Here is a 55,943-nt window from a genome sequence, read left to right as displayed (position 1 = left end):
ATCGCGCTGTTCATCGCATCGGCGCTGTACATCCATTATCGCGGTCGCGTGCGGCACCGGCTCAGCCGGCAGCTGCTGGACCATTCCACCTTCATGGCGCCGATCAACACGCTGATGTACCTGTGCTCGCGGGTGCCGACCACGCCATTCATCGACCCGGGCCGGGAATTTCCGGAACTGGCGCCGCTGCGCGCGAACTGGCCGGTGATCCGCGACGAGGCGGTGGCGCTGCAGCAGATGCAGAAGATCCGCGCTGCCGACGGCTACACCGATATCGGCTTCAACTCGTTCTTCCGTCGCGGCTGGAAGCGCTTCTATCTGAAGTGGTACGGCACCGCGCACCCGTCGGCGGCCGAACTGTGCCCACAGACCACCGCGCTGTTGAAATCCATTCCCACGGTGAAGGCGGCCATGTTTGCCGAGCTGCCGCCGGGCAGCGAACTGCGCCCGCACCGCGACCCGTTTGCCGGTTCCATGCGCCTGCACCTGGGCCTGGCCACGCCCAACGACGACCGCTGCTTCATCGACGTGGACGGCCAGCGGCATAGCTGGCGCGACGGCGAATGGACCATGTTCGACGAGACCTATATTCACTACGCGCGCAACGATACCGGCCAGGACCGCATCATCCTGTTCTGCGATATCGAGCGCCCGATGCGCTGGCGCTGGGCCGGGGCGGTGAACCGCTTCGTCGGACGCAGCCTGCTGTCGGCTGGCGCCTCGCCCAACCAGGAAGGCGACAAGACCGGCGGCATCAACCGCGTGTTTCGCTACTTCTACGCCGCGCGCCTGAAGGCCAAGGCGCTAAAGGAACGCAACAACCCGCTGTACCAGATGCTCAAGTGGAGCATCTTCATCCTGGTGGTGGTCGGGATCGTGTTGCTGTAATGCCGGACCAACCGTGTAGGAGCGCACCCGGGCGCGATGAGGCTTTACCGATAACGCCTCATCGCGCCCAGGCGCGCTCCCACGCAGCGCGAGTGGGTGCTCAGCGCGAGACCTGCGCGATCCATTCCTGCAGGTTGTAGTAGTTGGTGACGCGGGTGATCTTGCCGGCGTGTATGTCGAAGAATGCGCCACCGGGCAACACGTAGGTCTGTCCGTTCGCGTCCGGCAGGCCTTCGTCGGTGGTGTGATAGACCCCGTGCACCACGTATTCGGCGCCGACACGCGTGCCGTCTTGGTTGGCGGTCACCACGATGTCGTGCAACTGCTCGCGGTAGCTGTCGTTCATGCGCTGCAAAAAGGCCGCGAACTCCGCGCGGCCGATCTCGCGCGGCCCCTGATTGAGGTCGTGGGCCACATCGTCGGCCAGGAACGCCAGCATGCCGTCCCAATCGCCGCGATTGAAGGCCTCGTAATAGGCCTGAACCAGGCCGATGGCGCGTTGCCGGGTGCTCTCGCTCATGCTCGAACCTGCCGCTGGGAAAGCCGCATCATAGAGCGGCTTTTGCATGCGTGCGAAGACGCCGCCAGCGACTGCATCGCGGTTCGGTGCGCCGTCGGAGGCACCGGACCGGGAACAACCACCGCCAGCGCTGTCTTGCACCGAGATCTGCTGCGACGCTAAACCACATCATCAAAGACAACGCTGGTGCGGCGGTCGAACGCCATCGCCGATAGGGTTACCGTGAGCGCAGCGCGCCGCGCCGCTCAGGGGCCTTGCACCACCAGATCGCGGTGGAAGTAATAGACCTCCTGCAGCAGAAAGCGCCAGCTGGTGTGGAAGCTGCGAAAGCGCGTACTGGGCGTGGACGAGGACAATGCATCCACACCCAGCTCCTGGCTCAGCCGCAGCGCGCGCGCCATGTGCAGCGGGTCGCTGACGATGATGGCCCGGTACAGGCCGTGGCGCTCCATCAGCGCGCGCGCCTGTTCCAGATTCTGGCGGGTGGTCCGCGACCGGGTCTCGATCATGATCGCCTCAGGCGGCACGCCATGGCGCAGTGCATAGCGCCGCGCCACCTGCGATTCGGAAAAGCGGGCGCCATTGCCGAAGCCGCCGGTGAACAGCAGGTGCGGCGCGTAGCCTTGCGCATACAGATCCAGCGCGTGCCGGATGCGTTCTTCGAACACCGGCGAAGGACGTGCATCGTAGGCGGCCGCGCCCAGCACGATGATCACGTCGGCCGGCGCGGCCTGATCACGGTCGCCGACCCAGACGATCCAGCCGGCCACCGCCACCAGCCAGATCAGCGCCAGCATGCCCAGTCGCCAACCCCAGCCCCACAGGCCGAGCCCACGCGACCGCCTGCTCACGCGGCGACCCATGGCAAGGCATCCAGATCGACATTGCCGCCGGACAGGATCAGCCCAACCCTGCGTCCGGCAAAGCGCGCAGGGTCGGCCATCACCGCCGCCAGCGCGATCGCCGAAGACGGCTCCACCAGCTGCTTGAGCACCTGCCAGAGCAGCCGCATCGCCTGCAGCACCGCCGCATCGTCCAGCGTGATCACCTGTGCGCCCGCGGCCTGCAGCAGCGCGAAATTCGCTGCACCCAAGGTGCCGCGCAAGCCGTCGCAGATCGTGTCGGGAACGAAATCGACCAGGTGCTGCCCGGCCGCCAGCGAACGCGCGGTGTCGGCCGCCCCGGCCGGCTCGGCCAGCACCAGTGCGCAGCCCGGAGTGGACTGCAGCGCCAGCGCCGCCCCGGCCGCAAGCCCACCGCCACCGACCGGCGCCACCAGCACGTCCAGCCCACCGCTTTGATGCAGCAGCTCCAGCGTGGCGGTGCCCTGCCCGGCGATCACCGCCGGATCGGTGTAGGGGTGGACCAGCGTTGCGCCGCTGGTCTGCTGCACCTGCGCGCACATCTGCTCGCGCGCGGCGATGGTCGGCGCACACCGCCACAAGGTGGCGCCGTGACGGGAGATATTGGCCAGCTTGGCGGCCACCGCGCCCTCGGGCACCACCACATGGCAGCCGATGCCCCGGGTGCGCGCCGCCAACGCCAGCGCGGCGCCATGGTTGCCGGAAGAATGGGTGACCACGCCACGCGCAGCCAGGTGCTCCGGCAGCGACCACACGGCATTGCAGGCGCCACGGAACTTGAAGGCGCCACTGCGCTGCAGGTGTTCGGCCTTGAAGAACAGCTGCGCACCGCAGAGCGCATCCAGGGTGTGGGAGATCAGCAACGGTGTCGGCGCGCAATGCGGCGCGATGCGCGCGGCGGCTTGCAGGACATCAGCATGGGCAACAGGGGCCGTTTCGATCATGTCCCAAGATTAACGTATCGTCCCGCTCTTCACGGCCAGCAGGCAGTCCACCTGCGCATGCTGGATCGATGGAGAAGCAGTCCATTGCCGCGCAGTTAAGGACCGATTCAATGCAGCGGTTCGAAAGTGAGATCATGGTTGCAGGAGGGCACCATCCATGACATTCCGTCTGATCTTTGCCGCCGGGCTACTTGCCCTGGGTGGCTGCGCAACGTACGACTACACCGGCGCCGGGTCAGGCGGCTATTACCGGGGCGCCCCCGCCGTGCAGTATCGCTATCCGCCCGGCTACTCGCCGTTCTATTACGGCGCACCTTATGGCGCCGGTGCGATCGGGCTGTATAACTACCCGGTCTATCCGGTCTACCGTGGCGGCGGTGGCTATTACTACCGGCAGTACGACCGTCGCCCGCAGTATCGGCCGCCTCGTCCCAACGGGTCGTTCAATAACGGTCCCCGACCAGGTGGACCACGTCCGCAGCAGCCGAGCCGGCCGCCCGCCAACGGCGCTGCACCGGCCAGGCCGCCGGCCAGGATCGGCGCCCCGCCGCGGGTGATTCGCGAAATCCAGCGGCAGACCGCGCCGCGCAACCCTCGTCAGCAAATTCCGTGACAAGCTGACTGCGACACGCCCCACACTTGGCGACATTGGGGGCTTGCGTTCAGCCGGCACTTGGTCGCAAGCTAGGTGCTCTGTGTGACCCGCTGCGTCATCTCCTGACCCAGCCAGCCCCACTGACCGACTTATGTCGATGTCCGACAGGGAAATCTGGATCCCCCCTGTTCCGGCCCTGTCGGATATCGGCGCCTGCAATGCATAAAGCCCCGGCATGCCGGGGCTTTATGTTTTCTGGCGTGGCCCGCCTGGGCGACGCAGCGCCGACAGACAGTGAAAGGCTTGCGACCCGGACGTCAGTGAGCCAAAAAAATTAAGGGTCGGCAGTCCCCCGACTACCGACCCTTACGCTACCCCGACGCACGCGCGGCTGGCCCCTGTTCCAATTCCAGCCTTTGCGCCCATGTCGCACTGCCACGTCGGGTGCAGTAGGGATATCCGCACGAAACATGCCAACTTGAGCCCCAATGTTCTTTAATGTGATGAAAATCACGTTTCCAGCGTTTTAGTGACCGCATCGGCCCTTCAGCCGATACTTCCCCGGCCGTTTTCCTCTTTCCGTTCCCAGTCCACGTCCATGTCCGACTCCTTCTATCGCTTCGATGTCATCGTCATCGGTGGCGGCCACGCCGGCACCGAGGCGGCGCTGGCGTCCGCGCGCGCCGGTGCGCGTGCCCTGCTGTTGACCCACAACATCGAGACCGTGGGCGCGATGAGCTGCAATCCGGCCATCGGCGGGATCGGCAAGGGCCATCTGGTCAAGGAGATCGATGCGCTGGGCGGCGCGATGGCGCACGCGGCGGATCTGGCCGGAATCCAGTGGCGCACGCTCAATGCGTCCAAAGGCCCGGCAGTGCGCGCCACCCGCTGCCAGGCCGACCGCAACCTCTATCGCAGCGCAATCCGTCGCATCGTCGAGGCGCAGCCCAACCTGACCGTGTTCCAGGCGGCGGTGGATGATCTGGTCATCCACAACGGCGCAAGCGAGGCCGACAGCGTGCGCGGGGTCATCACCCAGACCGGGCTGCGCTTCGGGGCTGCGGCGGTGGTGCTCACTGCAGGCACCTTCCTGGCCGGCAAGATCCATGTCGGCGAAACCCAGTACGCGGCCGGGCGCATGGGCGACCCGCCGGCCACCACCCTGGCCGCGCGCCTGCGCGAACGCCCATTCGTGATCGACCGGCTCAAGACCGGCACCCCGCCGCGCATCGATGGGCGCTCGCTGGACTATGGCGTGATGGTCGAACAGCCGGGCGACGACCCGCTGCCGGTGATGTCGTTCATGGGCCAGGTCGGCGACCATCCGCGCCAGGTCAGCTGCTGGATCACCCAGACCACCGAGCAGACCCACGACATCATCCGCAGTGCGCTGCATCGCTCGCCGCTGTATTCCGGGCAGATCGAAGGCATCGGCCCGCGCTACTGCCCGTCGATCGAAGACAAGGTGGTGCGCTTTGCCGAGAAGAGCAGCCACCAGATCTTCGTCGAGCCCGAAGGCCTGGAAGTGGCCGAGATCTATCCCAACGGCATTTCCACCTCGCTGCCATTCGATGTGCAGCTGGCGCTGGTGCACTCGATCCATGGTTTTGCACAGGCGCACATCACCCGCCCCGGCTATGCCATCGAGTACGACTTCTTCGACCCGCGCGGGCTCAAGGCCTCGCTGGAAACCAAGGCGGTGGGCGGGCTGTTCTTCGCCGGCCAGATCAACGGCACCACCGGTTACGAGGAAGCCGCCGCACAAGGCCTGCTGGCAGGCCTCAATGCCGCACGCCATGTGCAGGGGCTGCCGGCGTGGTCGCCGCGCCGCGACGAGGCCTACCTGGGCGTGCTGGTCGACGATCTGATCACCCATGGCACCACCGAGCCGTATCGCATGTTCACCAGCCGCGCCGAGTACCGGCTGCAGCTGCGCGAAGACAATGCCGATGCGCGCCTGACCGGCGTTGGCCGCCGCATGGGCCTGGTCGATGACGCGCGCTGGGCGCGCTTTTCGGCCAAGCAGGAGGCCGTGCAGCGCGAAAGCGCGCGCCTGTCCGCGCTATGGGCCACGCCGGGCAATGCGCTGGGACGCGAGGTGACCCAGACCCTGGGCGTGACGCTCAGCCGCGAAACCAATGTGCTGGACCTGATCAAGCGCCCCGAGCTCAGCTACGCCACCTTGATGCGCGTGCCGACCCTGGGCCCGGGCGTGGACGATACGCAGGTGGCCGAACAGGTGGAAATCAGCGTCAAGTACGCGGGCTACCTGGATCGCCAGCGCGACGATATCGCCCGCCAGCAGCGCCAGGAGAACACACCGATACCGGACGGTTTCGACTATGCCGGCGTGCGTGGGCTGTCGATCGAAGTGCAGCAGAAGCTCGAACGCGTGCGCCCGCAACACATCGGCCAGGCCCAGCGCATTCCTGGCATGACCCCGGCGGCGATCTCGCTGCTGCTGGTGCATCTGGAGCGCGCGCGCCGCAGCCAGGTGGCGTAGCCGCCGCTGCGCACCAGGACGCCTTTGCGCGGGCTGGTTGTGATTGGGCATGTGATACGCAAGGACAGCCACAGCATGGACATCCATCCCATCGCAGCGGACAAGCGCCAGGCCGTGCGGTCGGCCCTGCGCGACATCGAGCAGCGCATGACGTGCGCATCCTGCTGGCCTGCGAATCGGGAAGCCGCGGCTGGGGATTTTCCTCGCCGGACAGCGACTACGACGCATGGTTTGTCTACGTCCACCGTCGCGATTGGTATCTGACGGTCGACGAGAGCACCGGCCCCGGCGAAAGGCACACGCAAACCCGCATCTGTCGGACCTGACATACTGCGCACTGTGCCACCTAGCGCACTGAAGCGATGGCCTGTCGCGATTAACGAAGAGATCGGCAACAACCAGCACGATGCGTCGACCAATCGGTCCAAGCAAGCGCAAATCCTGTTGCTATGATTTGCCAACGACGACACAAAAAAAATAAATGAACGCACTGAGCACGTTATTGGGCACAACGCGTCGCATCGCCTGCCCCGTTTTATTCTTGGCACTGGGGTCCATCTCCACCGCACGCGCCGCGACCGAAGAGGATGGCCGCTATTGGTTGAGTGTCTACGCGCAGGGCAAATTGCCGGTTGAAAACCTGTACTGGAGCATGGATGTGCATCCACGCTGGCGCGAAGAAGGTGAGCAGTTCGATCAATTGATCCTGCGCCCGGCGGTGTTCTACCGGCTCAACCCCAAGGCCAGCGTCTGGATGGGGTACGACACCATCATCAGCCATCCGGCCGGCCAGCCGTCCAACCGCGAAAATCGCTGGTGGGGACAGTTCCAATACCAGTTCGATCCCATCGCCGACATCACCATCACCAGCCGCACCCGCCTGGAGCAGCGTCACCGCGAAGACTTCAGCGATGAAGGTTACCGCCTACGGCAGATGATCCGCGCGGTGCGCCCGAGCGGCTTGAGTCCGCAGCTGTCGTGGGTGGCGTTCAACGAAGTGTTCGTCAATCTGGACCAGACCCAATGGGGCGCGCGACGCGGTCTCGATCAGAATCGCGTGTTCGTCGGCATCAACTGGAAATTCAATGCCATCGCCAATATGGACGTTGGATACTTGAATCAGTTCGTCAACACGCGTGCGGTGGACCGTGAGAACCACGTGCTGATGACAACCTTCCGTTTCAATTTCTGACGCGTGAGCGCTGATGCAACTGCGTGCAGCGACCTGCGAGATGGCTGCCTCGGCTGCGCCGCACTCTGGCCGCGAGGCGCACCCGGCCCTGGCCACACGCATGCGCGGCACGTACGCGCATGCGTCCGATACGGCAGGCAGTGTGCCGAATTACAGCGGCAGCAACCGTTGCCGCAGCACCTGCACGCACAGCTCGCGGTGGTTTCCGCCGCCTGGATGGCACGGCCCATCTGGGTGAAGCCGTGGATCATGCCGGGGGAGGTCTGCACGCTGACATCCACGCCGGCCGCGCGCAGACGTTCGGCGTAGCGCAGCCCTTCGTCGTGCAGGATAGCCAACTCGATCAGCACGATCAGCGCTTGCCAGATTGTTAGTAGAAATAACCATTATTTTCAGTAAACAGCTGCACGGGCCCGCAGGAGCAGCCGCCGACATCACCGGCTGGGTGACCGCGTACCCCGACCTGGCCTGTCCGGATGACCGTGGATTGCTGCATCGCATCGCAAGCCTGCACGCGAACGCGCCCTGCGCCCTAGGCAAGGTGTGAGGTGTGAGACAAATTTTGAGCGATCCCGACGTGCACGCACTGAACGCGCAGACATACCGTCGGTGACAGAATCGGCAGTACGCTCTCAGCCACGAAATCAGCCTGCCGCGCTCCAATGCACGCGTAACGCCGGCAGATCGCCACGTCCATGTGCCACAAGCCGGCGCGGCAACCGCGGTTCGCCGCGTGAATCAGGCTGACCGGCGAAGCGGTTCGACGTGAATGAATCTCAGGCGGCCGCCCCATGACCGGGCGTGACCAGGCTGACCGACAAGGGGTTGGATGCCTTCACCCCGAATGGTGCGCAGCGCCTCATCGAAGGCGGCTTGATCGGTTGCGAACAGGTCCTCCCACACCGTGGAGTTGTTGAATTCATCAACAACCTCCAGCGTCCAATCGGTATCGGGACCACGATAGATCTCCAGGCGAACGGGGTGCTCGTTCTGCGTGATCGAGCGGCTGAGCGAGGAGATGACAAGCGGATAGTCGTGCATGGGATTCTCGGGGTGGCGGTGATACAAGCCCGGCCACCTGGCCACCCGGCTCAGTCGTCTTCGGCAGCGGCTTCGCGGCCCTGCTGGCGGATGAGGTTTTCCTGTCGCGCGTCCTCGATCGAGGCACGGATGGCGCGCACATCCGCACGCCGCGTGTCGAACTTGAAGCGGCCGGTAAGCGCGCTGTCCGGACGCAGCTCGCCCTTCTCGAACAATGCCCACATCTCTTCGCCGTAATGGGTCTGAAGCAGCTCCGGGGCGAAGCGGCCCAGGCAGTCGCGCAGGTTGTGCACGTCGCGCAACAACATCTCGCGCGCGGCATTGTTGCCTGTGGCGCTGACCACCTGCGGGAAGTCGATCACCACCGGGCCGTCCGGCGACACCAGCACGTTGTATTCGGACAGATCGCCATGCACCAGGCCCAGCGACAGCATCTTGACCACGTCGCCGATCAGACTGGTATGGAAGGCGCGCGCCTGATCCGGTTCCAGTTCCACTTCGCCCAGGCGCGGTGCGCTGTGCCCGGCTTCGTCGGTGACCAGATCCATCAACAACACGCCGTGGAAATAGCCGCGCGGCCTGGGTACGTGCACGCCGGCATCCACCAGCTGGTAGAGCGCGTCGGCTTCGGTGTTCTTCCAGGCAGTTTCGGCCTCGCGGCGGCCGAACTTGGTGGCCTTGCCCATCGCCCGCGCCTGGCGACTGCCGCGGACCTTGCGCCCCTCCTGGTACTGCACGCGTGCCTGGAAGCTGCGCTGCGCCATGTCCTTGTAGACCTTGGCGCACAGGATGTCCTCGCCGGCGCTGACCACGTAGACGGACGCTTCCTTGCCGCTCTTCAGTGGCCGCAACACTTCGTCGATGACACCGTCGTCGATCAGCGGCTGCAGGCCCGTGGGGGTTTTCATGGACGAAGGGGACCGATCCGAAACAAGTCAGCAGCGATTATGCGGCAACCTACGGTGAAGCGTTTACATGCCGGCGCACACAGGGCGACCGGCGGCGTGCACTGGCGCAAGCGCTTACCATGGCCGGACCCGTCCAGCACGCAATCCGATGCCCGAGCCCACCACCCGCCGTCGCAAACGTCCTGCTGCCGTCGCCGCGGCCGGTGGCGAGCGCGGCCTGCCGCACGAATTGATGCAGCAGATTGCCGCCGCGCAAGGAGATCCGGACTTCATGACCTCGCTGGGGCGCGGGCTGGTGGTGTTGAGTGTGTTCGCCCAGCACGCCCGCGAGGTGACGATGTCGCAGATCAGCCTGGAAACCGGCATTTCGCGCGCGGCGGTGCGGCGCGTGCTGCACACGTTGGCCAAGCTGGGCTACGTGGGCGAGCAGGGACGCGGCTACGTGCTGTTGCCGCGGGTGCTGGGCATCGGCGGCGCCTATGCGGCCTCGTCGTCGATGACCGCGGCGGCGCAGCCGGTGCTGGACGGCTTGCGTGATCAGCTGCACGAATCCTGCTCGCTGGGCGTGCTGGACGGTGACGACCTGCTGTACGTGGCGCGCGCCGAGACGGTGCGGATCATGTCGATCGGGCTCCGGCCGGGCACCCGGCTGCCGGCCTATTGCACCTCGATGGGGCGGGTATTGCTGGCGGCCCTGCCCGCCGACACCTTGCAGGCGTACCTGGAGCGCACCACGCTGCGCCCGCGCACCGACCGCACGGTGACCCAGGCATCGGCGCTGCTGGAGGTGCTGGCGCGCACCCGGCGCGAAGGCATGTGCCTGACCGACCAGGAACTGGAGATCGGCCTGCGCTCGATCGCGGTACCGGTGCGCAACCTGCGCGGCGAGGTCATCGCCGCGCTCAACATCGGCGCCCAGGCCGGCCGCGTGAGCCTGCAGGCCATGCAGACGCAGCTGCTGGACCCGCTGAAGCAAGCCGCGCAACGCCTGGGCGCCTTGTTGAGTTAGCCCCCGCGCACCATGGACGTACCCAGAGCGACCGTGCGTCACCGATGCAACGCGCCTCTGGCTTGCGGCCGCCATCCGAAGGCCGGGCGCCTAGCGCGGCCGGCGCAGAAAGCTCACCACTGCATCCACCCAGGCGGCATGGGCGTCTTCCACCTGCGCCACATGACAGGTGCGGCCGTGCACCAGCACGGCCACACCGCGCGACTGCGCCGGGATGCGCGACCACACCGCCAGGTGCTGGCCATCGTCGGCGCGCACCTGCGCCAGCGCAGTGCCTGGCCCGGGCTGCGGCTGTGCACTGGCTGGCGGCCAGTGGGAGCAGGAGCAGCAGCAGACAGGCAAGTCGTCGCATCATGCGGTGCCTCGTGGTGGGCGCGATGGAATGCAGAGCATGGCAGGCGCGTGGCGACTGCCGCGCATCAGCCCGCGGCGGCCTGTTCTTCCAGGATCGGCCTGGCCAGCGCAAAGGCATGGTTGGCCGCGGGCACGCCGCAGTAGATCGCGGCCTGCAGCAGCAGTTCCTTGATCTGCTCGGCGGTCACGCCATTGTTGCGCGCTGCACGCACGTGCAGCTTGAACTCTTCGTCGTGGCCGAGCGCGATCATCATCGACAGGGTGATCAACGAGCGGGTGTGCGCAGGCAAGCCATCGCGGGTCCAGATCGTGCCCCAGGCATAGCGGGTGATCAGGTCCTGAAACTCGGCAGTCAGCTCGGTCCGGGCGGCCAGCGCGCGATCGACATGCGCATCGCCCAGGACGCGCCGGCGTTCGCGCATGCCTGCCTGGTAACGCTCGTCTTCGTGCATGGGGTGTCCTTCGGTAGGGTTGAATCAATCGGCCTGCAGAAAGCCCAGCACCGCGTCATTGAACGCGGCCGGCGACTCCAGGTTGCACAGATGCCGGCCGGGCACCTGCGCGTAATGGCCATCGGGTGCGGCGTAGGCGATCTCGCGCAGATTCGGCGGCGGGCACACCGGGTCGTCGTCGCCGGCCAGCGCCAATAGCGGCAGGGCCAGCCCATCCAGCGCACCACGGAAATCCGCCTCGGCCACTGCCTGACAACAGGCGATGTAGCCGGCGGGCGAGGTGGAGACGAACGCGGCGGCAATCATGTCCAGCCGCTGCGCGTGGCTGATGGCGAATGCCGGCGTGAACCAGCGCTGCAAGGTGGCGTCGATCAGCACCGGCAGGCCCTCGCTGCGTACCTTGTCAATGCGCGTTTCCCAAGTATCGGTGCTGCCGATCTTCTGCGCGGTGGCGCACACCACCAGCCGCCGCAGCCGCTGTGGCGCGTGCAGGCCCAGCCACTGCCCGGTCAGCCCACCGATCGACAGCCCGCAGAAGTCGCTGCGCTCGATCTGCAGGCCATCCCACAGTGCCAGCACATCCTGGCCCAGGTCGGCGACGCTGTAGGGACCCGGCGGCGTTTCCGAATAGCCGTGGCCACGGCGGTCGTAACGCAGGATGCGGAAGTGCGGGGCGAACGCGGCGATCTGCACGTCCCACATGTGCAGGTCGGTGCCGAGCGAATTGCAGAAGGTCAGCCAGGGCCGGCCTTCGGTGCCGTCCAGGCGATAGTGCAGGCGATGGGTGGGCAGTTGGAGATAGGCCATCGAAGCACCGTCAACGGGAAGGGGAGCCGGCCAGCACGCGGTCGATCCAGACCGAGGACAGGCCACGCCAGCTGTCGCTATCGAACACCGCCTGCAGTTGCGCGTGCGTGAGCACCGCACTCACCTGCGGATCATCGCCCAGTACCTCGCGCAGATGCCGCTGCTGGGCCTGGGCCAGCACCACCGCCTGTTCGACCAGTGCGTGCGCCTGCGGCTTGCCGAGCTGCGCGGCCAGCGCGAATACCGCCGCTTCGGCGTAGAGCACGCCGCCGTGGCTGTCCAGGTGCGTGCGCATGCGCGTGCGGTCCAGGTCCAACCCGGCCAGGCAGGCCTGCATCTGCGCCAGGCTGCCGGCGGTGAGCCGCACGATCTGCGGCAGCGTGTCCCATTCGGCATGCCACTGGCCGGCGGCGCGCTCGTGCGGCTGCAGCATCGCGCTGAACAACGTGGCGACCAGACCCGGTACGCGCGTGGCCGCCGCGACCGCCGCCACGCTGGAGACCGGGTTGCGCTTGTGCGGCATCGCCGACGAGCCCCCCTTGCCGGCGGCCGAGGGTTCGAACGCCTCGCCGACCTCCGATTGCATCAGCAGCACCACGTCGCCACCGATCTTGCCCAGCGTGCCGGCCAGCAGACCGAACGCGCAGCCAACCTCGACGATACGATCGCGCGCGGTGTGCCAGGGCACCGCCGGCAACGGCAGCGCCAGCGTGGTGGCCAGCGCCTGGGCCACATCGAGCCCGCGTGCCTGCAGCGAGGCCAGCGTGCCGGCCGCGCCGCCGAACTGCAGCACCAGCGCGTCGGCGCGCAGCGCATGCAGGCGTCGATGAGCACGCTGCAGCGCATCCAGCCAGCCGGCCGCCTTGAGCCCGAAGGTCACCGGCACGGCCTGTTGCAGCAAGGTGCGCCCAGGCAGCCCGGTAGCGCGCTCGCGGGCGGCCAGTTCGGCCAGCTCGCCGCACAGCTGCTGCAGGCGCGGCAACAACAGCTCCAGCGCCGCGCGCAGCTGCAGCACCGTACCGGTATCGATCACGTCCTGGCTGGTGGCGCCCCAATGCACCCAGCGCGCGGCGGCGGCATCGTGTGCGCCCACCCGCGCGGTCAGCGCCTTGACCAGCGGAATGGCGGGGTTGCCGGCCAATGCGGTGGCCTGCGCCAACACGGCCAGATCGTAGCGCTGCACATCGCAGGCAGCAGCGATGGCATGCGCCGCGTCGGCGGGAATCACGCCGCACTGCGCCTGCGCACCGGCAAGCGCCGCTTCGAAGTGCAGCATGGCCTGTACGCGCGCCGCATCATCGAACAGTGCGTCGCACGCGGCGTCGCCAAACAAGGATCCCAACAGCGAGGACGTCGCACTCATGCATTGCATCTCTTGGCGTGCCGGCAGCATGGCACCGAAGTACGGGGGTGCCAACTAGACGATCGGGCAATGCGTCCAACGCGCCTGCCTGGCGACGCAATGCCGATGGCCGGGTGTCCATTGGGTGCGCCCGGCACGCCGCACCCGCGCCTGCATGCGCCTACCCAGCCTGTCGGCGTTGTGCTGCGGCGGCGTGCCATCGCCGCATGTTTCCGCAAGCGCGCGGCACACCGCCTCATCTGCACGGTGCGTGCAGACATGCCACCGGTGGATCAATACTGGAAGAACACCGTTTCCGCATCGCCCTGCATGTGCACGTCCCAGGCGTAGGCGCCGTCGCCGCGGGGCTGGGCCAGCAGAGTCCCGCGGCGTTCGGCCGGTACCAGCGCCAGGATGGTGTCGCTGCCCAGGTGCGGGTCGTCGGCAAAGTACAGCCGCGCCGATGCGGCGCGCAGCAGCCCGCGCATCAGCACCAGCACGGTCAGATGCGCGGCCTGGGGCCGGCCATCCGGGCCGGCCACGGCGCCCGGCTTGACCGTGGCGAAGGAGAACCGCCCCTGCGCATCGGTGGGCACCCGGCCCCAGCCATCGAAGGTAGCGTCGTGCGCCTGGTGGCGCGCGTCGGCGACATGCGCGTAGATGCCGGCCGCATCGGCCTGCCACAGCTCCAGCACGGCGTCGGACACCGGCGCACCGGCGCCGTCATAGACACAGCCGCTGATCTGCACCGGCGTGCCGGCAGCCTGCGGCGGCGCCAGGCGATCGCGATACAGCGGTTCCAGGCCGAGCCGGTAATACGGCCCAACGGTTTGCGACGGGGTGGCATTCAGGCTCATCGACTCACTCCCAGACCGTTTGCTTGCGACCGCGCAGCACGATGTCGAAGCGGTAGGCCAGCGCGTATTCGCTGACCGCGTTTTCCCAATCGAGGCTGGACACCATGCGCTCGCGTGCCAGCGCGTCGTCGACGCAGTTGTAGATGGGGTCGTGCGCCAGCAGCGGGTCGCCGGGGAAATACATCTGCGTGATCAGGCGCTGGCCGATACCATCGCCATGCAATGAGAAATGGATGTGCGCCGGCCGCCAGGCGTTGTAGTGGTTGCGCCACGGGTACGCGCCAGGCTTGACAGTCTTGAACGCGTAGCGCCCGTGATCGTCGGTGAGGACCTGACCGGTGCCGCGGAAGTTGGGGTCCAGCGGCGCTTCATGGCGATCGCCTTCGTGCTGGTAACGGCCGGCGGCATTGCATTGCCAGACTTCCACCAGGCTGTTGCGCACCGGCTTGCCGTTTTCGTCCAGCACGCGGCCGGACACGATGATGCGCTCGCCCAGCGGCTCGCCGCTGAAGCCTGCGGTGAGATCGGCTGCATGTGCGCCGAGGGTCAGCCGGTCCAGGCGTGGGCCAGTCACTTCCGACAAGGTCACCGGGATCTGGATCGGCGCGCGTCGCGGTCCGCGCAGGGCCGTGGACGCGTAAGGCAGATGCAGATACGGCGGCTGCGTACCGGGTTGGCTGCGGCGGTAGCCGAGCAACGGATCAACAGCTGGCGTATCGACGGAGGTATCGCGCATGGTGAGATCTCCCTGGCCGCACTGCGGCACGTTCAAGCCAATGGGTGTGCAGGTGGTGCCCGATCGGTTGCAATGACCAGGCTCACAGGCGTTCGATCGCCAGCGCCACGCCCTGCCCGACGCCAATACACATGCTAGCCAGCCCGAACCTGCCGTTGCCGGCTTCGAGCTGGCGCAACAAGGTCAGCGCCAGCCGCGCGCCGCTCATGCCCAGCGGATGACCCAGCGCGATCGCACCACCATTGGCGTTGACGTGCGCAGCGTCATCGGCCAGCCCGAGCTGGCGCATGCAGGCCAGTGCCTGGGCGGCGAACGCTTCGTTGAGTTCGATCGCGTCGAACTGCTCGATGCGCAGGTTCAACCGGGCCAGCAGGCGCTGCGTGGCAGGCACCGGGCCGATGCCCATGTAGGCCGGTTCGACACCTGCTGCAGCAAAACCGAGCACCCGCGCACGCGGCGTCAGGCCATGCGCCTGGACCGCCTGCGCCGAGGCCAGCAGCAACGCGGCAGCGCCGTCGTTGACGCCGGACGCATTGCCGGCAGTGACGGTGCCGGGCTGGCGGAAGACCGGCTTGAGCTTGTCCAGCATCTCGGCGGTGGTAGTCGGCCGCGGCGCCTCGTCGTATTCCACGGTACCGGCGTCGCTACCCTTGCACGCGGCCACCGGCACCGAGGTGAGTTCGCCATCGAAGAAGCCGGCCGCCTGCGCCGCTGCCACGCGTTGCTGGCTGCGCAGGGCGAACGCATCCTGATCTTCGCGCGAGACAGCTTGGCGCTGCGCGACGTTTTCGGCGGTTTCGCCCATCAACTCGGTGCCGTAGGCGGCCTGCAGGCGCGGATTGATGAAGCGCCAGCCCATGGTGGTGTCTTCCAGTTGCTGGGTGCGGGCGAAGGCGCTCTCGGCCTTGCCCACGACCCACGGCGCACGCGACATCGATTCCACACCACCGGCGATTGCCAGCCCCAGTTCTCCGGCGCGGATGCCGCGCGCCACGGTGCCGACCGCATCCAGCCCGGACCCGCACAGCCGATTGAGCGTGCTGCCCGGCACCGAGCTGGGCAAGCCGGCCAGCAGCAGGCTCATGCGCGCGACATTGCGGTTGTCTTCGCCGGCCTGGTTGGCGCAGCCCAGGTAGACATCGTCGATGGCGCCCGGGTCCAGCGAGGGATGCCGTGCCAGCAATGCGGCCAGCGGCACCGCGCCCAGGTCGTCGGCGCGCACGCTGGACAGCGCGCCACCGTACCGGCCGATCGGCGTGCGGATGCCATCGATCAGATAGACCTCGCTCATGCCTCTGCCCCGGCGGACTGGGTGCCGTGCGCGGCATCGGTGCGTGCCTGCAGCGCGCGCAGTGCCTGCAGCTCGGTCGCGGTGGGCACAGGGGTCTGGGCAAGCGTGTCGGCAAAGCGGATCGGCCAACCGGTGGCCGCACTCACCTGCTCGCGGGTGATGCCCGGGTGCAGCGCGGTCACCGTGAGTTCGCGGGTCACCGGATCGGGCTCCATCACGCACAGGTCGGTGACCACCACCGTGGGACCGGCGCCGGGCAGGCCGGCGCGCGCGCGCGCATCGCCGCCCTCCAGATGCCCGACGGTGGTGATGAAATCCAGCACCGGCACGAAGCTGCGTTTGGACTGGCGCATGATGATGAAGACCTGCTTGGCGCTGGCCGCGATTTCCGGCGCGCCGCCGGCCCCGGGCAGGCGCGTCTTCGGCGCCGCGTAGTCGCCGATCACGGTGGTGTTGAGATTGGCATGGCGATCGATCTGCGCCGCGCCCAGAAACCCCACATCCACGCGGCCGCCCTGCAGCCAGTAGCGAAAGATTTCCGGCGTGGAGACCACGGTGTCGGCGGTCTCGGCCAGTTCGCCGTCGCCGATCGACAGCGGCAGTACGTCCGGTCGGGCGCCGATCGGGCCGGATTCGTAAATCAGGGTGACATCGGGCGCATGCGTCAGCCGGGCCAGATTGGCGGCGGTGGACGGCAGGCCGATACCGACGAAACATACCGCCCCGTCAGGCAGGCGCCGCGCCGCGGCCACGGTCATCATCTCGTTGGTGCTGACCTCGCTCATGCGGCCACCTGCTGCTGCGCGTGCGCGTACACGCGCCGGAAGTCGGCGAAATCCTGCGTATCGAGGACATGCGTCTGGATCCACTGCTGGAACCGCGCACGCTCGCGTGCAATCGCATCCCAGCGCAGATAGAAGCGGTTGTCGCGCGCGTAGTAGCCGTGCGCGTACGACGGTGCGGCGCCGCCAGGCACGTGGCAGACCGCATCGACCACCCAGCGCGGCAGGATGCAGGCATTGGGCGGTGCGTCGAGCGTGTCAACGATCTCTTCCACCGTCACGATCACCTTGCGCGCGGCCAGCGCGGCTTCCTTCTGCACGCCCAGGATGCCCCACAGCAGCACATTGCCGCGACGGTCGGCCTGTTGCGCGTGGATCACGGTGACATCGGGGTTGACGGCCGGCGTGGCGGCCAGCGTCTCCCCGGTGTACGGGCATTGCAGGAACTTGATGCTGTCGTTGACGCGCGGCAGGTCCGAGCCGACATAGCCGCGCAACACCGCAAACGGCAGCCCCGAGGCGCCGGCGACATAGGCGTTGGCCATGTCGGCGTGGCTGTGCTCGCGCAGCTGCAACGGCTGCGGCCAGGCATGTTCGACCGCATCGCGCAGGCGGTGCAGCGACCCCACCCCCGGATTGCCACCCCACGAGAACCGCAGTGCCGTCGCGCAGCCGGCGCCGATCAGCTGGTCGTAGATCAGGTCCGGGGTCATGCGCACCAGGCGCAGGTTGCGCTTGTGCTGGCGAATCACCTCGTGTCCGGCCGCATGCGGAATCAGGTGGGTGAAGCCCTCCATCGCCACGCTGTCGCCGTCGACGACCAGGTGGGACACCGCCTCTCTCAGGGAAACGACTTCGGCCATGGCAGCATGCCTGGGTTGCGAAACTAGCCACCACGGTAGAGCCGGCCAGATGGCGCGGTCAATCCGATTATCGGCGTTTACATCCGATAAACGCACAAATTCGCGCATGTGGTGGTGCCACGACATTGTCTCCGGTGTATACATAACTTCGCTTGCAAGCAGACGCCAGCGCTGGCATGCGCGTCAACTGGTTGCCAGCCGGCGCATCGGCGCCGATGCGTACCCCAGGTTGTATACAAAACCCCATGAGTCACGGTCATGTCCCAGTCCAAGCCGCTGTTTCCCCTCAACGCGTGGTATGCCGTCGCCTGGGACCACGAAATCAAGCACGCCCTGAGCCCGCGCAAGGTCTGCAACCTGGACGTGGTGCTCTACCGCAGCACTGCCGGCGCGGTGGTGGCGCTGGAAGACGCCTGCTGGCACCGCCTGGTGCCGCTGTCGATGGGTAAGCTGCGCGGCGACGACGTGGTGTGCGGATATCACGGCCTGGTCTACAACACCCAGGGCCGTTGCGTGCATATGCCCTCGCAGGAAACCATCAATCCCTCGGCCTGCGTGCGCAGTTTTCCGGTGGCCGAGAAGCACCGCTACGTGTGGATCTGGCCGGGCGACCCGGCCAAGGCCGACACCGCACTGATCCCGGATCTGCACTGGGCGCACGACCCGGCCTGGGCCGGCGATGGCCGCACCATCTACGCCAAGTGCGACTACCGGCTGGTGCTGGACAACCTGATGGACCTGACCCACGAAACCTTCGTGCACGGCTCCAGTATCGGCCAGGACGAAATCGCCGAAGCGCCCTTCGACGTGGTGCACGGCGACCGCTCGGTGGTGGTGTCGCGCTGGATGCGCGATATCGACGCGCCGCCGTTCTGGGCCAGCCAGATCGCGCGCCATCTCGATTACCGCGGTAAGGTCGATCGCTGGCAGATCATCCGCTTCGAAGCGCCCGGCACCATCGCCATCGATGTCGGCGTGGCCATCGCCGGCACCGGCGCGCCGGAGGGCGACCGCAGCCAGGGCGTCAACGGCTACGTACTCAACACCATCACCCCGGAGACCGATACCACCTGCCATTACTTCTGGGCGTTCATGCGCAACTACGCGCTGCACGACCAGTCCCTGACCACGCTCACGCGTGCCGGCGTCACCGGCGTGTTCGGCGAGGACGAGGCGGTGCTGGAGGCGCAGCAGCGCGCCATCGATGCGCATCCGGACCACACCTTCTACAACCTCAACGTCGATGCCGGCGGCATGTGGGCGCGGCGGGTGATCGACCGCATGATCGCGCACGAGCTGCGCGCACAGGACCTGTCGCTGCGCATGGTGGGATGAGCGCATTGCGCAGGAGATCAGCATGCCCCCGACCACTCCGTTCCACAGCAGCGCCGGGCAGACCACCCGCGCGCTGCTCACACTGCGCGAACTGATCCTCGACGGCACCCTGCCCGCCGGAACGGGGCTGTCCGAGCTGGCCGTGGTGCAGCGCCTGGGCATGTCGCGCACGCCGGTGCGCGCGGCGTTGCAGCGGCTGTGCGAAGAAGGCCTGGCCAGCGCCTTGCCGGGCGGTGGGTATGCGGTGCAGGCCTTCAGCGAGCGCGATGTGCACGATGCGATCGAACTGCGCGGCACGCTCGAAGGCCTGGCCGCACGCATCGCTCTGCGCGGCACGCTCGAAGACCTGGCCGCACGCATCGCTGCCGAGCGCGGCGTATCCGCCGCGCAGCTGACCCAGGCACGCGCGCTGCTGACCGAGATCGACACCATCATCAGCGCGCCACGCCAGGGCATCGACTTTTCCGCCTATGTGCAGGCCAACGCGCGCTTCCATTCCCTGCTGATGGCGATGGCCGGCAGCGATGTGCTTGAGCGTGCACTGACGCGCGTGGTGCAGCTGCCGTTCGCCTCGCCTAATGGCCTGGTCATGGCGCAGACCAGCGCTGCCGATGCGCGGGTCATCCTGACCCTGGCGCAGGAACAGCATCGCGAAGTGATCGCCGCCGTCGAACAGCGCCAGGGCAACCGCGCCGAAGCGCTGATGCGCGAACACGCACGCCTGGCCCATCGCAATCTTCGCCACCTGTTGCACACCCCTGCAGCGGTCAGCCAGGTGCGCGGCGGCGCCCTGACCGGCCGCGCCCATGCGTCCAACGCCGGCACCGACCGGCATGCCCTTCTGCCTGGAGCCCCCTCATGCGTAAAGACACCCACTGGCATCGCGCCCATGTCGTCAGCATCGCCGACGCCTGCCAAGGCGTGCGCGAAATCGTGCTCGATCCGGGCCCGGCCACGCGCAGCTTCGAGGTGGGCAGCCATCTGGATTTCCGCGTACGGCTGCATGGCCGCGACGATGTGCGCTCGTACTCGCTGGTGGGCGAGCCACGCAAGGACGGGCATTACCGCATCGCGGTGCGGCAGATGCCCGACAGCCGTGGCGGCTCGCTGCATATGTGGTCGCTGCAGCCCGGCGACGTGGTGGAGATGTCGCCGCCCAGCAACAACTTCGCGCTGGACGAAAGCGGCGAGGAGATCCTGCTGATCGCCGGTGGGATCGGCATCACGCCCATCCTGGGCATGGCGCAACGGCTGGCGCAGCGTCACCCCGCCTTCCGCCTGCTCTACGTGGGCCGCACGCGCAGCGCGATGGCCTACGTGGATGAGCTGGAAGACATGCTCGGCGAGCGCCTGCACCTGCATTGCGACGACAGCGCCGGCCCGGTCGACCTGGCCGCCGCGCTGGACCGGCTCTCGCCCAACGCCGAGGTGTATGTCTGTGGGCCGCTGGGCATGCTGGAAGCGGTCCGCCAGTCCTGGCATGCGGCCGGGCGGCCGCGCGCGCGGCTGCATTTCGAAACCTTCGGCAACAGCGGCCGGGTGCCGGCGCAGGCGTTCGTGGTCAAGCTGCCCGGGCTTGGCCTGGAGGTGCCGGTGGCGGAAAACGAATCCATGCTCGATGCACTGGCCGATGCCGGCGTCGAGCTGATTGCCGAATGTCGCCGCGGCGAATGCGGCCTATGTGCGGTGGAGGTGCTGGATACCGTAGCCGACATCGATCACCGCGACGTGTTCTTCAGCGACGAACAGCGCCGCGAGAACCGCAAGCTGTGCGCCTGCGTGTCACGCGCGGTGGGCGGCAGCATCAGCATCGATACCGGCTATCGCGGCGAACTGGGCTGACACAGCGGTGGACGGCGCATACACCGGGCAATGGACTGGCGCGCACGCTGGTCGGGACCGCATGCGCTGCCAGCACGCCTTGGCGCGCCGATCGGCCCGCTCGGTCGGTGCTTGGCTGATCGCCGTGTTTGCATCCTCACGCGCATGCGCGATCATCTGCGCATGGAGTCGACTCACTACAGGACTGTCCCGGCGCCGGCCTTGAACCCGCGCCAGGAACAATTGGTGGCACTGGTGCGACAGCAGGGCTTTGCCGAGGTAGAAGGCCTGGCAACGCGCTTTGAGGTCACCCCGCAGACCATCCGGCGCGACCTGACCCTGCTCTGCGATGCCGGTGTGCTGCGCCGGTATCACGGCGGCGTCAGCATGCCCTCGAGCGTGGAAAACCTGGCCTATACCGCGCGCAAGGCACTGCAGGCCAACGAGAAGCAGCACATCGCCGCGCAGGTGGCGCGCTTCATTCCCGACGATGCCTCGCTGTTCGTCAACCTCGGCACCACCAACGAAGAAGTGGCGCGCGCCCTGCTGCAGCATCGCGGCCTGCGCGTGATCACCAATAACCTCAACGTGGCGGTGATGCTCAGCGCCAACCCCAGCTTCGAGGTGATCGTGGCCGGTGGCGTGGTGCGTGGCCGCGACCAGGGCGTGACCGGCGAAGCCACGGTGGAACTGATCCGCCAGTTCAAGGTGGATTTCGGGGTGATCGGCATTTCCGGCATCGATCTGGACGGCGCCTTGCTGGATTTCGATTACCAAGAAGTGCGCGTGGCCCAGGCCATCATCGAGCACTCGCGCCAGGTACTGCTGGCCGCCGACCACAGCAAGTTCGGACGCAACGCCATGGTGCGGCTGGGCGCACTCGCACAGGTGCACGACTGGTTCACCGACCGCGCCCCGCCGCAGGAGTTGGCCGGGGTGCTGGAAGAAGCCGGCACGCGGGTGCATGTGGCGGGTACGAACGGCGCCGCCTAGCGAGACAGGCATCGCCACAGGCGAGGCGTCGCCGATCCGCGCAGGTTACCCAGCGGTTGAAGCGCGACGCTATGTTCGTTTTTGTGCGTTTTGGCATAGAAAAATTATTACTCCATGCATATCAATAGACCAAGTCAATTGCTCCCGTGTTTCAAATAGCCCTAGGACCGCGCTCCGGCCGTCATCTTTAGGTTAAGTCCCGTCTTCACGCCCCCGCAAGGCGCTATGTTCGAATATGTTCGAACATGACAACTTAGGTTCGCTAGTGCGGATCTGGACGGAGACACTGATGGGCGAGACGTACGATCTTCTGGTGGTAGGCGGCGGCATCAACGGGGTCGGCATCGCCCGCGATGCGGCCGGGCGCGGCCTGTCGGTGTGCCTGTGCGAACAGGACGACCTGGCGTCGCATACCAGCAGTGCCAGCACCAAGCTCATCCACGGCGGCCTGCGGTATCTGGAACAGTATGAATTCGCCCTGGTCGGCAAGGCCCTGGCCGAGCGCGAAGTGCTGCTGCGGCTGGCACCGCACATCATCTGGCCGCTGCGCTTCCTGTTGCCGCACCAGCCGCATCTGCGCCCGGCCTGGATGATCCGCGCCGGCCTGTTCCTGTACGACCACCTGGGCGGCAGCAAGCGCAGCCTGCCGCGCTCGCGGCGGCTGTCGCTGCGCACGCATCCAGTGGGCGCGCCACTGCAGGAATCGTTGCGCACCGGGTTCGTGTACTCCGATGCCTGGGTACAGGACGCCCGCCTGGTGGTGCTCAACGCGATGGATGCAGCCAGACGCGGCGCGCAGATCCACACCCGTACCCGCTGCGTCGGCGCTTGGCGCGATGCCGGATTCTGGTATGCCGAACTCGAAGACCGCCAGGGCCGCCGCCGCACCGTGCAGGCGCGCGCGCTGGCCAACGCGGCTGGCCCGTGGGCAGTGGCGTTCCTGGACAAGGTCGCCGCGGTACCGCACCAGCACGCATTGCGCCTGGTCAAGGGCAGCCACATCGTGGTGCCCAAGCTGTTCGATCACGACCACGCCTACATCTTCCAGCAACCGGACCGGCGCATCGTATTCGCCATTCCCTACGAGCATGACTTCACCTTGATCGGCACCACCGATGTCGACTACGAGGCCGACCCCGCCGCGCCCAGGATCGATGCGGCCGAAGTGCAGTACCTGTGCGACGCGGCAAACCTGTATTTCCAGCAGCAGATCGGCCCGCAGGACGTGGTGTGGAACTACAGCGGCGTGCGTCCATTGCTGGACGATGCGCAAGACAATGCCGCCGAGGTCACGCGCGACTATCAGCTGGAAGTGGTCAACGACGGCGCGCCGTTGCTCAACGTGTTCGGTGGCAAGCTGACCACCTATCGCAAGCTGGCCGAGGAAGCGGTCGACCGGATCACGCAGGCCCTGGGGACCCGCAAGCCGGCGTGGACCGCGCGCGGCGATGCGCTGCCCGGCGGCGAGCAGCGCGACATCGCCAGCCTGCTCGAGCGGGTGCGCACTACGCGTCCATGGTTGCCTGCTGCCACCGCGCAGCGCCTGGTGCGCAACTACGGCACCTGCGCCGAGCAACTACTGGGCGATGCAACAGACATGGCCGGACTGGGCAAGCACTTCGGTGCGGACCTGTACCAGGCCGAGGTGGAGTACCTGCGGCAGTACGAATGGGCGCAGAGCGCCGACGATATCCTGTGGCGTCGCAGCAAACTCGGCCTGCGCATGGATGCAGACGGGCGTCAGCGCCTGGAGGCGTATCTGCAGGCGCAGCCGGTGCCGGCCATCGCCACCGCCGCGGCGTGAAAACACACCGCGTTGCCGGCGAGGACGGGTCGTCCGGCAACGTATCCTGGCGTACTGCCGGCATCATGACGATCCCTGTGGAGGGCACACCCGATGAGCACGAACCAATTTCCCTGCGCGCCAATGCGTGCATCGCGCCAGCTTGCGCGCACCCGTGACTGCAACGCGGGCCTGCCCGCATGACCCGTCAACTCGTTGGTGAGTTGATTTCCGAAGCGTTGGCGATGTTCATCATCATCGCGCTGGGCGATTCGGTCGCAGCGATGTACGTGCTGTACGACCCCAGCCCGTACCAGAATGCGTATTGGGGGGTGTGCATCGCCTGGGGCCTGGCGGTCACGCTGGCCATCTACGTCACCGGCGCGGTCTCCGGCACCCACGCCAATCCGGCGGTGACCCTGGCGCTGGCGCTGTTCCGTGACTTTTCCTGGAAGAAGGTGGTGCCGTACTGGATCGCGCAGGTGATCGGTGCATTCCTGGGCGCGGCCATCGTCTATCAGCTCTACGGGCCGGTGATCGATCACTTCAACCAGGTGCAGCAGCTCACCCGCGAAGCCGGCGGTGCCGCCGGGGTGTTCTTCACCGCGCCGGGTCTGGCGGTCACACCGATGCACGCCCTGGTCGACCAGATCATCATGACCGCGTTCCTGATTTTCGGCATCTTCGCCATCACCGAGCGCTTCAACGAAGCCGCACCGGGAGCCAATTCCGGCGCGTTGATGATCGGCCTGCTGGTCGCCACGCTGGGTGCCTCGATGGGGTATCTGGAAGCCTGGGCGATGAATCCGGCACGCGATTTCGGGCCCCGTCTGTTCGCCTACTTCGCAGGCTGGGGCGAAGCCGCCCTGCCGGCCAAGGACAACTACTGGTGGGTGCCGATCGTCGGGCCGTTGATCGGCGGGCCGATCGGCGCATTGGCGTACCAGTGGCTGATCCTGCCGTTCCTGCCGGCACGTGTGCGGCACCTGCAGGGCGACACGCCGCCGCTGGATCCGCGCTGATCGCCGTGCCCGGCGGCACGCCTGACCGCTTGCACGAATCGCCGCCGCTGGCGTGCCGTTCGTGCAGCGTCATCCAGTTGCACCGACCACTCTCGCCGTGCGCCAACGCCGGCATTGTTTGAGGAATCTTCGATGGAAAAGCAATACGTCCTGGCGATCGATCAAGGCACCACCAGCTCGCGCGCGATGTTGTTCGATCGCCAAGGCAAGGTGGCCGGCGTAGCGCAGCGCGAATTCGGGCAGATCTTTCCGCAGCCGGGCTGGGTGGAACACAACCCGCGCGAGATCATGACCAGTGTCTACACCACCATTACCGAGCTGCTCAACAACGCGCAGATCGATGCGCGCGCGATCTCCGGCATCGGCATCACCAACCAGCGCGAAACCGCGGTGGTGTGGGACAAGGCCACCGGCCAATCGATCTACAACGCCATCGTCTGGCAATCGCGGCAGACCAAGGACATCTGCACCCAGCTGAAAGAGGCCGGACACGAGCAGATGGTGCGCGACAAGACCGGGCTGCTGATCGATGCGTATTTTTCCGGCACCAAGGTCAAATGGATTCTCGACCATGTGGAAGGCGCCCGTGAGCGCGCGCGCAACGGTGAGCTGGCCTTCGGCACCATCGACAGCTGGCTGATCTGGAACCTCACCGGTGGCAAAGTGCACGTCACCGACTACACCAATGCCTCGCGCACCATGATGTTCAACATCCATACCCTGGAGTGGGATGCCGAACTGCTGGCCATGCTGGATGTGCCCGCGCAGATGCTGCCGGAGGTGCGCTCCTCCAGCGAGGTCTACGGCATGACCCAGACCCAGTATTTCTATGGCGAGCAGGTGCCGATCGCCGGAATCGCCGGGGACCAGCAGGCCGCGTTGTTCGGCCAGGCCTGTTTCGAACCGGGCATGGCAAAGAATACCTATGGCACCGGTTGTTTCATGCTGATGAATACCGGCGACAAGGCGGTGGTCTCCAAGGCCGGGCTGCTGACCACCATCGCCTGGGGCATCGACGGCAAGGTGGAATATGCACTGGAAGGGGCGATCTTCGTCGCCGGCTCGGTGGTGCAGTGGCTGCGCGATGGCCTGCGCATGCTGGGCAAGGCCAGCGACTCGCAGGCCTATGCCGAGCGTGCCGGCGACAACGATGGCGTGTATCTGGTGCCGGCCTTCGTCGGCCTGGGCGCGCCGTACTGGCGCAGCGATATCCGCGGCGCGGTGTTCGGCCTGACCCGTGGCACCAGCAAGGAACACTTCGTCCGCGCGGCGGTGGAGTCGATGGCGTATCAGACCCGCGACGTGCTCACCGCGATGCAAAGCGATTCGGGCATCGAGTTGAAGGAACTGCGCGCCGACGGTGGCGCCATCGCCAACGACTTCATGGCGCAGTTCCAGAGCGACATCCTCAATGTGCCGGTGCTGCGGCCGGAAGTAGCCGAAACCACCGCGCTCGGTGCGGCCTATCTGGCGGGTCTTGCGACCGGGTTCTGGGGCAGCCGCGAGGAAATCGCCAAGCAGTGGGCGGTGGATCGTCGTTTCGAGCCGGCCATGGCCGAGGACAAGCGCGAGCAGCTGTACGCTGGTTGGCAGCAGGCCGTGGAAGCGACGATGGGCTTCAAGATCAGCTGACCCGCTCTGGCCGCAAGGCGTGCAATGAACGTCTCATCTTGCGCGATCTGGCGCGGCAGCTGCGCCGCCATCACGCGCATGACGCTGGCCTGCGGTGACGCAGGCCAGCGCCGTTTCAGGCACTTACTAGCCGCCAGTGCTTGCCCGGCCGGCGATGGTGTCCGGATCCCAGTGTTCCTTGATCAGGCCATTCTCGATGCGGAACATGTCGAACCAGGTGGTGGTGTAGGTCTTGCCGGGGTTACGCGGGTCCGGCAGCGTGCGCACCGACACCAGCGTGACCAGGTCATGATCGGCGGTGATCGCCACCAACGGCAGTTGCACCCGCGGCTGCACCTTGGTCGGCGGCACGAAGGCCGTCAGGAAAGCAATGAAGGCATCGCGCCCATTGGCCACATTCGGGTTGTGCTGGATGTAGTTCTTGTCCATGTACATCGGCGCGTATTGCACCTGGCCTGCCTCGAACACGATGCGCCAGAAGTCGTAGACCAGGCGCTTGTTGGCGGTCTCATACCAGTTGGAGCCGATCAGCAACTTCTCGTGGTTGGAGTTGGCGGTCACCGCGGTCTGCGCAAACGCCGCCACCGGCGCGAGCAGCATGATCAAGACCAGGGCGCGGGAGACTAATTTCTTCATGAGTCACTCCAGAGATGAAGCGGTCCGTGCACTCGCAGGGGATCGGCGTACGGCACCGCGATTGGGGGAATGACGCGTCCTTGCTTGCGCACACTGCCACGCGTCGGGACAACCCTACCCAGCACGTCCGCGGGTGCGCTAGCCACCCGAAAGTGTACTTGGGCACTTCGAAAATTCCAGGTGATCAAATGATTACCCTACGCAGCGCGTCGTCAGGCGTCGGGCAGTTCGACCATCGGCAGGCCCGCATAGTTTTCGGCAATGGTGGCGCGCCCGGCCTCGCTGTCCAGCAGATACGCAAGCTCGGCCTGGCGGATGCGTGCGGTAAACGGGTCTTCATCATCGAAGGTGTGCAGGAGCGTGGTCATCCACCACGAAAACCGCTCGGCCTTCCACACCCGCTGCAGTGCCAGCGCCGAGTACCGCCGCAAGACGTCGGCATTGCCAGAGACTTTCCAGCGCGCGAATAGCTGTGCGAGCAGCCCGACATCGGCCAGCGCAAGATTCACCCCCTTGGCACCGGTGGGCGGCACGATATGCGCGGCATCTCCGGCCAGGAACAGGCGCCCGTACTGCATCGGCTCGGCCACGAAGCTGCGCAACGGCGCAATGCTCTTCTCGATCGACGGGCCGGTCACCAGTTGCTCTGCCAACGCTGCCGGCAACCGTGCGCGCAACGCATTCCAGAACGCCGCATCGCTCCATGCCTCCACGCGCGCGGCGGCCGGCACCTGGACGTAATAGCGCGTGCGCGTGGGGGAGCGCATCGAACACAGCGCAAATCCCAGCCGGTGGCGTGCATAAATCAGTTCGTCGTGCACCGGTGGCGTGTCGGCAAGCACGCCGAGCCAGCCGAACGGGTACACCCGCTCGAACACCCGCAGGCGGTCGGCAGGAATGCTGGCGCGGCTGACGCCATGGAAGCCGTCGCAGCCGACGATGTAGTCACAGGCAACGCGCACACGGCTGCCCTCATGGGCGAACTCCACGCTGGGCGTGGCGCTGTCCAGCGCGTGCAGGGTGACGTCGCGTGCGCCGCAGTAGGTCGGCGCATCGCTGCGCTGACGCGCCTGCATCAGATCGGCGGTGACATCGGTCTGGCCATACACCGTGACCCCGCAGCCGCAACCGCGTAGCAGATCGATGCGCTCACGCCGGCCATCGAGCGACAGTTCGAAGCCATGATGCGACAGACCTTCACGCTGCAGGCGGTCACCCACACCGGCGCGTTGCAGCAACTCCACACTGCCCTGCTCCAGTATTCCGGCGCGGATGCGCGCCAGTACGTGTTCTGGCGTCTGCCGCTCGACAATGAGCGTGTCGATGCCGTCACGCAGCAACAGTTCTCCCAGCAGCAGGCCGGATGGCCCGGCACCGACGATTGCAATTTGCGTTCGCATGGGGCGCTCCTGTCTTCAATGACCAGGCCTGCAGTGTCGGTAGCCAACCGGCATCATTGAAGGGATGATTGCGCGCAGTGCTTGGACTTTTCGACGATGCCCACACGCGCACGCCAACTCACTGCAACCACTGCCGGTCCCGCGTTCGGCCTGTACGGCGAGCAGCACGCCGATGCACCGGAGCTGCTGCATTGGGAATCGATTGCCGCGCGCAGCCGGCTGCACGACTGGCACATCGACCCGCATCGGCATGAAGACCTGGCGCAACTGCTGTACGTGCAGCGCGGGCCGGCGACACTGCAACTGGATGGACGCACCCAGCGCCTGCGTGGCGCCACCCTGGTGTGGCTGCCACCGCTGTGCGTGCATGGGTTCGCATTCGACCCGCGGGTACGCGGCCACATCATCACCTTGTGCATGCCGCTGGTGCGCAGCGCGCTGGACGCGGCACCCGTGCTGCAGCCAGGTCTGGCACGACCGGCGGTGCTGCAGGCCAACGCCTCGCGGACACTGCTCGACCTGCTGTTCGACAGCATTGCCACTGATCACGTGCATCGGCGTGTGGGACACGCTGCCGCACTGCAGGCTGCTGCAACGCAATTGGTGATCTGGACCGCTCGCACGGCCTTGCAAGGCCTGCACGATGCAGCGGACGCCAGCCCGCAGGCAGACCCTGCCCTGCGCCACCTGCGCGCCTACCAGGCATTGATCGACCAGCACTATCGTGCGCACTGGCCGATCTCCCGCTATGCCGACCAATTGGGCCTGACCCCGGGCCATCTCAACGCACTGTGCCGACGCTTGGTCAATGCGTCGGCGCTGGACCTGCTGCAACGCCGGATCATGCTCGAGGCCCGCCGCAGCCTGCGCTACACCAGCCTGCGCGTGCAGAAGATCGCCGCCACGCTTGGATTTTCCGATGCCGCCTATTTCAGCCGCTACTTCGCGCGGCATGCGGGGTGCTCGCCTACGCGCTTTCGCACTGACCAGTGAGGCCGTGGTGGTGCCGCTACATCTGAAAGCGGCGAGCACGGAAGCGTCTGCCCGGCGATGCCGCCAGGCCGACGCAGCACTGCGCCGAGCCGGCCAGCCACGCAGACGCGTACAGGCGCTCAGAACGGGTACTGCGGTACCTCGTTCTTGATCGTCAGCCACTGCCAGTGCGTGTACTGCTCCCAGTCGGCTGGACCACCAACGCTGGTGCCATTGCCGGATGCGCCCGTGCCGCCGAACGGGTTGATCACTTCATCGGCCACGGTCTGGTCGTTGATGTGCAGCAGGCCGGTGTGCAGGCGCTCGCCGAGCGCCATCGCCCGCGACACCGACGCGGACAGGATGCCGGCAACCAGACCGTACTCGCCATGATTGGCCATCTCGGCGGCTTCTTCATCGGTATCGAACACGCTGATGTTGATCACCGGCCCGAACGCTTCTTCGTCGAACGCGCGCATGCCCGGGCGCACGTTCGACAGCACGGTGGCCGCATAGAACAGCCCCTCGTTGGTTGCGCCGGCTTCCACGACCGCGCCGGCGGCCACACTGTCGGTGACGATGTCGATCACCCGTTGCAGCTGGCGCTGGTCGATGATGGGGCCCAGTGCCACGGCGCCGCTGACCGGGTCGCCCACCGGCAGATGCCGTGCTTTTTCCGCCAACCGCTGGGTCAACGCATCGGCCACACTGCGTTGGACCAACACCCGTCCGGTGGCCATGCAGATCTGTCCCTGGTGCAGGTATGCACCGAAGGCAATCGCCGAGGCGGCGCGGTCCAGGTCCGCATCGTCGAGTACGATCACCGCATTGTTTCCGCCCAGTTCCAAGGCCACCTTTTTCAGGTGTCGCCCGGCAATTTCGCCAATACGGCGACCAGCCGCAGTGGAGCCGGTAAAGGCGATCATCGGGATATCCGGTGCTTCCACCAGCGCCTGGCCGATCTGTGCATCGCCGTGCAGCACATGCAGCAAGCCCTTGGGCAGGCCGGCTTCTTCCAGCACCTGCGCGATGATCACTCCACCGGTGTACGGCGTGCGCGGGTCGGGTTTGAGGATCACGGCGTTGCCCATGGCCAGCGCCGGCGCCACCGAGCGCAGCGACAGGATCAGCGGGAAATTGAACGGCGAGATCACCGCTACCACGCCCAGCGGCAGATGCCGGGCAAGGCTGAGTTGGCCGGCGGCGGTTGGCAGCACCTGGCCCACCGCCTGCAGCGGCAACCCGGCGGCCTGTTGGTAGAACACCACCGCTTCATCCACTTCGTGCTGGGCCTTGGCAGGATGCCACCGGTTTCGCGTGCGATCAGCAGCGCAGCGTCGGCACTGCGTGTCTGCATGACCTGGGCGGCGCGATGGAAGATCGCGGCGCGCTCGCGCGGCGGCGTGGCGGCCCAGGCGCGCTGCGCCTGCTTGGCCTGCGCTACGGCAGCTGCCACATCGTCCAGATCGGCCTTGCTGACCTCGTGCAGCAAGCCACCGGTCGCCGGCTCATGGATCGGCAGGCTGCCGCCGTGGCCGTGCACCCACTCGCCATTGAAAATGCAGCCGTGCCACGCGGGCGTATCGGTCGCAGCGACCGCTGCGCTGGGAAGAGCATTCATGGTCCAGTCTCCTGCTACAAACATTGGGGGGAGTGACGGGTGGGAGGAACTACAGCGTGGTGGATGCCAGCCCGCCACCGACCGGCAGGGTGATGCCATTTGATCCAGCGCGCGGCATCCGATGCCAGGAACACGATGGCCTCGGCCACCTCGTCGGCGTACGCCGGGCGGGTCATGCGCTTGGCATCTTCCTTGACGCGTTCCTCGCCCAGCATCGCGGCGAAGTCGCCCAGGATCGGGGTGAACACTGGTCCAGGAGAGACGTTGTTGACGCGGATGCCGCGTTCGGCAAACCAGGGGCGCGATTGCAGCAACGTCCACACGATCAAGGCTTCCTTGAAGTACTGGTAGCAGGTGTCGTGGGCCACCGGATACGCGGCCAGCCAGGCAGCGCCGGCCTCGAAACTGCCGGCGGCGGCCAGCTGCTTGTGCAGCTCCAGCCGCTGCGGCCACTCTGCGCCAAGGATCGAGGCGACATTGATGATGCCACCGCCCGGGACGATGTGCGGCAGCAGCGCCTGGCTCAGATGGCGCAGGCCCAGGTAATTGACGCGTGCCACCACATCCAGCGGCACGGTGCCGGGCACGCCGGCCACGTTGGCCAGCGCATCGATACGCTCCGGCAAGGCGCTGACCAGCGCGTGGATGGACTCGGGGTCGCCCAGGTCGGCCTGATGAAAGCCGTGCAGGGTCATCTGGACCGGCGTGCGATCCACCCCGATCACCGTGGCGCCATGAAACCGCGCCAGCCGTGCGACCTCTGCGCCGATGCCCGACGCCACACCGGTCACCACGATCGTCTTGTTCTGCAAATTCATTGCCACCCTCCGAAGTAAACGCATAGTTCGGCACCAGCGACCAATCGCCGGCGCCCTGGTTGAGATCGCGATTCGCGGTCGAACTCGCCGATCGGTGCAACGGCGTCGACTTCGAAACGCTGCGAAAACACCGGCCGCCCGTCACGCATCACCGGCAGCATCTGCAGATACGGCCCGAAGGTCAGATCGCCGACGCCCGCGCCGTTGTCGCGCAGGGTGGCGATGCTGTTGCGCCCGAAGGTCGCGTCCAGATTGATCAACGGCACGAGCGTATTGATGCCCAGCGCCCCAGCGAACAGCGTGTACGGCGTGACGTAGGCAACCTGGGTCGGCAGCAGGGTGGAATCGATACGCGGGTCATCGAACACCGGGACATCGTTGCCACGCGCGTCCTTGATCGCATCCAGCGAAGTCTGGCGCAGATAGGTCGCCACGGCCCAGCCGGGCGTGGTGCGGGTGAAACATCCAGAAAGCTCGTCCCGCCGGTATTGAGCCCACTGGTGAGCGCCGCACTCTGCGGCACGCCCTGTGCGAGCGCTGCGCCGGTGGCAAGCATTGCCGCCGCCCCAAACGTTGCGCGGACCTGCCACGACGCTCTTGCACCACCTGCCCAGCGCATCTCCGAGGATCGACTCACTGCGGACATCTCCAGCGTTGGGAGGGAACAGCGGGCCTGCCACAGGGCAGGCGTCAGGCAGGGGCAATCCCCGCGCTACGCACAGCACGTGCAGTTGCAATATGAAGTGGACAAACGGCGCCGGCTACGTAGCCGGCAGGCGCGGCCTACAGCGTGTCCAGACGATCCAGGCGATCGAGCGCGCGCAGCAGCGGCGCCTCGCTGGTGCCGAGCACTGCACTGAGCTGCCGCTCCATGCGCAACACCTCGGCTTCGGCTTCGGTCGGCAGGGTGATGCCGGCCGGCGTCAGCGACAGATGCTGCATGCGCCGGTCCTGCCGCCCGCGCACCTGCCGCAACAGCCGGCGCTTGACCAGCCGTGCAACCACGATGGCCAGGTTCGGCGGCGACACGTGCAGCACGTCGCCGATCTGGCGTTGATTGATCCCCGGGTTGCCATCCACCAGCATCAGCAAGGAGAAATCGACCGGCTTCAGATCGAAGGCCGCCACGCACTCCTGGAACATCCGCCGCACCAGCAGCTCGGTGCGGGTGATGCGATACCCCAGCAGCCGCAGCAGGCGCGCCTGGTCCACCTCGGTGACGGGATCGGGCAACGGTGCAACAGGGGCGGTAGCGGGCATGACGGTTCTCGCGACGAAGGCAGCGGGCGGACTGGTACGCGCCGTGCGCTCCATCCGCAACGCCGATCCCCGACGTGCACCGCATTGTAGACGCGGCCAGGCCCATCGATGTGGACGTGCAGGCCGCCGTTACGTGCCGGAGTCGCGTGCCCGGCAGCGGTATAGCAGCGCTGCAGCATGCGAGGGACCGCGCTGATCCAGTCGCGGAGTAGACATGGTTCCGGTCGGCAAGTGATTGCGTTCCGGAATAGTTATTTAACATAACTATATTGCCAAGCTGCAGCGCAGCATGGTCGCGTCCGCTAGGTGGTGCTGGATCTGGGTCCAGACGGCGATCAGCAGGCCGCATGGGGCCAGGCGGTTCGGTGTGATCGGCCGCGGGGCGTGGCCGGGATCAACCGTCGGCGGCATGCCGATCAGCAAGGACGCGCAGCCGGGCACGCGCCACACACCGGACGGGCATGCAGGACTACCCGCGGCGGGGCACGGCCAGATCAGGGCAGCCAGAGTTTCTCGAGATCGCGAAAGCCCCAGTCGCTCGGAGTTTCCATCTTTTCGATCCGGTCCTGGCAGTCGGGGCGCGACAGGTCGATGTCCTGCACCAGCACATGGCTGCGCAGCCTGGCCGAGTAGAACGCCCGCACCTTCGGTTTGAGCAACGCGTCCGGGGTCTGTTCGATCACCACGGCCAGCTTCTGCGATTCCAGCCGCACCAGCGAACCGACCGGATAGATCCCCAGTCGGCGCACGAACGCCTGGAAGATCACCGGGTCGAAGTGGCCTTTCCACGAGGCCATCTGCTTGAGCGATTCGGCAGGATCCCAGCCGCGCTTGTAGGGGCGGTCGGAACTGATGGCGTCGTAGACATCGCAGACCGCGCCCATCCGCGACATCAGCGAGATCTCTTCGCCGACCAAGCGGTTCGGATAACCGCTGCCATCCATCTTTTCGTGATGATGCAGGGCGATTTCCAGCACCACCGCGTTCTGCACGCCGCCGGCCACCAGCAGGCGATGGCCATCCAGCGGATGCTGGCGCATGACCTCCATTTCTTCGTTGGTGAGCCGGCTCGGCTTGTTGAGGATGTCCAGCGGCGTCACCGCCTTGCCCATGTCGTGCAGCAGCCCGCCCATCGCCGCTTCCACCACCTGCGCATCGGGCAGGCCGAGCTGGCGGGCAAGCCCGCTCATCAGCCCGGCCACGGCCATCGAGTGCAGATAGGTGTAGTCGTCGGCGGTCTTGAGCCGCGCCACGCTGATCAGGGCCTGCGGGTGACGCAGCACCGAATCGTTGATGGCTTCCACCAGCGGCATGGCCGCCTCGGTATCGACGGTACGGCCGAGCCGTACGTCGCGAAACATCTCCTCCACGGTGTCGCGCCCGTCTTCGAAAATGCGCCGTGCCCGCACCACCTCGGCCTCGATGCCGATCTGCGCGGCGACGCTGTTGGTGCGCACCGTGCGCATGGTGGACGCTGGCGCTGGCGCTGGCGGTTCCGGTGCCGGAGGCGTGACATCGGCCGCCTCGGTCTCCGGCATGCTCGCATCCACATCCAGCCCGCGCGCGGTGTCGATCACCAATTGCTCGATCCGGCTTCCATGGATCTTGTCCACGTCCTGCGAATCGACCAGGAACGAGGTTTTCCAGAACGGATGGTGCACCCATGCGCCCAGCAGCTTGTAGACATACATGCCGGGGCGAAGTTGGTCGGAGTCGATGGTTCTGAGCATGCCGGCGCTGGTGTGCACGATGTCTGCGGAAGAGTCCGCCATGGGCATGGCGGTCCTCGGAGGTATCGGCAGGCGGCACGATTTCTTTGGTCCGCCGATCCGTGCTGGACAGGCCGATTCACACGGTCGAGCACGGCCGGCTGAGCGGTTCAGCGATCCGGCAAGCGCATCGCCACCACGGCGGCGGCAGCGAACAGCAGCGGCACGTCGCAGGCCAGGTACAACATGGCCGGCGTCCACCCGGCGTCCAGCACCACCCCCGCACACAGGGGCGACAGGATCGCGCCGAAGCGGCCCACGCCGATCGCCCAGCCCATGCCGGTAGAGCGTACGGCTGCCGGGAATACCACCGACGCTATCGCATACAGCCCTCCCATGGCGGCGGTCATTGCCGCACCGGTCAACAGGGCGGTCACGAAGGCCCAGCTCAGCACCGCGCTGCTCAGCCCGAACGCAAGCATCGCCACCGCCACCAGGATCAACGCACCGGCCGTGAGCCGCGACAGCCGCGCGCGCAGCGCCAGCCAACTGAACAGCGTACCGCCCGCGATACCGCCCAGATTCAACAGCACCCCGCCGGTCACGCCCTGAGCGGCCGACAGCCCTGCGGTCACCAGCAGCTTGGGCGTCCAGCTGAGTACGAAGTAGAACGAGAACATCAGCAGAAAGAACGCCAGCGCGATCAGCAGCGACTGCCGCCGCACCGCGCCGACGAACAGCGCGGCATAGCCCTGCCCGGCCGTCTGTACCGGCGGCGGCGGCAATTGCGGCGAGGCCGGCATCCCCATTCGCGCCAGCACTGCGTTGAAGCGCGCATGTGCATTCGGCGGCCGGCGGGCTATCAGGAACTCCAGCGACTCCGGCAGAAAGGCAAGCACCAGCGGCATGCACGCCAACGAGCCCAGTGCGCCAAGCAGAAATACCGAGGGCCACGACCAGTGCTGCAACAGCAGCGCCGCGATCGCCCCGCCCACGGTTGCGCCCACCGGGTAGCCGGTTGCCTGCAGCACCGTGGCCGTACTGCGCCAGCGGGCGGTCGAATACTCGGCAGCCGTCACCGCCACGCACGCCATTATGCCGCCGATCCCGATACCGGTGAACGCCCGCAGCGCCCCCAGTTGCCAGGCGTTGCCGGCCAGCGCCGAGGCGCCCATACCCACGGTGAGAATGGCCAGGCAAATCAGCGTCAGCGCACGGCGGCCGATGCGGTCAGCCAACGGCGCCAGTACCAACGACCCCACTGCCATGCCCACCAGCCCGGCACTGAACAACATCCCCAACGACTTTCCCGACAACTGCCAATCCGCCGACACATGCGGCGCGGTGAACGCCATCGCCATCACGTCGAAACCGTCGAGCATTGTCAGCAGCACGCAGATCGCCACTGCCCGCCACTGAAAAGGCGTCATGCGCTCCAGCACGAAGGACGCAGGTGTTGAAGCGCTTTGGAGCATCGGGGTGTCCTGTGGAGAAGGGAATGTTCTTGCAGAGCGGGGTGCGGGTGGTCGTGCATCGACAGCAACTTGCGCGGCACTGCAATGACGGCGAGCGGGAGAAAGCGATGTTCGCGTCGCCCGGAACTCGCCATCGCACCGCAACTGCACGCACGCTAGGCCGATCGCAGGCACTGTTCAAGCCGGATCACCGCAGTGCTGTGCGCTTATCGGACGTGACGAGATTGGGCTTCGCTTGGGCGACCACGCGTTCGGACGCGCGATCGACTTCACGCCGTGGTAGGCGACGTCCATCGCTGCGATGAGCAACGACCGCCAGTCCTGGCGCTGTCGCAAAGACATACCAGAACGGTTGGTCGCGATACCGATAGCGTCGCCTGATCGCAACGCACTGCGGCTGCCAGCCAATAACACGGCGATACGTGCGTGCGGTTGCTACTACTCGACAGTGCAGTCACCGAGGTCTGTGGTCTGTGGTCTGCGATCGCAGCCTTGCACACCAGCGGCAAGCGCCCACTGCCTCGTGGTCCGCCGGCGTACAGTCCGCTGCCGGCAGCACATCGCCGCGCCTGCAGATGCACTTCCGCGGTAAGACCTGGGCCCTTCCGCAGTCACCATCACGGCCCGGGTATCATCCACACCGTGTCCGCATCTGGCGGCGCGCCGACTTGCCGGAGAATGCCGTGACCCCGATTCGCCCGTTTCTGGACCACACCCCGCAACTGGGCGAGCGCGTCTATATCGACCCGGCCTGCACCATCATCGGCAAGGTAAGCCTCGGCGACGATGTGTCGGTGTGGCCGGGCACGGTGATCCGCGGCGACGTCAATCATGTGCAGATCGGCGCGCGTGCCAACGTGCAGGACGGCACCATCATCCACGTCAGCCACCACAGCCCGTTCAACAAGGCCGGCTACCCGACCGTGATCGGCGCCGACGTCACCGTGGGCCACGGCACCATCCTGCATGCCTGCACCATCGAAGACCTCTGCCTGATCGGCATGGGCGCCTGCGTGCTCGATGGCGCCACCATCAAACGCTACGGATTTGTTGGTGCCGGTGCAGTGGTCGGACCGGGCAAGGTGGTCGGCGAGGCAGAGTTGTGGCTGGGCAACCCCGCCCGCCTGGCGCGCACGCTCAGCGACAAGGAAATCGAAAGCCTGCATTACTCGGCCCAGCATTATGTGCGGCTCAAGGATCAGTACCTGGGTATCGCCAGCGTGCGCTGACCCGTTGTCTGCCGTGTGAACGCATGGCAGAATCTGCGCCCTGCGGCGTGGGGACGCTGCCATCGAATGGATTCGACCTGATGCACAGTTCCGTTGTCCTGCGCGGCCTGCTGGCCGCCTGCCTGCTGGTTGCAAGCCCGCTGCTGCTCGCCGTACCGGCCGAGGCCGCGGACGAGGCGCAAGTGCTCTCTGCACTCCACTATCACGACGGCCATATCGCCGTGCCGCAGGCCAAGGCGCACTTCGATCTGGACCCGGCCTTCCGTTATCTAGACAAGGCCGATACGCGCCGCGTGCTCGAGCAGCTGTGGGGCAACCCGCCCGACGACAGCGTGCTGGGCATGATCGTGCCGCGGACGCCTGCGCTGGATGCACCGGACAGCTGGGCGGTGGTGGTGACCTACAGCGATGAGGGCTATGTGTCCGACGAGGACGCCGCCAAGATCGATTACAGCGAACTGCTGGAACAGATGCAGAAAGGCACCGCCGAGGACAACGCCGCACGGCGCGAACAGGGGTACGGCACGGTCGACCTGCTCGGCTGGGCCGTGCCGCCGCGCTACGACGCCGGCAGCAAGAAGCTCTACTGGGCAAAGGAACTGCGCTTCGATGGCGCCCAGCAGCACACGCTCAATTACGACATCCGCGTGTTGGGACGCAGCGGCTATCTGAGCCTCAATGCCGTCGCCGGCATGGGCCAGCTCGATCAGGTGCGTCAGGGCATGCAGCAGCTGCTGCCGATGACCGAGTTCGACCAGGGCGCACGCTATGCCGACCACAACCCGTCCACCGACAAGATCGCCAGCTACGGCCTGGCCGGCCTGATCGGCGGTGGCCTGGCGGCCAAGGCCGGGCTGTTCGCCAAGCTGGGCCTGCTGCTGGCCAAGGGCTGGAAGCTGGTGCTGTTGGGCGTGCTGGCGCTGGGCGCCGGCATCAAGCGCGTATTTGCCGGGCGCAAGGCCGACGCCAACGGTTGAGCGCGCGTCGACGCTGCCGATGTCGCTGCCGATCCACATCGGCAGCGGCACCTTCCTGACCTTCAGGGCTGCGTCGCACGCTCCAGGGCGGCCAGCATCGCCAACGCCTGCGTGCGCGAGCTGCCGCACATTTCCACTGACGGACGCAGGCTCGCGCAGACCGCCGGGCGGCTCGGCTGCCCGAACAGGCGGCAGCCCAACTGCGCATCCAGTTGCACACAGCGCACCCCGGCCGGCTTGCCCTGCGGCATGCCCGGAATCGGCGAACTGATGGAAGGGGCAATGCAACAGGCGGCACAGCCCGCGCGGCAGGACACAAGAGCGCTCATGCGCTGAGTCTAAACCGCCCACGCTCACGGGCAATGGCAACGCATCACCGATGTCACGCACAGGGATGAACCGTTCGGCGCAGGATTGTTGGCCGGTCGCTCGACGGTATCGCCCGTACGTTCGCCACTTTCGGCCGCGCGTGCGCGCGACAACTGCATGCTACCGTGCGGGATCATCGGAGCGCGCCTTGACGGTTGCAGCAGCAACAGTCCTGGCGCGGTCTAATTGCCAGCCACCGCTCGCCCTCGTCGTTGAATCCGCCATGCCCGAATACCGCTCCAAGACTTCCACCCACGGCCGCAACATGGCTGGCGCGCGCGCGCTCTGGCGCGCCACCGGCATGAAGGATGGCGACTTCCACAAGCCCATCATCGCCATCGCCAATTCGTTCACCCAGTTCGTGCCCGGGCATGTGCACCTGAAGGATCTTGGGCAGTTGGTCGCGCGCGAGATCGAGCGCGTCGGTGGGGTGGCCAAGGAGTTCGACACCATCGCCGTGGACGACGGCATCGCGATGGGCCACGACGGCATGCTGTATTCGCTGCCCAGCCGCGAAATCATCGCCGACTCGGTCGAATACATGGTCAACGCGCATTGCGCCGACGCGCTGGTGTGCATTTCCAATTGCGACAAGATCACCCCCGGCATGTTGATGGCTGCACTGCGCCTCAACATCCCCACCGTGTTCGTCTCCGGCGGCCCGATGGAAGCCGGCAAGACCAAGCTGGCCGAGCACAAGCTCGACCTGATCGATGCGATGGTGATCGCCGCCGACAACAGCGCCTCCGACGAAAGGGTCGCCGAATTCGAACGCAGCGCCTGCCCCACCTGCGGCTCGTGCTCGGGCATGTTCACCGCCAACTCGATGAACTGCCTGACCGAAGCGCTGGGGCTGTCGCTGCCGGGCAATGGCACCGTGGTGGCAACGCACGCCGACCGCGAACAACTGTTCCTGCGTGCCGGACGCGTCGCAGTGGAACTGTGCCACCGCTGGTATGGCGGCGAAGATCCCACCGCATTGCCGCGCGGCATCGCCACCTTCGACGCCTTCGAAAATGCGATGACGCTGGATATCGCCATGGGTGGCTCGACCAACACCATCCTGCATCTGCTGGCCGCCGCGCAGGAAGGCGAGGTGCCGTTCGGCATGCGCGATATCGACCGCCTGTCCAAGCGCGTGCCGCAGCTGTGCAAGGTGGCGCCGAATACGCCGAAGTACCATATCGAAGACGTGCATCGCGCCGGCGGCATCATGGCCATTCTTGGCGAGCTGGCACGCGGCGGCTTGCTGCACACCAACGCTGCCACCGTGCATGCGCGCACCCTTGCCGATGCCATCGCGCAATGGGACATCACCCGGACCGACGATGAAAAGGTGCTCACATTCTACAAGGCCGGCCCGGCCGGCATTCCCACGCAGATCGCCTTCAGCCAGGCCACGCGCTGGGACACCCTGGATGCCGACCGCAGCGACGGCTGTATCCGCGACGTGGCGCATGCGTTCTCGCAGGAAGGCGGCCTGGCCGTGCTGTACGGCAATATCGCCCGCGACGGCTGCGTGGTGAAAACTGCTGGCGTGGACGAATCCATCCACGTGTTCGAAGGCAATGCGCGCGTTTACGAGAGCCAGGACGCAGCGGTCAAGGGCATCCTTGCCGACCAGGTGGTCGCCGGCGACATCGTCGTGATCCGCTACGAAGGCCCCAAGGGCGGCCCCGGCATGCAGGAGATGCTGTACCCCACCAGCTACCTGAAATCCAAGGGCCTGGGCAAGCATTGCGCCCTGCTCACCGACGGCCGTTTTTCCGGCGGCACCTCGGGACTGTCGATCGGCCATGCGTCGCCGGAAGCGGCGGCAGGCGGCGCGATTGGCCTGGTACGCGACGGCGACAAGATCCTGATCGATATTCCCAAGCGCTCGATCGATCTGCTGATCACCGATGAAGAACTGGCCGCACGCCGCACCGCCCAGGATGCGACGGGCTGGAAGCCGGTCGAGCTGCGCCCACGCAAGGTCACCACCGCGCTGAAGGCGTATGCGTTGCTGGCGACCAGTGCGGACAAGGGGGCGGTGCGGGATAAGGCGTTGCTGGATGGCTGAGGCGTTGCTGCGACTGCACCAGCGTCGGTAGCTGTCGCCGGCTGCGTGAAGCGTGCCGGTACTGGTTCAGCACTCGCGCCGCACAGCAGCACGCACCAGATTTTCCATCCACGGCAGCTCGATACGCAGAACCCCTCGGTAGAGGAACAGCAACGCGGCCAACGCTTGGTTCTGCGTCCCCGCAGACACCCGCCCATCGATCGCCAGACGAGTGAGGAACGCCTCGACCTCCGCCTGCCCCATCTGCGCCGGATGGCGCTTGCCGCTGGCCAGGATGAAGCGTCGTATCCAGTTCAGATAGGACTGCTCGGTGCGTAGGCCGTACTGCCGAACCCGCAATGTTTAGGCGGTCCAATAGAAGTTAGGCGGTGGTGGAGCAAGTCAGTTGGTGCGTCCGGCTTCGGTCGTTTCGCTGGCATGCAAGCGGTCGGCTCCGGGTGGGAGTCATCACCGCTGCGGGGGGCGGCAAGTTCGGGGCTTCGTACGCCAACGTTGTTACTGCGCTGCGCTAATTGCATTTTGCTTCGGTGGCACCCCCGCACCGGGGCATCGCGGGGCAAGCTCCATCCCACAACCTGCGACACACTCGGCTCAGGCGGCAGTGCTGGGGAACATGGTTGCACCATCCAACCTCCGCGGCCACTCACTGCCCAACAACTCATTCAAGCGTTAGCCGTCAGTGGTCACTGATCACTAAGGAGCAAGCGCATGCACTCGTCACTGCTCAAATCGCAGATAGCGAAGGCGGCGTTTCGGACGCAGACGCACTGGTCGTGCTGGAAGGCCAGACCATCGAGCGGCCCTGGGGCTGGATTTTCTTTTACGCCTCTCGCAAGTGACACGAGACCGGCGATTTTCAGTACGCCATTGCGGGAAATTCCCCATACATCGTTGATCGGCAGAGCGGCAAGATCCTCGCCACTGGCACATCGCTACCCACCAAGCACTATATAAAGGCATACGACCGGACAGGTAGCCCGCACGGCTGACAATTCGTCCGTTTCAAGGTCCGAACTGCTTGAAGGCCAGGTGGAGCGGAGCAAGGCGCACCGGCGCTTACTTCAACCATTGCATCGGCTCCGGGCAGTCGCCGTCGTCGCTCGGGGTGGAGAACTCAATGGGCTAGTAGTGCGTAGCGAGCAATCGTCAGGCGGATGTGGAAGCGCGCGCAGAACCGGAGCGCCTGAGTGGTCCAAGCCGATTCCAAGCGCTGGCCACTCCCGTCTGGTTGCTGCGCAGTCGGTTTTTTCAGCTCCTCCAAGGACGCAAAGATGGCAGCATCGATGCCCCGGCCATGCCATGGCGATCCGGAGAACATTCGCCTTGGCGATACAGGATTCCCGCCACACTGCCGCTTAGGCAGATGATGTCTTTCTGCAAGAGTTGCAACCCGCGTCGGGGACAGCTCCGGTATGGAGCGATCACTGGTAGTTAATGCAGAATCACCGAGTCGCTTGCGGCAAGTCGCCAGCGGTGTTCGATTCTTGCATCGTCCGCACGGTAGCCCAGCGCAATGACCAGCGGGATGACTGCGCCTCTGGGGAGTCGCAGCAGCCTGGCGACCTGGCTGGCCGAGAACCCCTCCATCGGGCAGGAGTCGATGCCTTTCGCAGCAGCGGCGAGCATCAGTGTCTGCGCAGCGAAGATGGCATTGCGCGCTGCCCAGTGGCGGCTACCTGTGTGACCGATGGGCAGCAACGACAGGCTGGGACGTAGTGCCGTGACCAGGAGCAGCAGCGGGGACCACAGGATCGACGAGCCCAGGCCGAGGATCTTCTGGAACATGCCCAATTGCTTGCGATAGTAGGCTTTGGATTCGGCGGGTAGTTCGGATGCGCTTTCGACATAGGTGTGCTGTGCGGCAATCGTGCGCCTGCCCAGCGCAGGACTGGCCACCACCACCACGAAGTCGGCGGCGGAGGCTGCGGATTTCTGCCCATTGCAGGCCGCTGCCAGCGCTTTCTTCATGGTCGGTGTGCGGATCCAGTGCAGCTGATAGGGCTGAAGATTGCCGCTGGATGGTGCGAGCGAGGCTTCTTCGAGTATGGCCCGGATATCTTGCTCCGGGATGGGTTCTGGTTGAAACTTGCGGATCGCCCTGCGAAAGCGATTCGCGGCCTGGAAGGCGTCCCAATGACGCGGCAGCTGTGTGTTCATGGAGTAAATCGTAAGTTGATGCCTGGCTTTCGAAAACTCACATTCCGGTGCGCTGCCCGCCATGAAGAAGACCGCCCTGAAACCCAGGACGATTCCCGCCCAGGCGCGCTCTAGGGCCACGGTGGACGCGATCGTTCAGGCCGCGACTTACATTTTGACCACGGTTGGCTGGGACGGGTTGACCACCAATGCGATCGCTGAGCGCGCTGGCGTCAACATTGCATCGCTGTATCAGTTCTTCCCGAACAAGGAGGCGATCATTGCCGAGCTGCAGCGCCGGCATGCCGACGACACCCATGCGGACCTAAGCGCGATCCTGATGAACCTGCCCGAGCAGCCAGCGCTACGCGAGGTGCTCGCAACCCTGGTCAGGCTGTTGATCGACGAGCACCGCGTCGCGCCGGCCTTGCATCGAGCGATCCACGATGAGTTGCCACGCACTGTTCGATTCGCGGAGCATGACAACCAGCCGCTGCGCGATCATTTCATGCAGGCCATGAGGCCTTTGATGCGCAATGTGCCGGATCCGGACCTGGCGATTTGCATGGTGAGCATGTCTGCGCATGCAATCATTCATATGGTCACTGCCGAGCGCCCTGCCCTGCTGGACGACCCACACTTTGCGGAGGAATTGGTGACCTTGTTCGACGCGTTTCTGGATCGTCCTGCAGGTTCGCCTGCCTTGCGGACATTGCCAGTTTAATCTGCCTGCCCTACACAGGCACGCATATCGAACCTGCCACCAGCAATGCTGCCAGCTGCACTCGCCGCGCGTCGGCCGGACCGTATATACGTCGCTGCGGTCCTGTGAGCAGGCAACGTCAGTGGCAAGGTCGACAACGCACCTCGCACCACTTCTCATGAGTATGCAGCCAGCGATGACACCCTTTCAGGCAGATGCGATTGCGCAGGCGGTGTTGCACGGGGATCCTGCTGGTCAGGAAGCGCTGCGCGTGAAACACGCGAAGAAGGCCTGGGAGTTGGCAGACCGCCGCAAGGTGGCCGCACTCGGGTTGATCGGGTTTGCATTGGGCGCAGCGCTCGCTCCGATGCATGGCGCCCACTGGATACGGGTCGGGACGGTCAGCAGCCTTGGCGCTGCTGGTATCGGCTGGATCCGGGTGTCCTGGCGCCGCTCCGGGCGGCGATAGGGCAGTCGAGCGATGCCGGGCACGATCTTGTGCCCGGCACCCATTCGATCGGCAACGCGTCGCCAGGCACCAAGACTCAAACACCGGATGCCGCGCCGAGTGAACACCTGCAATGCAGTGGCTTGAGACCAGGATTGCACCGCCTGTGCGTGGCAGGCGATCCCTGGCGCCAACAACGCAGCGAAATTCGTCACCGCATCGCCGGCTCAGCGCGGGGCGCGAGCACCGATGGCGGGTAGGCGCGTCTGGCCGGCGCACTGCCATCAATGCATGACCGTGCCTACGCCACGCGCCAGACGCAATCACGCGCACACCCACCCTGCGCGTCCGCCTGACGCCGCACTCGGCTCGGCCGCCAGCGCGCACCTGCATGCCGCAGCAGCCCGTGCGGCGATGCAGCCGACTCAGGCGATCGCGCCGTTGGCTTCGGTCAGCCCCGCGGTCTGGGCGTGATCGAATCGCTCGCGGGCGGCACGGATGCTGGCGTGGTGTTCGCCTGCCCAGTTCAGCAGTTGCGACACCGGGCCCAGCAGCGCGACACCGAGCTTGGAGAGCGCGTACTCCACGCTGGGCGGCTTGGTGGCGTAGACCTTGCGGGTGATCATGCCGTTGCGCTCGAGGTTGCGCAGGGTCTGGGTCAGCATCCGCTTGGAGATGTCCGGCACGGCGCGCTGGATGGCGCTGAAGCGGGACGGGCCAGGGATCAGCGTCAACAGGATCAGCAGAGTCCACTTATCGCCAATCTGGTCCAGCACATCACGCACGGGGCACTTGGTGGCGTCGAAGGGACCTTCGAGGGAAGGCGGCGGCGGGAACATGGCAATCGCATTCACGGGGTATCTCACAGTAACCAGGGGGAGAAAAACTGCCTCCTTGCGAAGCACCGAGCGGTCCTGACAATAAGCTCGCGGACCAAGAGGTCTAAATACTAGACCAAACCTCTTCTCTAAACCTATTGGAGCGCACCATGGCACATGCTTCCCCCCTGATCCTTGTCACCGGCGCCAGCGGGCAACTGGGCGCGTTGGTCGTCGACGCATTGCTCGAGCAGGTGCCTGCCAGCCGCATCGTAGCAACGGCCCGTGATACTGCGTCACTCGCCGGGTTCGCAAAACGCGACATCACGGTGCGTCAGGCCGACTACGCCGACCCGCACAGCCTGGACCAGGCGTTTGCTGGGGTCGGCCGGGTGCTGCTGGTGTCGTCCAATGCGGTTGGCGCACGCGTGCCGCAGCATCGCAATGTGATCGACGCCGCCAAGCGCGCCGGGATCGAACTGCTCGCCTACACCAGCATCCTGCATGCCGATACCAGCACGCTGTCGCTGGCCGAAGAGCATGTGGCCACCGAGGCCCTGCTGCGCGACAGCGGCGTGCCGCATGTGCTGCTGCGCAACGGCTGGTACACCGAGAACTACACCGGCGCGATTGCGGCCGAGGTGGAGCACGGTGGGGCAATGGGCAGCTCCGGCGAGGGCAAGATCAGTACGGCCACGCGCGCGGACTACTCGGTGGCAGCGGCGGCAGTGCTGGCGTCGGACGCGCCGCAGGCCGGGCAGGTCTATGAACTGGCAGGCGATACCGCCTTCACCATGGCCGAATACGCGGCAGAAGTGTCGCGGCAGTCGGGCAAGCCGGTGGCCTATCACGACCTTTCCGAGGCCGACTACGCCGCGGCGCTGGTGCGGGTGGGCGTGCCGGCCGGGTTTTCGCAGGTGCTGGCGCAGTGCTCGGCGTCTTCGCGCGGCGGCAGCCTGTTCGATGACAGCCACACGCTGAGCCGGCTGATCGGGCGCCCGACCACCCCACTGCGCGAGACGGTGGCGGCGGCGCTGGCGGTGCACTGAGCCCTCCGCAGGCATCGCCTCGGCGGCCGCCAGCCTTGGCCGTCGCCCCTTGGGTGAGCGCTCCGCTACGATCGCCCGTGACCAATGACCGGAGGCAGGCACCGACCTGCTTCCGGCGGGATGCGCGGACGCTGGCCCGCATGGTCGCCGGCTCAAGCGTTGCTACCAAAACAGAGCGAGCGGTCGTCAGGTGGGAACAGGCGGCGTGCAGGAATCGGAGTGTAAGAGTGGTACATGTCGCTCCGAGCGCCGGTCTGGCGGTGAGCGCAGTAGGTTTGTTAGCTGCTCTTGACCGCCCTACCGGCGGGGCCCTCACTCCGCCTGATGACGACACCGGCGGCCCGTTGCTCGACGTGGCCCAGGTCACTGACCGCCATGTAGTGCTCAGTGGCCCTACGCAACTGGTCGGTCGACGCGCAGGGAAGGCGCGCGAGTGTCCGGGAGCCTGCGGCCACCGCTGCACCTGTCGCTGAGCGATGCGGCGCGAGCAATGCGCCAGCGTGATCGCGCACAGACCGCGACCTCCCCGCCCTACGGCCGCAATGCTCCCTCGCGCCGTTGCTCCGGCTTGCGCGGGGCGCGTCTTGCGCTGGTCGCACAACTGACACCGCGCGGACACACCGCTGACACAAACAGCGCAAGGGACGCGCCACCAGTGTCACCAAACTGACATCAAATCTAAATATAACTGCTGCCATTGCCGCGCCGTCAGGGACGACCGGGCATCTTGGTGGAGGGTCCATTGCCGTGTGCAGCCCGCTGGCGCACCGGCCCGACCGCTCCACCGACTCCGATTTCCCTTGTACGAGCCGGATCCATGAAAAAACGCAATCTCGCCACCGTCCTGTGCGCCCTGAGCGCGAGCGCAAGCGGCAGCACGCTGGCCGCCGAGCTGGAGCTGTACGTCGACCGCAAGACCAAGCAGATCTTTGCCGAGCCCGCGCCGGGCCGCGACAAGCTGGGCAAATTCGTGCAGGTGGACGAAAACGGCAAGCTGCCGGCGTCGGCAATGCCCGCCGCACCTACTCAACCGCTGCCACCGGCGCCGGGTGCTGCGCCGCCGGCCGATACCGCCATCGCCCAGGCCCCTCCCGCTGCAGCACCTGCGCCGGCACCGGCCAAGTCGGCCGAGGCCGGCAAGAAGTGGTACGACAAGCTCAGCCTGCGCGGCTACACCCAGATCCGCTACAACCAGGGCATCGGCGGCGATGCGCAGGACCTGCGCGCGCCAGGCGATCGCTTCATCGGCAACGACCAGAGCCTGGGCATCCGGCGTGCACGCCTGGTGCTGAGTGGCGACCTCAACGAGCATGTGTCGCTGTATTTCCAGCCCGACTTTGCCAGCACGCCCACCGGCTCGACCACCTCCAACTTCGCGCAGCTGCGCGATGCCTACGCCGATATCTTCTTCGACAAGAAGCGCGAGTACCGCGTGCGCGTGGGCCAATCGAAAATGCCGTACGGCTGGGAAAACCTGCAGTCCAGCCAGAACCGCCTGACGCTGGATCGTGCCGATGCGCTCAACTCCGGCCTGCGCGACGAACGCGATATCGGCGCGGTGTTCTACTACAGCCCCACCGTGGCCAAGGGCCGCTTCCAGGACCTGGTCAAGTCCGGCCTGAAGGGCTCGGGCGACTATGGCGTGATCGGCGCGGGCGTGTACAACGGCCAGGGCGCCAACCGCGCCGAGCGTAACGACGGCATGCATGCAGTGGTGCACGCCACCTACCCGTTCAAGTTCGCCAATGGCCAGTACCTGGAAGTGGGGGCCGATGCCTACAGCGGGCGCTTCGTACCAACCGCGGCGGCAGTGAACATCGATGGCCGCAGCTTCACCCCGGCCATCACCGACCCTGACGGCTATACCGACCAGCGCGTGGCCGCGCACGTCATCTATTACCCGCAGCCGTTCGGCCTGCAGGCGGAGTGGACGGTGGGCCGCGGGCCGGAGCTGGATGTCGCACAGCGTCGCATCCGCACCCGTTCGCTGAGCGGCGGCTACGTGCAGGCGATGTTCACGCACGACTTCAATTACGGCACGCTGCTGCCGTACCTGAAATGGCAGAGCTACCGTGGCGGCTCCAAGTTCGATACCAATGCGCCGCGCATGCGCCTGGACGAAGTGGAAGCCGGTGTCGAATGGCAGCCGATGGACGCGCTGGAACTGGTGTTTGCCTATTCGAAGATGAAGCGTACCGACGTCACCACCGCGCCGTATCCGGTGGTGGAAGGCGATCTGCTGCGAGTGCAGTTGCAGGTCAATTACTGATCTCTGCAACTTGATGGACCACGAAAAAGCCCCCGCATGCGGGGGCTTTTTTTATGGCGCTGCTGGTCTCTAAGTTGATAGCTCTCTACGCACGATCTGCGCGCCTGCACTGAGCGCGTGGAGCTTGCCGCGCGCGACGTGTCGCGCAAGCGGCGCCATGCCGCAGTTGGTGGACGGGTAGAGCTTGTCGGCGTCGACAAACCGCAGCGCCTTGCGCAGCGTGTCGGCCACGTCCTGGGCTGTTTCGATCGTTGTGCTGGCCACGTCGATGGCGCCGACCATCACCTTCTTGCCGCGCACCAGCTCGATCAGATCGATCGGCACGTGCGAGTTGTGGCACTCCAGCGAGACGATGTCCAGTGAGGATGTCTGCAGCTTGGGGAACGACTCTTCGTACTGGCGCCACTCCGAGCCCAGGGTCTGCTTCCAATCGGTATTGGCCTTGATGCCGTAGCCATAGCAGATATGGACGGCGGTCTCGCATTTGAGTCCTTCGACTGCGCGTTCCAGGGTCGCAACACCCCAGTCGTTGACCTCGTCGAAGAAGACATTGAAGGCCGGCTCGTCGAACTGGATGATGTCCACGCCGGCGGCTTCGAGTTCCCTGGCTTCCTGATTGAGGATCTTGGCAAATTCCCAGGCCAGCTTTTCGCGGCTCTTGTAGTGCGCGTCAAAGAGCGTATCGATCATGGTCATGGGACCGGGCAGCGCCCACTTGATGGGCTGGTCGGTCTGCTGACGCAGGAATCTGGCATCGTCCACGAATACGGATGTGGGGCGGCTCACCGCACCAACGACGGTCGGCACGCTGGCATCGTAGCGGTCGCGGATCCTGACCGTCTCGCGCTTTTCGAAATCGACACCGCTGAGGTGTTCGATGAACGTGGTAACGAAATGCTGGCGGGTCTGTTCGCCGTCGCTGACGATATCGATGCCGGCGTGCTGCTGTTCCTGCAGCGACAGGCGCAATGCGTCCTGCTTGCCTTCGACCAGTGCCTGGTCCTGCAGTTTCCAGGGCGACCAGAGTGTTTCCGGCTGCGCGAGCCAGGACGGCTTGGGCAGGCTGCCGGCGGTTGAGGTGGGGAGCAGCTTTGTCATGATGAGTGATGTCTTACGTCTGGTTGATTAGGAAGCGTGGCTGGACGCCCATTGCGCGAGAACATGCCCGTAGGGCCGGATGAAGTGTTCTTCGGTGAATTTGCCCTGCGTCACCGCGAGCTGGCTACGCTCTTCCCGGTCGTAGACGATCTGGGTGGACGAATAATCCTGATGCTTCAGGCTCGGCTGGTAGATCGCCCCTGCTGCGGAATTGGCGTTATAGATTTCTGGCCGGTAAATCTTCTGGAAGGTTTCCATCGTGCTGATGGTGCCGATCAGCTCCAGGTTGGTGTAGTCGCCGAGCAGGTCGCCGAAGAAGTAAAACGCAAGGGGAGCAACACTGTTCGGCGGCATGAAATAGCGCACCTGCAGGCCCATTTTTTCGAAATACTGATCGGTCAGCGAGAACGCGTCCTGCCTGTATTCGACACCCAGGATGGGGTGCCGATTCCCGGTGCGGTGATAGGTTCTGCTGGTGGAGACGCTGATGCAGATGACCGGCGGCTTGTCGAAGCGCGCGGTGTAGGCATCCGAGTGCACGAAGTGCTTGAACAGGGTGCCGTGCAGGCTGCCGAAATCCTCGGGGATGTTGAAACCTGAGCCGTCCTGATTGTGCGCTGGCAGCAGCACGCTGAAATCGTAGTCGCGTACGTAGGACGAAAAATTATTCCCCGCGATGCCATCGATGCACGCACCGGTGTGTTGATCGACGATGGAAGGCTTCAATATCTCGATCAATGGAAAGGCATCGCCTGCGTCACGCCCGCCGATGTGCATCTCGGCAGAGATGATGTCGAGCTCGATAACGTAGCGGTCACGCGTGGGATTATCCCAATGGGCCAGATCGTTGAAGCGGTTGTTGATCATCGCCAGCGTGTTACGCAGATTCTCCCGACGACGCTGCCCTCTGGCCAGGTTCGCAAAGTTGGTGGTGTTGCGCGTCGTGGCCGAAGGTTGGTAGTCCTCGTCGAACCGGAGGCTCTTGATGGTGAAGGTGAATTGCTGAGTCATTGCAGCTGACGCCTTGTTTCTTCGAATGGGACGCGCGCCCTGCGGCGCAGCGGTGTGTGCCGGCTGGATGCGCGCCCGGCATCTGGAGCAGCCGGCACGCACCAACGAATCCTGTCGCGGCAAGCACAGGTGGCCCGCCGGACAGCCGTAAAGTGGATGGCGCTCAGGCTGCGGCCACCGCAGTTGCGGCGCTGGCCGGTGCCTGCCGCGTCAATGCGATCAGTGGCAGTGCCCGTTGCACCGCCAGTCTGGCCCGCTCGGCCAGGGCCTCGTTGTGCACGCGGTAGTCCAGGAAATCCCGGTCGGTCGCGTAGACGCCCAGCGGCAACGTACGTGCCTGGAAGAAGCTGAAAAGCGGCCGCAACTGATGCTCGATCACCAGTGCATGGCGGTCGCTGCCGCCGGTCGCCGCCAGCAATACCGGGGTGTCGATGAGGGCATCCTGATGGATGAAATCGAAGAAGTGCTTGAACAGCCCGGTGAACGAGCCGCGATAGACCGGCGTTGCCACCACCAGCACGTCTGCCTGCTCTACGGCGGCAAGTTCCTGCTCCACCGTTGCCGGTAGCTGCGAGCGCCAGACCGCAGCGGCGAACTGCGGCGCCAACGCCCCGAGTTCGATCAAATGTTGCTCGCACGGCACGGCAGCGGCGATCAGCGCCAGCAGGTGTTCGGCCAGGGCGACGGCCTTGGAGGGGCGCTGCAGCCCGCCGGAGACCGCGACGACGCGGAGGGGGTGTGGCACGTTGACAGTCATGCGGGTGAACCTGAAACGACGAACCCCGATGCTAGGGGTCGCATTTGATGAAGTAAAATGGTGTTATTTCAACAGTCCATGAATTCGGGTCATCTGAATGCTCGAGCGCATCCATCTCACCATCGTCCAGCAGGTCGAGCAGCAGGGCTCGCTGACGGCCGCTGCAGGCGTGTTGAACCTGACCCAGTCCGCGCTGAGCCACAGCATGAAAAAGCTGGAGCAACAGCTGGGCACCGACGTGTGGCTGCGCGAGGGACGCAACCTGCGGCTGACCCAGGCCGGGCAATACCTGCTGGCCGTGGCGAACCGGGTGCTGCCGCAGCTGGCTCTGGCCGAAGAGCGCCTTGGGCAGTTTGCGCAGGGCGAACGCGGCGCGCTACGCATCGGCATGGAATGCCATCCCTGCTACCAATGGCTGCTCAAGCTGGTGTCGCCTTATCTGGCCACGTGGCCGGATGTGGATGTGGACGTGAAGCAGAAGTTCCAGTTCGGCGGCATTGGCGCGCTGTTTGGCTATGAGATCGATCTGCTGGTCACGCCCGACCCGCTGTTCAAGCCCGGGCTGAAGTTCGAGCCGGTGTTCGACTACGAACAGGTGCTGGTCGTGGCCAAGGGCCATGCGCTGGCGTCAGCCGCCTATGTCAAGCCGCAACAGCTGACCCGCGAGGTGCTCATCAGCTACCCCGTGGACCTGGAGCGCCTGGATATCTACAGCCAGTTCTTGCTGCCGGCCGGTGTCACGCCGCGCCGCCACAAGGCCATCGAAACGACCGACATCATGATGCAGATGGTGGCCAGCGGCCGCGGCGTGGCCGCCATGCCACGCTGGCTGGTCGAGGAATATGCGGCAAGGATGGACGTGGTGCCGGTCCGGCTGGGTGCGCGCGGCATTCCCAAGCAGATCTTCCTGGGCGCGCGCGAGGCCGATATCGCCATCGACTACCTGCGTGCCTTCATCGAATTGGCGCGACAGCCTGCCAATGCCACCGCCCGTCCACCCGCAGCCAACTGATGGGCGCTATCGCCCGCCGCGCGCCACGTGCGCTGCCTCACGGCAACGACCGCACCTGTTGCATGGCTGCTGCGCGCCGCGCTCTGGTGCGCTGATGAGAGCCACGCCGCTGTCCCGCAGCGCTCGATCCATGCACGCGTGCCGGAGCCAACCAATGATTGAAGGACGCCACACCCGTTGATGCATCAAGACACGCCCAGGCCCACCAGCACCTTCATCGACGCCTACTCGCTGGAGGTGGCCGCGAACGACATCGACGCGTTGTCTGCAGTGGCACCGCGGATCATGCCCGGCTCCCGCATTGCCATCCCGTCCCTGCCCGGCCAGGACACCGCGACGCGACTGGCCGCCGCATGCAGAGTGCGCGCGCTTGGCTTTGCGCCCATGCCGCACCTGGTGGCGCGCCGCATCGCCTCGCTGGACGACCTGCAGGCGTTCCTCAGCCGCGCCGTCGATGAGGCCGGCGTTGAGCACTGCCTGGTGATCGCGGGTGATTCGTCGTCTCCGATCGGGCCGTTTCCAGATAGCGTGTCGCTGATCGCGACAGGCGTTTTCGAGCACGCTGGAATCCAGAGCCTCGCCGTGACGGGACATCCGGAAGGCCATCCGGCCATGCATGCAGGCGCCCAATGGGAGGTCCTGGATCGCAAGTGTCGCAGCATCGCCGAGCGCGGCATGGCACCACTGATCGTTACGCAGTTCGCGTTCGATGCGTACCTTGTGCTGAGGTGGTTGGAGACGCTGCGCGCGCGTGGCATTGACGCTCCGGTGCGCGTGGGTGTGCCAGGTCCTGCCGGCGTTGCGGTGCTCGCCCGCTATGCCGCAAGGTGCGGTGTGAGCGCCAGCGCGGCGATGCTGTCCAACTACGGCGCCTCGATCGGTAAGCTGCTTGGAACGGCCGGGCCGGACCGCTTTGTTGATCGCCTCACCGCCGGCCTGACCAAAGCGCATGGCGATGTCCGCCTGCACCTGTTTCCGTTCGGCGGGATCGCACGCTCGGTCGCGTGGGTAGAGCATTACTGCTCCCGGAGCAGGCTCACGCATCCCGTCAACCTGTAGACGCATCAAACAGATGACGCGCGTCCAGCCGAGCCGCCAAACACACGCGAGGTGAGGTTCTGAACATCAATCTCGGGCAGCGGTTCGATACGCATTAGAGCGCAATTTTCTGCATGTCCGCGACCCTCATCACAGTCTGTGCTATCTAGTCCTGGCGTTTTCTACGCTGCACATGTGAGGTGTTGCAGCGCACAGCAGGCTTGTCATGCGCGCGATGTATAACCTTTGCGAATCGCGGCGAGGGGGCGCTGCATCCAATGCCGTTGCTGCGTGCGATGGCATTGCATCCGCAACGTCCAAGGAGAGATGTCGCCATGCGCAAGTCCTCGTTGTTGTCCGTGATGTGCACCCTGTCGCTCGTGTCGATGCCGCTGGCGGCGGCCGACCTGCAGCCCAAACAACTGGCCGGCCCTCCTGAGGAGTTCGCGCAGATGCGCGCACCCGATCCGGCCGAGTCGGCGATCCTGTCCAAGAGCGCCCTGTTGCCGGTGGAGCTGACGCCGGCCGGTAACGCCGCACGCTGGCAAGGCACGCTGCCGGTGGAAAATGGCCGCCTGCGTTTCATGGTGCTGGCCGGCGACCAGGCATGGGACGCCGCCGTGGCGGCACCACGTGTTGCCGGCGCACGCGCCGCCGCCGCGCCGCAGGTGCAGGCACAACGCACCGTGCTGGGCACGGCGGACAACGGCACCACCGGCATGCGCTACGCGGTGGACGCCGCACAGAACGGCAACTGGTCATTGACCTGCAATCGGCCTCGCCGCTGGCGCAGCGCGGCTATGTGCTGATGGAAGGCGATGCCCGTACGCAGCTGGCCTCGTATCCGCGCGACCGCCAGCACCTGGTGGGCAAGTCGCTGACGCTCAACGCGATGCTCAGCGGCAACGATGCGCGTGGTGCGACCCTGCTCGCCAGTCAAGCCGGGCAGATCGACACCGCCGGCCTGCGGGTGATCGATCCGCAAGGCGCAGTGCGCGTCCTGCCGATGGCCGACGACGGCGCCCATAACGATGGCGCGGCCGGCGACGGCGTGTATGGCGGCAAGTTCCAGCCAGGCCGCGAGGGCACCTGGATTGCGCAGGTCATCGTGCGCGGCCACGACCAGGCCGGGCAGCCCTTCGTGCGGACCAGCGAACATGTGATGCCCGTGCTGGATACGTCCCTGCGCCTGATGGGCAATGCACTCAGCGCACGCGCAGCCGAGGGCACCCGGCTCGCGCTTGCCTTGCCGGTGGCTGCGCGCGGCAAGGCACCGTCGCACTATCGTGTGTTCGGTCAGGTCTGGGGGACCGATGCCAAGGGCCGTGATGTGCCGGTGGCATGGATCGGCGGCATGCTGGCGCCGCAGCAGGGACAGCTGCCGCTGAGCCTGGACGAGCGTTGGATCGCGCGTGCCGGCGCACGTGCGCCGTTCTCGCTGCGTGGGCTGCGCATCGAAGACCCCGATTACTACATCCCGTTGGTGCAGGCCGACAGCTTGCCGCTGCAGGTGCCGGCGTTGCGGCGCGCCAGCATCGCGCGTGCCACCGGCGCCATCGACGAGAGCATGCGCATGGGGCCACGCCCGTCGACGCTGGCCACCGCCATGGCACGCCCGCAGGCGGCCGGATCGCAGCTGGTGCTGGTGCACGGCTATTGCTCCAACGGCGTGTGGCCGCAGGCGCAGTTCACCAACGCCTCCACCTTCCTGGACGCCAAGCAGAACCGCAGCAACGACCAGTTTGCACAGCGTATCGCGCAATTCGCCAGCCAGTGGTCGTCGTTTTCAACGGTGGCGCACAGCCAGGGCGGCATGGCCGCGCTGCACCTGTACACCTACTACTGGAGCGGCCTGGATAACGCCAGCGGGGGGCGCGTGATGCAGTCGGTGGGCACGCCCTATCAGGGCACCAATCTGTCCGGCATACTGGCCGCGGTGGTATCGGGGTTCGGCGTGGGCTGCGGCACCAATGCGGACATGACCTACGACGGCGCCAAGGCCTGGCTGGCCGGCATTCCCGCCGACGCGCGCGCCAAGGCCAACTACTACACCACCTCGTTCGCTAAGACCAACTGGTACACCAACGACTACTGCAACGCGGCCTCGGACCTGGTGTTGAACGACCCGGAAGACGGCACCGTGGAGCAGGTCAATGCGCAGCTGCCCGGCGGCGTCAATCGCGGCCACGCCACCGGCCAGTGCCACACCACCGGCATGCGCGACCCGGCGCAGTATCTGGATGCCAACCGCAATGCAGTGATGAATGCCAACGCGGCAAGGTGATGCAGACGTAAGCGGCAAGTGCCATGGCCGGTCCGAGAGAGCCGGTCATGGCATACTGGCATTGCAGTCATGGATCGATGGGCAGGCCCTGCAAATCTGCTTCCCAATAGAAATCTCGCCTTGCCGTGGACGGCACGTTTTCTTCTAAAAGCACACGGATATTTCCGGCGCATCCTTGAACTGGAGACGACCGATCCACTCCCCACGATCGGTGCCGCTAAGCAATCCGCCGAAGGCGTGTGCGAAATGATCCGGCTGC

The 55,943-nt window shown here is 66.0% G+C and carries 46 protein-coding genes, 1 other RNA gene and 8 pseudogenes (1 of these 55 running past the window's edge); 24 read left to right on the top strand and 31 right to left on the bottom strand.

From position 1 onward, the window contains the following. Positions 1-888: the 3' portion of a lipid A hydroxylase LpxO gene (gene lpxO / locus XCSCFBP4642_RS0103280; protein WP_029218530.1), read on the top strand. It extends 18 nt beyond the left edge of the window; only the last 888 of its 906 coding nucleotides appear in the window; the start codon falls outside the window, past its left edge; it ends in the stop codon at positions 886-888. Positions 889-988: 100 nt separating this feature from the next. On the opposite strand, the gene XCSCFBP4642_RS0103275 is transcribed toward lpxO, so the two are convergent. The 3 genes from XCSCFBP4642_RS0103275 to XCSCFBP4642_RS0103265 all read right to left on the bottom strand — a co-directional run bounded on the left by XCSCFBP4642_RS0103275 (position 989) and on the right by XCSCFBP4642_RS0103265 (position 3,215). Beyond that, positions 989-1,408 carry a nuclear transport factor 2 family protein gene (locus XCSCFBP4642_RS0103275; protein WP_029218529.1) on the bottom strand — a complete coding sequence of 140 codons (420 nt, stop codon included), beginning with the start codon at positions 1,406-1,408 and terminating at the stop codon, positions 989-991. Positions 1,409-1,653: 245 nt separating this feature from the next. Continuing rightward, positions 1,654-2,271, bottom strand: a complete 618-nt coding sequence (locus tag XCSCFBP4642_RS0103270; protein WP_029218528.1) for a YdcF family protein — start codon at positions 2,269-2,271, stop codon at positions 1,654-1,656. Then, positions 2,256-3,215, bottom strand: coding sequence for a pyridoxal-phosphate dependent enzyme (locus tag XCSCFBP4642_RS0103265; RefSeq protein WP_029218527.1), 960 nt, complete (start codon positions 3,213-3,215; stop codon positions 2,256-2,258). The genes XCSCFBP4642_RS0103270 and XCSCFBP4642_RS0103265 overlap by 16 nt, the downstream gene beginning before the upstream one ends. Positions 3,216-3,372: 157 nt before the next feature. On the opposite strand from XCSCFBP4642_RS0103265, the gene XCSCFBP4642_RS0103260 reads away from it, so the two are divergent. The 4 genes and pseudogenes from XCSCFBP4642_RS0103260 (at position 3,373) to XCSCFBP4642_RS0103245 (ending at position 7,505) form a co-directional block, all read left to right on the top strand. Then, positions 3,373-3,828 (top strand): hypothetical protein, encoded by a 456-nt coding sequence (locus tag XCSCFBP4642_RS0103260; protein ID WP_029218526.1) that lies wholly within the window; start codon positions 3,373-3,375, stop codon positions 3,826-3,828. Between the two features lie 580 nt (positions 3,829-4,408). Continuing rightward, positions 4,409-6,313, top strand: coding sequence for a tRNA uridine-5-carboxymethylaminomethyl(34) synthesis enzyme MnmG (gene mnmG, locus XCSCFBP4642_RS0103255; protein WP_029218525.1), 1,905 nt, complete (start codon positions 4,409-4,411; stop codon positions 6,311-6,313). A gap of 75 nt (positions 6,314-6,388) precedes the next feature. Beyond that, positions 6,389-6,606 (top strand): annotated as a pseudogene (locus XCSCFBP4642_RS26370) (DNA polymerase beta superfamily protein); the annotation flags it as partial. Between the two features lie 188 nt (positions 6,607-6,794). After that, positions 6,795-7,505 carry a DUF2490 domain-containing protein gene (locus tag XCSCFBP4642_RS0103245; RefSeq protein WP_029218523.1) on the top strand — a complete coding sequence of 237 codons (711 nt, stop codon included), beginning with the start codon at positions 6,795-6,797 and terminating at the stop codon, positions 7,503-7,505. Here XCSCFBP4642_RS0103245 and XCSCFBP4642_RS29855 read toward each other — a convergent pair. The 3 genes from XCSCFBP4642_RS29855 to XCSCFBP4642_RS0103230 all read right to left on the bottom strand — a co-directional run bounded on the left by XCSCFBP4642_RS29855 (position 7,433) and on the right by XCSCFBP4642_RS0103230 (position 9,454). Further along, a complete protein-coding gene (locus tag XCSCFBP4642_RS29855) occupies positions 7,433-7,855 on the bottom strand; it encodes an alpha/beta hydrolase fold domain-containing protein (RefSeq protein WP_228325673.1) in 423 nt (140 codons plus the stop codon). The two genes, XCSCFBP4642_RS0103245 and XCSCFBP4642_RS29855, sit on opposite strands and share 73 nt — an antisense overlap. 388 nt (positions 7,856-8,243) lie before the next feature. Continuing rightward, on the bottom strand, positions 8,244-8,546 hold the full coding sequence (locus XCSCFBP4642_RS23950) for a hypothetical protein (protein ID WP_029218521.1): 303 nt from the start codon (positions 8,544-8,546) through the stop codon (positions 8,244-8,246). Between the two features lie 50 nt (positions 8,547-8,596). Continuing rightward, a complete protein-coding gene (locus tag XCSCFBP4642_RS0103230) occupies positions 8,597-9,454 on the bottom strand; it encodes a PA4780 family RIO1-like protein kinase (protein ID WP_029218520.1) in 858 nt (285 codons plus the stop codon). A 148-nt stretch (positions 9,455-9,602) separates the two neighbouring features. On the opposite strand from XCSCFBP4642_RS0103230, the gene XCSCFBP4642_RS0103225 reads away from it, so the two are divergent. After that, positions 9,603-10,463 (top strand): IclR family transcriptional regulator domain-containing protein, encoded by an 861-nt coding sequence (locus tag XCSCFBP4642_RS0103225; protein WP_029218519.1) that lies wholly within the window; start codon positions 9,603-9,605, stop codon positions 10,461-10,463. 168 nt (positions 10,464-10,631) lie between these two features. Here the strand turns inward: XCSCFBP4642_RS0103225 and XCSCFBP4642_RS30675 are convergent. The 9 genes and pseudogenes from XCSCFBP4642_RS30675 to XCSCFBP4642_RS0103180 form a co-directional block, all read right to left on the bottom strand. Continuing rightward, positions 10,632-10,818 (bottom strand): annotated as a pseudogene (locus XCSCFBP4642_RS30675) (alpha/beta hydrolase); the annotation flags it as partial. Positions 10,819-10,882: 64 nt separating this feature from the next. Then, positions 10,883-11,269, bottom strand: coding sequence for a 4-carboxymuconolactone decarboxylase (pcaC, locus tag XCSCFBP4642_RS0103215; protein WP_029218518.1), 387 nt, complete (start codon positions 11,267-11,269; stop codon positions 10,883-10,885). A 24-nt stretch (positions 11,270-11,293) separates the two neighbouring features. Beyond that, the gene (pcaD, locus tag XCSCFBP4642_RS0103210; RefSeq protein ID WP_029218517.1) at positions 11,294-12,076 is read right to left on the bottom strand and encodes a 3-oxoadipate enol-lactonase; all 783 of its coding nucleotides are present in this window, start codon (positions 12,074-12,076) and stop codon (positions 11,294-11,296) included. Between the two features lie 10 nt (positions 12,077-12,086). Further along, positions 12,087-13,439, bottom strand: coding sequence for a 3-carboxy-cis,cis-muconate cycloisomerase (locus XCSCFBP4642_RS0103205; protein ID WP_033898868.1), 1,353 nt, complete (start codon positions 13,437-13,439; stop codon positions 12,087-12,089). A 272-nt stretch (positions 13,440-13,711) separates the two neighbouring features. Then, positions 13,712-14,275 (bottom strand): protocatechuate 3,4-dioxygenase subunit alpha, encoded by a 564-nt coding sequence (gene pcaG / locus XCSCFBP4642_RS0103200; RefSeq protein ID WP_029218515.1) that lies wholly within the window; start codon positions 14,273-14,275, stop codon positions 13,712-13,714. 4 nt (positions 14,276-14,279) lie between these two features. After that, a complete protein-coding gene (gene pcaH / locus XCSCFBP4642_RS0103195; protein ID WP_029218514.1) occupies positions 14,280-15,011 on the bottom strand; it encodes a protocatechuate 3,4-dioxygenase subunit beta in 732 nt (243 codons plus the stop codon). 82 nt (positions 15,012-15,093) lie between these two features. Continuing rightward, on the bottom strand, positions 15,094-16,302 hold the full coding sequence (gene pcaF / locus XCSCFBP4642_RS0103190; RefSeq protein ID WP_029218513.1) for a 3-oxoadipyl-CoA thiolase: 1,209 nt from the start codon (positions 16,300-16,302) through the stop codon (positions 15,094-15,096). Further along, positions 16,299-17,087 (bottom strand): CoA-transferase subunit beta, encoded by a 789-nt coding sequence (locus tag XCSCFBP4642_RS0103185; RefSeq protein ID WP_029218512.1) that lies wholly within the window; start codon positions 17,085-17,087, stop codon positions 16,299-16,301. The genes pcaF and XCSCFBP4642_RS0103185 overlap by 4 nt, the downstream gene beginning before the upstream one ends. Then, the gene (locus tag XCSCFBP4642_RS0103180) at positions 17,084-17,947 is read right to left on the bottom strand and encodes a CoA transferase subunit A (RefSeq protein WP_029218511.1); all 864 of its coding nucleotides are present in this window, start codon (positions 17,945-17,947) and stop codon (positions 17,084-17,086) included. Before XCSCFBP4642_RS0103180 ends, XCSCFBP4642_RS0103185 begins: the two co-directional genes overlap by 4 nt. Before the next feature lie 258 nt (positions 17,948-18,205). Between XCSCFBP4642_RS0103180 and XCSCFBP4642_RS0103175 the strand changes: the two genes are divergently transcribed. From XCSCFBP4642_RS0103175 to glpK, 7 genes and pseudogenes are all read left to right on the top strand, one after another. Then, positions 18,206-19,282: an aromatic ring-hydroxylating dioxygenase subunit alpha gene (locus XCSCFBP4642_RS0103175; RefSeq protein ID WP_029218510.1), complete on the top strand. Its 1,077-nt coding sequence runs from the start codon at positions 18,206-18,208 to the stop codon at positions 19,280-19,282. Positions 19,283-19,304: 22 nt separating this feature from the next. Beyond that, positions 19,305-19,940, top strand: a pseudogene (locus XCSCFBP4642_RS23940) (GntR family transcriptional regulator); the annotation flags it as partial. Positions 19,941-20,140: 200 nt separating this feature from the next. Further along, positions 20,141-21,124: a PDR/VanB family oxidoreductase gene (locus XCSCFBP4642_RS0103165; protein ID WP_029218508.1), complete on the top strand. Its 984-nt coding sequence runs from the start codon at positions 20,141-20,143 to the stop codon at positions 21,122-21,124. 144 nt (positions 21,125-21,268) lie between these two features. Then, positions 21,269-22,096: a DeoR/GlpR family DNA-binding transcription regulator gene (locus tag XCSCFBP4642_RS0103160; protein WP_029218507.1), complete on the top strand. Its 828-nt coding sequence runs from the start codon at positions 21,269-21,271 to the stop codon at positions 22,094-22,096. Positions 22,097-22,385: 289 nt separating this feature from the next. Then, positions 22,386-23,900, top strand: coding sequence for a glycerol-3-phosphate dehydrogenase (gene glpD, locus XCSCFBP4642_RS0103155; RefSeq protein ID WP_029218506.1), 1,515 nt, complete (start codon positions 22,386-22,388; stop codon positions 23,898-23,900). 179 nt (positions 23,901-24,079) lie between these two features. Next, complete coding sequence (locus XCSCFBP4642_RS0103150) at positions 24,080-24,901, top strand: MIP/aquaporin family protein (protein ID WP_029218505.1); 822 nt, start codon at positions 24,080-24,082, stop codon at positions 24,899-24,901. Between the two features lie 132 nt (positions 24,902-25,033). Continuing rightward, on the top strand, positions 25,034-26,533 hold the full coding sequence (glpK, locus tag XCSCFBP4642_RS0103145) for a glycerol kinase GlpK (protein WP_029218504.1): 1,500 nt from the start codon (positions 25,034-25,036) through the stop codon (positions 26,531-26,533). 126 nt (positions 26,534-26,659) lie between these two features. Here the strand turns inward: glpK and XCSCFBP4642_RS0103140 are convergent, their stop codons facing one another. Both XCSCFBP4642_RS0103140 and pobA read right to left on the bottom strand, forming a co-directional pair. Continuing rightward, the gene (locus XCSCFBP4642_RS0103140; protein ID WP_029218503.1) at positions 26,660-27,169 is read right to left on the bottom strand and encodes a nuclear transport factor 2 family protein; all 510 of its coding nucleotides are present in this window, start codon (positions 27,167-27,169) and stop codon (positions 26,660-26,662) included. A gap of 212 nt (positions 27,170-27,381) precedes the next feature. Then, the gene (pobA, locus tag XCSCFBP4642_RS0103135) at positions 27,382-28,569 is read right to left on the bottom strand and encodes a 4-hydroxybenzoate 3-monooxygenase (protein ID WP_029218502.1); all 1,188 of its coding nucleotides are present in this window, start codon (positions 28,567-28,569) and stop codon (positions 27,382-27,384) included. Positions 28,570-28,665: 96 nt separating this feature from the next. On the opposite strand from pobA, the gene XCSCFBP4642_RS0103130 reads away from it, so the two are divergent. Further along, positions 28,666-29,562, top strand: a complete 897-nt coding sequence (locus XCSCFBP4642_RS0103130) for a helix-turn-helix domain-containing protein (RefSeq protein WP_029218501.1) — start codon at positions 28,666-28,668, stop codon at positions 29,560-29,562. Positions 29,563-29,681: 119 nt separating this feature from the next. Here XCSCFBP4642_RS0103130 and XCSCFBP4642_RS23935 read toward each other — a convergent pair. The 6 genes and pseudogenes from XCSCFBP4642_RS23935 to XCSCFBP4642_RS0103095 all read right to left on the bottom strand — a co-directional run bounded on the left by XCSCFBP4642_RS23935 (position 29,682) and on the right by XCSCFBP4642_RS0103095 (position 36,424). Further along, positions 29,682-31,162: pseudogene (locus tag XCSCFBP4642_RS23935) on the bottom strand (benzaldehyde dehydrogenase). Positions 31,163-31,211: 49 nt separating this feature from the next. Then, positions 31,212-31,980: pseudogene (locus XCSCFBP4642_RS23930) on the bottom strand (coniferyl-alcohol dehydrogenase). 13 nt (positions 31,981-31,993) lie between these two features. Then, positions 31,994-32,599: pseudogene (locus XCSCFBP4642_RS23925) on the bottom strand (transporter); the annotation flags it as partial. A 164-nt stretch (positions 32,600-32,763) separates the two neighbouring features. Beyond that, a complete protein-coding gene (locus XCSCFBP4642_RS0103110) occupies positions 32,764-33,294 on the bottom strand; it encodes a MarR family winged helix-turn-helix transcriptional regulator (RefSeq protein WP_029218500.1) in 531 nt (176 codons plus the stop codon). Positions 33,295-33,734: 440 nt separating this feature from the next. After that, a complete protein-coding gene (locus XCSCFBP4642_RS0103100; protein ID WP_033898863.1) occupies positions 33,735-34,970 on the bottom strand; it encodes an HD-GYP domain-containing protein in 1,236 nt (411 codons plus the stop codon). Between the two features lie 149 nt (positions 34,971-35,119). Next, positions 35,120-36,424: an MFS transporter gene (locus XCSCFBP4642_RS0103095; protein ID WP_029218497.1), complete on the bottom strand. Its 1,305-nt coding sequence runs from the start codon at positions 36,422-36,424 to the stop codon at positions 35,120-35,122. 683 nt (positions 36,425-37,107) lie between these two features. Here XCSCFBP4642_RS0103095 and XCSCFBP4642_RS0103090 point away from each other — a divergent pair. Both XCSCFBP4642_RS0103090 and XCSCFBP4642_RS0103085 read left to right on the top strand, forming a co-directional pair. Continuing rightward, on the top strand, positions 37,108-37,653 hold the full coding sequence (locus XCSCFBP4642_RS0103090; RefSeq protein ID WP_029218496.1) for a gamma carbonic anhydrase family protein: 546 nt from the start codon (positions 37,108-37,110) through the stop codon (positions 37,651-37,653). Between the two features lie 80 nt (positions 37,654-37,733). Next, positions 37,734-38,630 carry a DUF2167 domain-containing protein gene (locus XCSCFBP4642_RS0103085; protein WP_029218495.1) on the top strand — a complete coding sequence of 299 codons (897 nt, stop codon included), beginning with the start codon at positions 37,734-37,736 and terminating at the stop codon, positions 38,628-38,630. Between the two features lie 62 nt (positions 38,631-38,692). Here the strand turns inward: XCSCFBP4642_RS0103085 and XCSCFBP4642_RS0103080 are convergent, their stop codons facing one another. Next, positions 38,693-38,959 (bottom strand): YkgJ family cysteine cluster protein, encoded by a 267-nt coding sequence (locus tag XCSCFBP4642_RS0103080; RefSeq protein WP_084624381.1) that lies wholly within the window; start codon positions 38,957-38,959, stop codon positions 38,693-38,695. Positions 38,960-39,222: 263 nt separating this feature from the next. Here XCSCFBP4642_RS0103080 and ilvD point away from each other — a divergent pair, with 263 nt between their 5' ends. Further along, positions 39,223-41,061, top strand: coding sequence for a dihydroxy-acid dehydratase (gene ilvD / locus XCSCFBP4642_RS0103075; protein ID WP_029218493.1), 1,839 nt, complete (start codon positions 39,223-39,225; stop codon positions 41,059-41,061). 87 nt (positions 41,062-41,148) lie between these two features. Here the strand turns inward: ilvD and XCSCFBP4642_RS0103070 are convergent. Together XCSCFBP4642_RS0103070 and XCSCFBP4642_RS0103065 are read right to left on the bottom strand one after the other, a co-directional pair. Then, a pseudogene (locus tag XCSCFBP4642_RS0103070) lies at positions 41,149-41,400 on the bottom strand (phage integrase N-terminal SAM-like domain-containing protein); the annotation flags it as partial. A 1,092-nt stretch (positions 41,401-42,492) separates the two neighbouring features. Then, on the bottom strand, positions 42,493-43,218 hold the full coding sequence (locus XCSCFBP4642_RS0103065; RefSeq protein WP_029218491.1) for a nitroreductase family protein: 726 nt from the start codon (positions 43,216-43,218) through the stop codon (positions 42,493-42,495). Between the two features lie 61 nt (positions 43,219-43,279). On the opposite strand from XCSCFBP4642_RS0103065, the gene XCSCFBP4642_RS0103060 reads away from it, so the two are divergent. Together XCSCFBP4642_RS0103060 and XCSCFBP4642_RS0103055 are read left to right on the top strand one after the other, a co-directional pair. Beyond that, entirely contained in the window at positions 43,280-43,921 is a 642-nt protein-coding gene (locus XCSCFBP4642_RS0103060) for a TetR/AcrR family transcriptional regulator (protein WP_033897932.1), read from the top strand. Positions 43,922-44,096: 175 nt separating this feature from the next. Continuing rightward, positions 44,097-44,369, top strand: a complete 273-nt coding sequence (locus XCSCFBP4642_RS0103055) for a hypothetical protein (RefSeq protein ID WP_029218489.1) — start codon at positions 44,097-44,099, stop codon at positions 44,367-44,369. A gap of 404 nt (positions 44,370-44,773) precedes the next feature. Here XCSCFBP4642_RS0103055 and XCSCFBP4642_RS0103050 read toward each other — a convergent pair whose 3' ends face one another. Then, positions 44,774-45,202, bottom strand: coding sequence for a winged helix-turn-helix transcriptional regulator (locus XCSCFBP4642_RS0103050; protein ID WP_029218488.1), 429 nt, complete (start codon positions 45,200-45,202; stop codon positions 44,774-44,776). Positions 45,203-45,336: 134 nt separating this feature from the next. On the opposite strand from XCSCFBP4642_RS0103050, the gene XCSCFBP4642_RS0103045 reads away from it, so the two are divergent. Then, on the top strand, positions 45,337-46,215 hold the full coding sequence (locus XCSCFBP4642_RS0103045; RefSeq protein ID WP_029218487.1) for an SDR family oxidoreductase: 879 nt from the start codon (positions 45,337-45,339) through the stop codon (positions 46,213-46,215). 160 nt (positions 46,216-46,375) lie between these two features. Here XCSCFBP4642_RS0103045 and XCSCFBP4642_RS26355 read toward each other — a convergent pair. Continuing rightward, positions 46,376-46,451: non-coding RNA, sX9 sRNA (locus XCSCFBP4642_RS26355), on the bottom strand. A gap of 581 nt (positions 46,452-47,032) precedes the next feature. Here XCSCFBP4642_RS26355 and XCSCFBP4642_RS0103035 point away from each other — a divergent pair. Further along, positions 47,033-48,484, top strand: a complete 1,452-nt coding sequence (locus tag XCSCFBP4642_RS0103035; RefSeq protein WP_029218486.1) for an OprO/OprP family phosphate-selective porin — start codon at positions 47,033-47,035, stop codon at positions 48,482-48,484. A gap of 69 nt (positions 48,485-48,553) precedes the next feature. On the opposite strand, the gene XCSCFBP4642_RS0103030 is transcribed toward XCSCFBP4642_RS0103035, so the two are convergent. From XCSCFBP4642_RS0103030 to msuE, 3 genes are all read right to left on the bottom strand, one after another. Then, positions 48,554-49,582 carry a methionine synthase gene (locus XCSCFBP4642_RS0103030; protein ID WP_029218485.1) on the bottom strand — a complete coding sequence of 343 codons (1,029 nt, stop codon included), beginning with the start codon at positions 49,580-49,582 and terminating at the stop codon, positions 48,554-48,556. 27 nt (positions 49,583-49,609) lie between these two features. Beyond that, the gene (locus XCSCFBP4642_RS0103025) at positions 49,610-50,593 is read right to left on the bottom strand and encodes a DUF1852 domain-containing protein (RefSeq protein WP_029218484.1); all 984 of its coding nucleotides are present in this window, start codon (positions 50,591-50,593) and stop codon (positions 49,610-49,612) included. A 163-nt stretch (positions 50,594-50,756) separates the two neighbouring features. Next, complete coding sequence (gene msuE, locus XCSCFBP4642_RS0103020; RefSeq protein WP_033897931.1) at positions 50,757-51,350, bottom strand: FMN reductase; 594 nt, start codon at positions 51,348-51,350, stop codon at positions 50,757-50,759. Between the two features lie 97 nt (positions 51,351-51,447). Here msuE and XCSCFBP4642_RS0103015 point away from each other — a divergent pair, with 97 nt between their 5' ends. The 3 genes and pseudogenes from XCSCFBP4642_RS0103015 to XCSCFBP4642_RS23915 all read left to right on the top strand — a co-directional run bounded on the left by XCSCFBP4642_RS0103015 (position 51,448) and on the right by XCSCFBP4642_RS23915 (position 55,684). Further along, positions 51,448-52,362 (top strand): LysR family transcriptional regulator, encoded by a 915-nt coding sequence (locus tag XCSCFBP4642_RS0103015; protein ID WP_029218482.1) that lies wholly within the window; start codon positions 51,448-51,450, stop codon positions 52,360-52,362. A gap of 177 nt (positions 52,363-52,539) precedes the next feature. Beyond that, a complete protein-coding gene (locus XCSCFBP4642_RS0103010; protein ID WP_029218481.1) occupies positions 52,540-53,421 on the top strand; it encodes a methylenetetrahydrofolate reductase in 882 nt (293 codons plus the stop codon). 314 nt (positions 53,422-53,735) lie between these two features. Then, positions 53,736-55,684 (top strand): annotated as a pseudogene (locus XCSCFBP4642_RS23915) (choice-of-anchor X domain-containing protein). The last annotated feature ends 259 nt before the right edge of the window (positions 55,685-55,943 follow it).

Source organism: Xanthomonas cassavae CFBP 4642 (assembly GCF_000454545.1).
In the GTDB taxonomy this organism is placed as follows: Bacteria; Pseudomonadota; Gammaproteobacteria; order Xanthomonadales; family Xanthomonadaceae; genus Xanthomonas; species Xanthomonas cassavae.
This window is presented reverse-complemented; position numbering and strand designations above follow the sequence as displayed.

Bases quoted from the DNA above. Each gene is read 5' to 3' on its own strand.
- XCSCFBP4642_RS0103275 (WP_029218529.1), bottom strand. From the start codon at position 1,408: ATGAGCGAGAGCACCCGGCAACGCGCCATCGGCCTGGTTCAGGCCTAT.
- XCSCFBP4642_RS0103270 (WP_029218528.1), bottom strand. From the start codon at position 2,271: ATGGGTCGCCGCGTGAGCAGGCGGTCGCGTGGGCTCGGCCTGTGGGGC.
- XCSCFBP4642_RS0103265 (WP_029218527.1), bottom strand. From the start codon at position 3,215: ATGATCGAAACGGCCCCTGTTGCCCATGCTGATGTCCTGCAAGCCGCC.
- XCSCFBP4642_RS0103260 (WP_029218526.1), top strand. From the start codon at position 3,373: ATGACATTCCGTCTGATCTTTGCCGCCGGGCTACTTGCCCTGGGTGGC.
- mnmG (WP_029218525.1), top strand. From the start codon at position 4,409: ATGTCCGACTCCTTCTATCGCTTCGATGTCATCGTCATCGGTGGCGGC.
- XCSCFBP4642_RS0103245 (WP_029218523.1), top strand. From the start codon at position 6,795: ATGAACGCACTGAGCACGTTATTGGGCACAACGCGTCGCATCGCCTGC.
- XCSCFBP4642_RS23950 (WP_029218521.1), bottom strand. From the start codon at position 8,546: ATGCACGACTATCCGCTTGTCATCTCCTCGCTCAGCCGCTCGATCACG.
- XCSCFBP4642_RS0103230 (WP_029218520.1), bottom strand. From the start codon at position 9,454: ATGAAAACCCCCACGGGCCTGCAGCCGCTGATCGACGACGGTGTCATC.
- XCSCFBP4642_RS0103225 (WP_029218519.1), top strand. From the start codon at position 9,603: ATGCCCGAGCCCACCACCCGCCGTCGCAAACGTCCTGCTGCCGTCGCC.
- pcaC (WP_029218518.1), bottom strand. From the start codon at position 11,269: ATGCACGAAGACGAGCGTTACCAGGCAGGCATGCGCGAACGCCGGCGC.
- pcaD (WP_029218517.1), bottom strand. From the start codon at position 12,076: ATGGCCTATCTCCAACTGCCCACCCATCGCCTGCACTATCGCCTGGAC.
- XCSCFBP4642_RS0103205 (WP_033898868.1), bottom strand. From the start codon at position 13,439: ATGAGTGCGACGTCCTCGCTGTTGGGATCCTTGTTTGGCGACGCCGCG.
- pcaG (WP_029218515.1), bottom strand. From the start codon at position 14,275: ATGAGCCTGAATGCCACCCCGTCGCAAACCGTTGGGCCGTATTACCGG.
- pcaH (WP_029218514.1), bottom strand. From the start codon at position 15,011: ATGCGCGATACCTCCGTCGATACGCCAGCTGTTGATCCGTTGCTCGGC.
- pcaF (WP_029218513.1), bottom strand. From the start codon at position 16,302: ATGAGCGAGGTCTATCTGATCGATGGCATCCGCACGCCGATCGGCCGG.
- XCSCFBP4642_RS0103185 (WP_029218512.1), bottom strand. From the start codon at position 17,087: ATGAGCGAGGTCAGCACCAACGAGATGATGACCGTGGCCGCGGCGCGG.
- XCSCFBP4642_RS0103180 (WP_029218511.1), bottom strand. From the start codon at position 17,947: ATGGCCGAAGTCGTTTCCCTGAGAGAGGCGGTGTCCCACCTGGTCGTC.
- XCSCFBP4642_RS0103175 (WP_029218510.1), top strand. From the start codon at position 18,206: ATGTCCCAGTCCAAGCCGCTGTTTCCCCTCAACGCGTGGTATGCCGTC.
- XCSCFBP4642_RS0103165 (WP_029218508.1), top strand. From the start codon at position 20,141: ATGCGTAAAGACACCCACTGGCATCGCGCCCATGTCGTCAGCATCGCC.
- XCSCFBP4642_RS0103160 (WP_029218507.1), top strand. From the start codon at position 21,269: ATGCGCGATCATCTGCGCATGGAGTCGACTCACTACAGGACTGTCCCG.
- glpD (WP_029218506.1), top strand. From the start codon at position 22,386: ATGGGCGAGACGTACGATCTTCTGGTGGTAGGCGGCGGCATCAACGGG.
- XCSCFBP4642_RS0103150 (WP_029218505.1), top strand. From the start codon at position 24,080: ATGACCCGTCAACTCGTTGGTGAGTTGATTTCCGAAGCGTTGGCGATG.
- glpK (WP_029218504.1), top strand. From the start codon at position 25,034: ATGGAAAAGCAATACGTCCTGGCGATCGATCAAGGCACCACCAGCTCG.
- XCSCFBP4642_RS0103140 (WP_029218503.1), bottom strand. From the start codon at position 27,169: ATGAAGAAATTAGTCTCCCGCGCCCTGGTCTTGATCATGCTGCTCGCG.
- pobA (WP_029218502.1), bottom strand. From the start codon at position 28,569: ATGCGAACGCAAATTGCAATCGTCGGTGCCGGGCCATCCGGCCTGCTG.
- XCSCFBP4642_RS0103130 (WP_029218501.1), top strand. From the start codon at position 28,666: ATGCCCACACGCGCACGCCAACTCACTGCAACCACTGCCGGTCCCGCG.
- XCSCFBP4642_RS0103110 (WP_029218500.1), bottom strand. From the start codon at position 33,294: ATGGAGCGCACGGCGCGTACCAGTCCGCCCGCTGCCTTCGTCGCGAGA.
- XCSCFBP4642_RS0103100 (WP_033898863.1), bottom strand. From the start codon at position 34,970: ATGCTCAGAACCATCGACTCCGACCAACTTCGCCCCGGCATGTATGTC.
- XCSCFBP4642_RS0103095 (WP_029218497.1), bottom strand. From the start codon at position 36,424: ATGCTCCAAAGCGCTTCAACACCTGCGTCCTTCGTGCTGGAGCGCATG.
- XCSCFBP4642_RS0103085 (WP_029218495.1), top strand. From the start codon at position 37,734: ATGCACAGTTCCGTTGTCCTGCGCGGCCTGCTGGCCGCCTGCCTGCTG.
- XCSCFBP4642_RS0103080 (WP_084624381.1), bottom strand. From the start codon at position 38,959: ATGAGCGCTCTTGTGTCCTGCCGCGCGGGCTGTGCCGCCTGTTGCATT.
- ilvD (WP_029218493.1), top strand. From the start codon at position 39,223: ATGCCCGAATACCGCTCCAAGACTTCCACCCACGGCCGCAACATGGCT.
- XCSCFBP4642_RS0103065 (WP_029218491.1), bottom strand. From the start codon at position 43,218: ATGAACACACAGCTGCCGCGTCATTGGGACGCCTTCCAGGCCGCGAAT.
- XCSCFBP4642_RS0103060 (WP_033897932.1), top strand. From the start codon at position 43,280: ATGAAGAAGACCGCCCTGAAACCCAGGACGATTCCCGCCCAGGCGCGC.
- XCSCFBP4642_RS0103055 (WP_029218489.1), top strand. From the start codon at position 44,097: ATGACACCCTTTCAGGCAGATGCGATTGCGCAGGCGGTGTTGCACGGG.
- XCSCFBP4642_RS0103045 (WP_029218487.1), top strand. From the start codon at position 45,337: ATGGCACATGCTTCCCCCCTGATCCTTGTCACCGGCGCCAGCGGGCAA.
- XCSCFBP4642_RS0103035 (WP_029218486.1), top strand. From the start codon at position 47,033: ATGAAAAAACGCAATCTCGCCACCGTCCTGTGCGCCCTGAGCGCGAGC.
- XCSCFBP4642_RS0103030 (WP_029218485.1), bottom strand. From the start codon at position 49,582: ATGACAAAGCTGCTCCCCACCTCAACCGCCGGCAGCCTGCCCAAGCCG.
- XCSCFBP4642_RS0103025 (WP_029218484.1), bottom strand. From the start codon at position 50,593: ATGACTCAGCAATTCACCTTCACCATCAAGAGCCTCCGGTTCGACGAG.
- msuE (WP_033897931.1), bottom strand. From the start codon at position 51,350: ATGACTGTCAACGTGCCACACCCCCTCCGCGTCGTCGCGGTCTCCGGC.
- XCSCFBP4642_RS0103015 (WP_029218482.1), top strand. From the start codon at position 51,448: ATGCTCGAGCGCATCCATCTCACCATCGTCCAGCAGGTCGAGCAGCAG.